At 50.7% G+C, this 42,716-nt stretch carries 54 protein-coding genes and 3 pseudogenes (1 of these 57 only partly in view); 20 read left to right on the top strand and 37 right to left on the bottom strand.

Annotated elements, in window-relative coordinates; genetic code table 11:
• The 14 genes from traC to WFO64_RS21020 all read right to left on the bottom strand — a co-directional run.
• Nucleotides 1–555, bottom strand: the 5' portion of a protein-coding gene (gene traC, locus WFO64_RS20955) for a type IV secretion system protein TraC (RefSeq protein ID WP_337013997.1). Its footprint begins 2,091 nt before the window's first position; the window shows 555 of its 2,646 coding nt (coding positions 1–555); it begins with the start codon at nucleotides 553–555; the stop codon falls past the left edge of the window.
• 96 nt (nucleotides 556–651) lie between these two features.
• Nucleotides 652–1,194 carry a type IV conjugative transfer system lipoprotein TraV gene (gene traV / locus WFO64_RS20960; protein ID WP_313678693.1) on the bottom strand — a complete coding sequence of 181 codons (543 nt, stop codon included), beginning with the start codon at nucleotides 1,192–1,194 and terminating at the stop codon, nucleotides 652–654.
• A 104-nt stretch (nucleotides 1,195–1,298) separates the two neighbouring features.
• Nucleotides 1,299–1,679: a hypothetical protein gene (locus tag WFO64_RS20965; protein ID WP_313678692.1), complete on the bottom strand. Its 381-nt coding sequence runs from the start codon at nucleotides 1,677–1,679 to the stop codon at nucleotides 1,299–1,301.
• Nucleotides 1,680–1,858: 179 nt separating this feature from the next.
• Nucleotides 1,859–2,326, bottom strand: coding sequence for a hypothetical protein (locus WFO64_RS20970; protein WP_262405408.1), 468 nt, complete (start codon nucleotides 2,324–2,326; stop codon nucleotides 1,859–1,861).
• 257 nt (nucleotides 2,327–2,583) lie between these two features.
• Nucleotides 2,584–3,279: a hypothetical protein gene (locus WFO64_RS20975; protein WP_337014002.1), complete on the bottom strand. Its 696-nt coding sequence runs from the start codon at nucleotides 3,277–3,279 to the stop codon at nucleotides 2,584–2,586.
• 98 nt (nucleotides 3,280–3,377) lie between these two features.
• Nucleotides 3,378–3,557: a hypothetical protein gene (locus tag WFO64_RS20980; RefSeq protein WP_187506064.1), complete on the bottom strand. Its 180-nt coding sequence runs from the start codon at nucleotides 3,555–3,557 to the stop codon at nucleotides 3,378–3,380.
• A gap of 24 nt (nucleotides 3,558–3,581) precedes the next feature.
• Nucleotides 3,582–3,986 carry a hypothetical protein gene (locus WFO64_RS20985; RefSeq protein ID WP_337014004.1) on the bottom strand — a complete coding sequence of 135 codons (405 nt, stop codon included), beginning with the start codon at nucleotides 3,984–3,986 and terminating at the stop codon, nucleotides 3,582–3,584.
• Nucleotides 3,983–4,516: a transcription/translation regulatory transformer protein RfaH gene (gene rfaH, locus WFO64_RS20990; protein WP_337014006.1), complete on the bottom strand. Its 534-nt coding sequence runs from the start codon at nucleotides 4,514–4,516 to the stop codon at nucleotides 3,983–3,985. Before rfaH ends, WFO64_RS20985 begins: the two co-directional genes overlap by 4 nt.
• Before the next feature lie 11 nt (nucleotides 4,517–4,527).
• Nucleotides 4,528–5,916, bottom strand: a complete 1,389-nt coding sequence (gene traB / locus WFO64_RS20995; protein ID WP_337014008.1) for an F-type conjugal transfer pilus assembly protein TraB — start codon at nucleotides 5,914–5,916, stop codon at nucleotides 4,528–4,530.
• Nucleotides 5,913–6,650 (bottom strand): F-type conjugal transfer protein TraK, encoded by a 738-nt coding sequence (gene traK / locus WFO64_RS21000; protein WP_337014009.1) that lies wholly within the window; start codon nucleotides 6,648–6,650, stop codon nucleotides 5,913–5,915. Before traK ends, traB begins: the two co-directional genes overlap by 4 nt.
• 4 nt (nucleotides 6,651–6,654) lie before the next feature.
• A complete protein-coding gene (locus tag WFO64_RS21005) occupies nucleotides 6,655–7,254 on the bottom strand; it encodes a TraE/TraK family type IV conjugative transfer system protein (RefSeq protein WP_129063666.1) in 600 nt (199 codons plus the stop codon).
• A 44-nt stretch (nucleotides 7,255–7,298) separates the two neighbouring features.
• Entirely contained in the window at nucleotides 7,299–7,601 is a 303-nt protein-coding gene (traL, locus tag WFO64_RS21010; protein ID WP_187514240.1) for a type IV conjugative transfer system protein TraL, read from the bottom strand.
• Between the two features lie 6 nt (nucleotides 7,602–7,607).
• Nucleotides 7,608–8,024 carry a type IV conjugative transfer system pilin TraA gene (locus WFO64_RS21015; protein WP_337014011.1) on the bottom strand — a complete coding sequence of 139 codons (417 nt, stop codon included), beginning with the start codon at nucleotides 8,022–8,024 and terminating at the stop codon, nucleotides 7,608–7,610.
• 234 nt (nucleotides 8,025–8,258) lie between these two features.
• On the bottom strand, nucleotides 8,259–8,462 hold the full coding sequence (locus WFO64_RS21020) for a TraY domain-containing protein (RefSeq protein ID WP_111535084.1): 204 nt from the start codon (nucleotides 8,460–8,462) through the stop codon (nucleotides 8,259–8,261).
• A gap of 353 nt (nucleotides 8,463–8,815) precedes the next feature.
• On the opposite strand from WFO64_RS21020, the gene WFO64_RS21025 reads away from it, so the two are divergent.
• Genes WFO64_RS21025 through WFO64_RS21040 form a run of 4 tightly spaced genes read left to right on the top strand, consistent with a single transcriptional unit; the run spans nucleotide 8,816 to nucleotide 11,767 of the window.
• Nucleotides 8,816–9,586, top strand: coding sequence for a helix-turn-helix domain-containing protein (locus tag WFO64_RS21025; RefSeq protein WP_337014014.1), 771 nt, complete (start codon nucleotides 8,816–8,818; stop codon nucleotides 9,584–9,586).
• Between the two features lie 11 nt (nucleotides 9,587–9,597).
• Nucleotides 9,598–10,032 carry a GNAT family N-acetyltransferase gene (locus WFO64_RS21030; RefSeq protein WP_337014016.1) on the top strand — a complete coding sequence of 145 codons (435 nt, stop codon included), beginning with the start codon at nucleotides 9,598–9,600 and terminating at the stop codon, nucleotides 10,030–10,032.
• Nucleotides 10,029–10,481: an oxidoreductase gene (locus WFO64_RS21035; RefSeq protein ID WP_337014018.1), complete on the top strand. Its 453-nt coding sequence runs from the start codon at nucleotides 10,029–10,031 to the stop codon at nucleotides 10,479–10,481. Before WFO64_RS21030 ends, WFO64_RS21035 begins: the two co-directional genes overlap by 4 nt.
• The gene (locus tag WFO64_RS21040; RefSeq protein ID WP_337014019.1) at nucleotides 10,478–11,767 is read left to right on the top strand and encodes a sensor histidine kinase; all 1,290 of its coding nucleotides are present in this window, start codon (nucleotides 10,478–10,480) and stop codon (nucleotides 11,765–11,767) included. The genes WFO64_RS21035 and WFO64_RS21040 overlap by 4 nt, the downstream gene beginning before the upstream one ends.
• A 25-nt stretch (nucleotides 11,768–11,792) precedes the next feature.
• On the opposite strand, the gene WFO64_RS21045 is transcribed toward WFO64_RS21040, so the two are convergent.
• On the bottom strand, nucleotides 11,793–12,179 hold the full coding sequence (locus WFO64_RS21045) for a relaxosome protein TraM (RefSeq protein ID WP_201253284.1): 387 nt from the start codon (nucleotides 12,177–12,179) through the stop codon (nucleotides 11,793–11,795).
• Nucleotides 12,180–12,972: 793 nt separating this feature from the next.
• Here WFO64_RS21045 and WFO64_RS21050 point away from each other — a divergent pair.
• On the top strand, nucleotides 12,973–13,506 hold the full coding sequence (locus WFO64_RS21050) for a lytic transglycosylase domain-containing protein (protein WP_337014082.1): 534 nt from the start codon (nucleotides 12,973–12,975) through the stop codon (nucleotides 13,504–13,506).
• A gap of 22 nt (nucleotides 13,507–13,528) precedes the next feature.
• Here WFO64_RS21050 and WFO64_RS21055 read toward each other — a convergent pair whose 3' ends face one another.
• The 11 genes from WFO64_RS21055 to WFO64_RS21105 all read right to left on the bottom strand — a co-directional run bounded on the left by WFO64_RS21055 (nucleotide 13,529) and on the right by WFO64_RS21105 (nucleotide 20,697).
• Nucleotides 13,529–14,350 (bottom strand): DUF932 domain-containing protein, encoded by an 822-nt coding sequence (locus WFO64_RS21055; protein ID WP_337014021.1) that lies wholly within the window; start codon nucleotides 14,348–14,350, stop codon nucleotides 13,529–13,531.
• Nucleotides 14,351–14,400: 50 nt separating this feature from the next.
• A complete protein-coding gene (locus WFO64_RS21060; RefSeq protein WP_337014023.1) occupies nucleotides 14,401–14,700 on the bottom strand; it encodes a hypothetical protein in 300 nt (99 codons plus the stop codon).
• Nucleotides 14,701–15,330: 630 nt separating this feature from the next.
• Nucleotides 15,331–15,909, bottom strand: a complete 579-nt coding sequence (locus WFO64_RS21065) for a hypothetical protein (protein ID WP_337014024.1) — start codon at nucleotides 15,907–15,909, stop codon at nucleotides 15,331–15,333.
• 686 nt (nucleotides 15,910–16,595) lie between these two features.
• The gene (locus WFO64_RS21070) at nucleotides 16,596–17,165 is read right to left on the bottom strand and encodes a hypothetical protein (protein WP_337014026.1); all 570 of its coding nucleotides are present in this window, start codon (nucleotides 17,163–17,165) and stop codon (nucleotides 16,596–16,598) included.
• Nucleotides 17,162–17,299, bottom strand: a complete 138-nt coding sequence (locus tag WFO64_RS21075) for a succinate dehydrogenase flavoprotein subunit (protein WP_337014028.1) — start codon at nucleotides 17,297–17,299, stop codon at nucleotides 17,162–17,164. Before WFO64_RS21075 ends, WFO64_RS21070 begins: the two co-directional genes overlap by 4 nt.
• A 103-nt stretch (nucleotides 17,300–17,402) precedes the next feature.
• Nucleotides 17,403–17,792, bottom strand: a complete 390-nt coding sequence (locus WFO64_RS21080) for a hypothetical protein (RefSeq protein WP_337014030.1) — start codon at nucleotides 17,790–17,792, stop codon at nucleotides 17,403–17,405.
• A gap of 656 nt (nucleotides 17,793–18,448) precedes the next feature.
• Nucleotides 18,449–18,739, bottom strand: coding sequence for a helix-turn-helix domain-containing protein (locus WFO64_RS21085; RefSeq protein ID WP_163658887.1), 291 nt, complete (start codon nucleotides 18,737–18,739; stop codon nucleotides 18,449–18,451).
• Nucleotides 18,736–19,068 (bottom strand): type II toxin-antitoxin system RelE/ParE family toxin, encoded by a 333-nt coding sequence (locus WFO64_RS21090; protein WP_235765248.1) that lies wholly within the window; start codon nucleotides 19,066–19,068, stop codon nucleotides 18,736–18,738. The genes WFO64_RS21085 and WFO64_RS21090 overlap by 4 nt, the downstream gene beginning before the upstream one ends.
• Before the next feature lie 119 nt (nucleotides 19,069–19,187).
• Nucleotides 19,188–20,006, bottom strand: coding sequence for an N-6 DNA methylase (locus WFO64_RS21095; protein WP_337014036.1), 819 nt, complete (start codon nucleotides 20,004–20,006; stop codon nucleotides 19,188–19,190).
• 47 nt (nucleotides 20,007–20,053) lie between these two features.
• The gene (locus WFO64_RS21100) at nucleotides 20,054–20,200 is read right to left on the bottom strand and encodes a hypothetical protein (RefSeq protein ID WP_033774359.1); all 147 of its coding nucleotides are present in this window, start codon (nucleotides 20,198–20,200) and stop codon (nucleotides 20,054–20,056) included.
• A gap of 89 nt (nucleotides 20,201–20,289) precedes the next feature.
• Nucleotides 20,290–20,697: a hypothetical protein gene (locus WFO64_RS21105; RefSeq protein ID WP_337014038.1), complete on the bottom strand. Its 408-nt coding sequence runs from the start codon at nucleotides 20,695–20,697 to the stop codon at nucleotides 20,290–20,292.
• Nucleotides 20,698–21,317: 620 nt separating this feature from the next.
• On the opposite strand from WFO64_RS21105, the gene WFO64_RS21110 reads away from it, so the two are divergent.
• Nucleotides 21,318–21,653 carry a nuclear transport factor 2 family protein gene (locus WFO64_RS21110; protein ID WP_337014040.1) on the top strand — a complete coding sequence of 112 codons (336 nt, stop codon included), beginning with the start codon at nucleotides 21,318–21,320 and terminating at the stop codon, nucleotides 21,651–21,653.
• A 136-nt stretch (nucleotides 21,654–21,789) separates the two neighbouring features.
• Here WFO64_RS21110 and WFO64_RS21115 read toward each other — a convergent pair whose 3' ends face one another.
• The 4 genes from WFO64_RS21115 to WFO64_RS21130 all read right to left on the bottom strand — a co-directional run bounded on the left by WFO64_RS21115 (nucleotide 21,790) and on the right by WFO64_RS21130 (nucleotide 23,892).
• Nucleotides 21,790–21,972: a hypothetical protein gene (locus WFO64_RS21115; protein WP_285723218.1), complete on the bottom strand. Its 183-nt coding sequence runs from the start codon at nucleotides 21,970–21,972 to the stop codon at nucleotides 21,790–21,792.
• Between the two features lie 44 nt (nucleotides 21,973–22,016).
• Nucleotides 22,017–22,517 carry an antirestriction protein ArdA gene (locus WFO64_RS21120; RefSeq protein ID WP_337014086.1) on the bottom strand — a complete coding sequence of 167 codons (501 nt, stop codon included), beginning with the start codon at nucleotides 22,515–22,517 and terminating at the stop codon, nucleotides 22,017–22,019.
• A gap of 464 nt (nucleotides 22,518–22,981) precedes the next feature.
• Nucleotides 22,982–23,212, bottom strand: coding sequence for a hypothetical protein (locus WFO64_RS21125; protein ID WP_337014043.1), 231 nt, complete (start codon nucleotides 23,210–23,212; stop codon nucleotides 22,982–22,984).
• A 35-nt stretch (nucleotides 23,213–23,247) separates the two neighbouring features.
• Entirely contained in the window at nucleotides 23,248–23,892 is a 645-nt protein-coding gene (locus tag WFO64_RS21130) for a DNA methyltransferase (protein WP_337014045.1), read from the bottom strand.
• Between the two features lie 514 nt (nucleotides 23,893–24,406).
• Here WFO64_RS21130 and WFO64_RS21135 point away from each other — a divergent pair.
• Nucleotides 24,407–25,687 carry a hypothetical protein gene (locus tag WFO64_RS21135; protein WP_337014047.1) on the top strand — a complete coding sequence of 427 codons (1,281 nt, stop codon included), beginning with the start codon at nucleotides 24,407–24,409 and terminating at the stop codon, nucleotides 25,685–25,687.
• 128 nt (nucleotides 25,688–25,815) lie between these two features.
• Here the strand turns inward: WFO64_RS21135 and umuC are convergent, their stop codons facing one another.
• Both umuC and WFO64_RS21150 read right to left on the bottom strand, forming a co-directional pair.
• Nucleotides 25,816–26,985, bottom strand: a complete 1,170-nt coding sequence (gene umuC / locus WFO64_RS21140; protein ID WP_337014048.1) for a translesion error-prone DNA polymerase V subunit UmuC — start codon at nucleotides 26,983–26,985, stop codon at nucleotides 25,816–25,818.
• A gap of 450 nt (nucleotides 26,986–27,435) precedes the next feature.
• Nucleotides 27,436–28,362, bottom strand: a complete 927-nt coding sequence (locus tag WFO64_RS21150; RefSeq protein WP_337014049.1) for a LysR family transcriptional regulator — start codon at nucleotides 28,360–28,362, stop codon at nucleotides 27,436–27,438.
• Nucleotides 28,363–28,551: 189 nt separating this feature from the next.
• Here WFO64_RS21150 and WFO64_RS21155 point away from each other — a divergent pair, with 189 nt between their 5' ends.
• The 9 genes and pseudogenes from WFO64_RS21155 to WFO64_RS21195 all read left to right on the top strand — a co-directional run bounded on the left by WFO64_RS21155 (nucleotide 28,552) and on the right by WFO64_RS21195 (nucleotide 35,853).
• Complete coding sequence (locus WFO64_RS21155; protein WP_337014050.1) at nucleotides 28,552–29,163, top strand: hypothetical protein; 612 nt, start codon at nucleotides 28,552–28,554, stop codon at nucleotides 29,161–29,163.
• Nucleotides 29,063–29,950 (top strand): AfsA-related hotdog domain-containing protein, encoded by an 888-nt coding sequence (locus WFO64_RS21160; RefSeq protein ID WP_337014053.1) that lies wholly within the window; start codon nucleotides 29,063–29,065, stop codon nucleotides 29,948–29,950. The genes WFO64_RS21155 and WFO64_RS21160 overlap by 101 nt, the downstream gene beginning before the upstream one ends.
• A complete protein-coding gene (locus WFO64_RS21165) occupies nucleotides 29,943–30,776 on the top strand; it encodes a hypothetical protein (protein WP_337014055.1) in 834 nt (277 codons plus the stop codon). Before WFO64_RS21160 ends, WFO64_RS21165 begins: the two co-directional genes overlap by 8 nt.
• A gap of 9 nt (nucleotides 30,777–30,785) precedes the next feature.
• Entirely contained in the window at nucleotides 30,786–31,010 is a 225-nt protein-coding gene (locus tag WFO64_RS21170) for a tautomerase family protein (RefSeq protein ID WP_337014057.1), read from the top strand.
• 3 nt (nucleotides 31,011–31,013) lie between these two features.
• Nucleotides 31,014–31,664 (top strand): HAD family hydrolase, encoded by a 651-nt coding sequence (locus tag WFO64_RS21175; protein WP_337014059.1) that lies wholly within the window; start codon nucleotides 31,014–31,016, stop codon nucleotides 31,662–31,664.
• A 21-nt stretch (nucleotides 31,665–31,685) separates the two neighbouring features.
• A complete protein-coding gene (locus WFO64_RS21180) occupies nucleotides 31,686–32,906 on the top strand; it encodes an MFS transporter (RefSeq protein WP_337014062.1) in 1,221 nt (406 codons plus the stop codon).
• Entirely contained in the window at nucleotides 32,893–33,309 is a 417-nt protein-coding gene (locus WFO64_RS21185) for a carboxymuconolactone decarboxylase family protein (protein ID WP_337014064.1), read from the top strand. The genes WFO64_RS21180 and WFO64_RS21185 overlap by 14 nt, the downstream gene beginning before the upstream one ends.
• Nucleotides 33,302–34,477, top strand: a complete 1,176-nt coding sequence (locus WFO64_RS21190; RefSeq protein ID WP_337014088.1) for an acetyl-CoA C-acetyltransferase — start codon at nucleotides 33,302–33,304, stop codon at nucleotides 34,475–34,477. The genes WFO64_RS21185 and WFO64_RS21190 overlap by 8 nt, the downstream gene beginning before the upstream one ends.
• A 149-nt stretch (nucleotides 34,478–34,626) precedes the next feature.
• A pseudogene (locus WFO64_RS21195) lies at nucleotides 34,627–35,853 on the top strand (transposase domain-containing protein).
• Between the two features lie 31 nt (nucleotides 35,854–35,884).
• On the opposite strand, the gene WFO64_RS21200 reads toward WFO64_RS21195, so the two are convergent.
• The gene (locus tag WFO64_RS21200; protein ID WP_337014066.1) at nucleotides 35,885–36,883 is read right to left on the bottom strand and encodes an aldo/keto reductase; all 999 of its coding nucleotides are present in this window, start codon (nucleotides 36,881–36,883) and stop codon (nucleotides 35,885–35,887) included.
• 1,123 nt (nucleotides 36,884–38,006) lie between these two features.
• On the opposite strand from WFO64_RS21200, the gene WFO64_RS21205 reads away from it, so the two are divergent.
• Nucleotides 38,007–38,531 carry a hypothetical protein gene (locus WFO64_RS21205; RefSeq protein ID WP_337014067.1) on the top strand — a complete coding sequence of 175 codons (525 nt, stop codon included), beginning with the start codon at nucleotides 38,007–38,009 and terminating at the stop codon, nucleotides 38,529–38,531.
• Nucleotides 38,532–38,647: 116 nt separating this feature from the next.
• On the opposite strand, the pseudogene WFO64_RS21210 reads toward WFO64_RS21205, so the two are convergent.
• Nucleotides 38,648–38,767: pseudogene (locus WFO64_RS21210) on the bottom strand (hypothetical protein); the annotation flags it as partial.
• 310 nt (nucleotides 38,768–39,077) lie between these two features.
• Between WFO64_RS21210 and WFO64_RS21215 the strand changes: the two are divergent.
• On the top strand, nucleotides 39,078–39,482 hold the full coding sequence (locus WFO64_RS21215) for a GNAT family N-acetyltransferase (RefSeq protein WP_442956170.1): 405 nt from the start codon (nucleotides 39,078–39,080) through the stop codon (nucleotides 39,480–39,482).
• A 149-nt stretch (nucleotides 39,483–39,631) separates the two neighbouring features.
• Here WFO64_RS21215 and WFO64_RS21220 read toward each other — a convergent pair whose 3' ends face one another.
• Together WFO64_RS21220 and WFO64_RS21225 are read right to left on the bottom strand one after the other, a co-directional pair.
• Nucleotides 39,632–40,138 (bottom strand): AAA family ATPase, encoded by a 507-nt coding sequence (locus tag WFO64_RS21220; protein WP_337014071.1) that lies wholly within the window; start codon nucleotides 40,136–40,138, stop codon nucleotides 39,632–39,634.
• A gap of 275 nt (nucleotides 40,139–40,413) precedes the next feature.
• The gene (locus WFO64_RS21225) at nucleotides 40,414–40,536 is read right to left on the bottom strand and encodes a hypothetical protein (protein WP_337014093.1); all 123 of its coding nucleotides are present in this window, start codon (nucleotides 40,534–40,536) and stop codon (nucleotides 40,414–40,416) included.
• Between the two features lie 310 nt (nucleotides 40,537–40,846).
• On the opposite strand from WFO64_RS21225, the gene WFO64_RS21235 reads away from it, so the two are divergent.
• Nucleotides 40,847–41,359 (top strand): GrpB family protein, encoded by a 513-nt coding sequence (locus WFO64_RS21235; RefSeq protein WP_337014073.1) that lies wholly within the window; start codon nucleotides 40,847–40,849, stop codon nucleotides 41,357–41,359.
• Between the two features lie 305 nt (nucleotides 41,360–41,664).
• Here the strand turns inward: WFO64_RS21235 and WFO64_RS21240 are convergent, their stop codons facing one another.
• On the bottom strand, nucleotides 41,665–42,117 hold the full coding sequence (locus tag WFO64_RS21240; RefSeq protein ID WP_337014075.1) for a GNAT family N-acetyltransferase: 453 nt from the start codon (nucleotides 42,115–42,117) through the stop codon (nucleotides 41,665–41,667).
• Nucleotides 42,118–42,336: 219 nt separating this feature from the next.
• Between WFO64_RS21240 and WFO64_RS21245 the strand changes: the two are divergent.
• Nucleotides 42,337–42,716: pseudogene (locus WFO64_RS21245) on the top strand (DUF2268 domain-containing putative Zn-dependent protease); the annotation flags it as partial.

The raw sequence follows: 42,716 nt of genomic DNA on the forward strand, positions 1-42,716 counted from the left end.
CATCGATACGCGGAGCGTTTCGCGAACATGCGCCACCGCGTCCATCGATCTGATGCCGCCGGTGCCGGAGTGTGCGTACACCAGGAAGACGCGGTAGTTACGCAGGTACAGCGGGTACTCGCGCTCGTTGGCCAGCCCCTTTAGCGCCGACCGTTCCCAGAAGGCTTTGGTGATGGCGTTGAGGCGCGGCGCCATGTCACCCTTCCACATGTCCCGGCTCAGCCCGTTCTCCAGCATGTCGCCCACGCACTTGCTGGCCACCATCAGCACCGTGACCGGCGTTTTGCGGGGCAGCTTTTTGCGCAGCAGGTCATCGAGCGCCTGTACCACCTGCTGATTTGCGCCGGCAAGCGGCGCCACCTCCATAATGAAGCCGACCGAGCGGCTGTTGATGAACAGTTCAGACTTCTCATCAAATTCGCGCCACGGCAGCAGGCTGGTCAGCGACGGATAGCTGAAGCTCTCCTGCAGCCTCTGGCGCGCCTGCTTTGCGCCGCCCTCATCCCGGCTGCTGCTGAAAATACCGGTGAGGTGATCGATAACGTTATTGAGCATGCTGACCTCCTGCCCGAACCCTGTGATGCGGCTCGGCCGCAGATGATGCGCGCTCCCGCTGCTCACGGGCACTGCTGAATGAAAAGCGCTTTTTCATTACTCCCCCTCGCTGATTACGCGAAAGTCTTCGTCCCAGCGGGACTTCTCTTTCACGAACTCAACCACGGCAGGCTGATGAAAGCTGTCCTGCTCATCCACCCAGGGCGCAATCCACAGGCGCTGCGTCGCATCGGGGATGCGGCGGGCGTCAACCTGGCCCGGTCCGCTGTAGTCACCCGGGACCACAGGACCGGTGGCACCGGTACGGACCGGCACCGTGGATGCCCGCAGGCTGTCTGCGGTCGCGCCCTGGCCTTTCACCGTAAGCGGGGCAAGTGTTGCCACGCTTACCGGGCGGTAAGGGCTGACGGCGGGCTTCACGTTGCCGGGCGTCGCCAGCGCCTCAGCGGCAGGCTTTGGGCCGGCCTCCTTAGCTGCCGTCAGGTCGTCCAGGCTCTGGTGCTTTGATGCCAGCCTGCTGGCATCGGACATCGACAGGCACTGGTCGGTCGCGGTCTTATTACAGTCAAAATCAGAGTTCATGCCGGCGCAGCCGGTCAGCGCAGCGCACAGCAGTGCGCACGCAAAAAGTTTCTGCATGGTGGAATCCTCAGTGGCGGCCGGGCCGCAATAGGTCAGGGAGATAAACGTGCGGGTCAATCGGGTGGTGCAGGTTGCCCTGGTGAAGGCACTAAAAAACGGGTTCAGCCGGTATGTTTACCTTTCATAAAGGCGTTGACCATCTGCAGGTCCTTAAGCGCATCCTCGCTCATAACGCGGGGGCTGCTGGCAGCGTGTATGTTTTTTACCGGCGCTTTTGTTTGCGTCCAGATATCAGCATGTAGCATGCCGGGTGAAACCTGACGAATGACGTCAGCGATATATGTCGCAAGCTGTTCAATCGTGATGTCTGTGAATGCGGGTATGTATCCGAAATTCTCTGCCAGCGGGCGTATTGCCGCATCCGGAACCGGTCGGGTGTTAAACCTTTCAAGCCGGAACAGCATATTGCCGCTGGATTGCCGCCCGTCTTTAATCCGGATCAACAGCGAGTCCGGAGCAGGAGTGGTTTCATCGTGGACCATTCTTAGCCTCGTTAAAAATCAGGTTTTTTGAGAAAGGCGCGCATGGAGCCGCAGGGTGCCCTGGTGAAGGCGGAAGTATTGTTTGTAGTGTTGTGCGATAGCAGTCCCGGCCGGCAGCATAGGCTCAGAACTGTCTTCTTATTAAAGGGGGACTGTCAGCGGGATACGTGGAAGCTGATTTACCGGGTTTCCACATGCGGCTGGCTGACGGCCAGCAGACGCTGATCCACCCATCCATCTGCCCTGCAGGTCGCTACTGCCGAAACCGTGTTTTCCGGAGTCCAGTTGAGTACAGCAGCGTTATTTTCATGCACGCTTTTTACGTCGCCCAGTTCGCAGTCGGGTTGCAGAACCTTGCCGTGACGTACGGCTGCAATCACAATCTTCGCAGGCTGACCATTGGTAACGGCTGCCGGCACTGACCACTGAAAACTGACGTCAGACTGCTCAGTAACAGGTGGTGTGTTTTCACTGTTTTCATCGCGGAGCCTGTTGTTAATCCATTCACGATCGCTGGATGACAGGTCATGCTGGCTCAGTAACCAGATCAGTCCTGCCGTACCCAGCCAGCCTGGCCCGCTGGCTTCCTTTTCCCTGATGATGGTCTGAAGCTGTGGAGAAGGTTGTGGCCCGCTGCGGTTTTGCAAAGACTGAGGTACTGAAGGTGAAAGTTTTGCTCCGGCAGACCTGCTATCAGTTCTGCCCGTTGCCGTACTGCTTCCGGCTGCGGGCCTGAAGCTCTTATAAACAGGTGTACTGCCTGTGACGGAGCTCCGGTAAGCCGGGCTGCGAGCGGCATAACCTGCTGCTGACTTAAACGATGACCGGGAAGAGGAACTGCCCGCCATAACCGGCAATGACTGCAAAAAGCAAAGCGCAATAAGCGCGCCTTTCAGAAGATATTTCATTTCTCCTCCCAGCTGGCCTGCCCGTTCACGGTGATGATGCTTCGGTCCTGCGCGAGAGACTGAATGCGTAATATCTGTCTCGGGCTTAGCGAAGCAGAATCATCATATTCTGCCAGGCTGCTGTCACAATCTCCGGTACAGCGAAGCCGCCACAGCAGTGCGCTGGCCTCATCATGCTGCTCACTGTAAAGCCGGCTCAGACTGGCTGGCGCCTGTGTGTCATATGCAAGCCACGCCCGGGCAAAAAAAGCAGCCGCACGGACACTGTCTTTCTGCACCCATTTACCGAGTTCCAAAACATGAGCCGCTGTTGCAAGTATTTTTGCTGAGGCGCGGTCACCCGATGAATGATCGGCAACAGTAATGAGCTCTGCAGCAAATGCTGGCATTTGTGATTTCAGTTCGGCCGGTGGCTCATCCCGCATAAACAGATCGGTTAAAGCCGCATAAGAGTGCTGGTCTAACGCTTTACGATAGAGCGAAACTGAGAGGTTGCGGTAGTCAGTTTTACGTTTTTCAGAACAGGATGGTAAAAGCTGTTTTTCCGGACAGGCTTTTTCGGCTTCAGCATTCAGTTGCTGCCAGGCCTGCCACGCATCAGGATTCTGCAGGGCTCTGGCCCGAATGGCGTCGAACTCTGCTTTCTGATTGTCACAGGCCGACAGCAGCATGACTGACAGCAGCATAAGCATTTTTAAAACTCTATCTGTTACCACAACTCTTCTCCTGATGATGTGTGGCCTGACTGGAATACTGGATAGCAGGCTGAGTATGGTCAGGCGCAGTCCTCTCATCTGTTCAAAGCTTCAGGCCCGGGACTGTCTGAAGCCAGACGCTGACGGACCGACTCGATTTCGGTCAGCATAGCGGCCAGCCGGCAGCTGCTCGCCTGCCCCAGCCAGGCACGCTGATAACGAAGCCGCAGTGCGCAGAGCCGGATACGCAGTTCACGCTGGTTATGTTCACTCATGATTGCCTCCGCAGCCTGATTTCGTTATCTGAGGTTAAGCAGGAAGTAGAACAGCGTAAAAAAATACGCGATACCGGTGGTAAAGCCCGCCATGAATAAAATATCTGTGGGGTTGGGTACCGGTACCATCCAGAACCACACGCTCTTGACAAAATAATATGCCGCCAGTATCAGCCAGAACAGCGCCATCCCCCCGAAGGTCATGACCGCCATGTCCCTGAACATGTACGCCAGCAGAATAATAATGGGAGACGTGAACAGGGCCAGCCGCCAGACCTGCCAGCCAGGGAAGCCCGGGAAGACGGTCAGCCCCTCACGCATCGTCAGACCGGATACGGTGAAGTTCGCCGCCAGCGTGACTGCAATCAGAATCACAAAAAGGTGATCTCTGCTGTCCGGATGAAGCCAGCGTTTAATCAGCGCCTTCATGCTGCCTCCTGCCCGTGTGTTGACGTCCTGCGGAATTGGATGTTCTGAGACCGGACCTTTTTGAGATCAAGTTCAACCAGTCTTCCCATAAGGTTCAGGAGAAGCATTGCACGCTTTGCGCCCTGCGGCTCATGCCAGATAGCTTGCATGTTTTCAAACGTGCCATTTGTTATCAGAACCGTATCGCCATGCTCAGGTGCCTGCATGTCTGCCTGCGCGGCCGATTCAGCTCCCTGCTTCATGCGCTCCATTTCCGCATCACCCATAATTGCTATGCGATTGCCAAAGCTGACTATGGTTGAGACTCCGCGCGTTGCTTTAATCGTCGTTGTATGAATTTCTTCAGGATTGAATCGTGCAAACAGATAGCCAGGAAAAAGTGGCTGAGGTTTAACCGGTTTAACACTTCCCCCGGCAACAAGCTGACAGGTGAAAAGCGGAAGGTAACATTCCACCCCCTGGTTGAGCAGATGGGCTTCAGCGCGTTTTTCCTGATTAAATAACGACTTGAGTACATACCACTGTTTCATCTGTCATCTCCTTAATTAATAGTGTCGCCGAGGCGCAGCTGGCTGGCCTGACGCAGAACTTCGTCAGGGTTCAGAACAGGCGCACTGCCATTACTGTTGCTGACTGCCGGTGCAGTTGCCGAGGCCTGCTGCACGGCGGCCTGCGGGGCCTCCTGCTTCGCCTTTTCAGCTTCGGCATCCTCAATCGTTTCCAGGCGGAAACCCTGCTGGAAGACCACCGTCACGGCGTTGCCGGCGCCAATATCGATTACCGGGTGATACTGCTCGGCACGCTTAATCCAGTACTGGCTCAGCGTGTCCGCCGCCTTGCTGGCACCACCACCGAGGCCCTGCTTGAAGATGTCGCCGGCACCAACAGAGGCGCTGCCACCGAGCCCGACCGTAGGGGTCGCGGCAGACTGTATGCCCTCACCGAAGCCGGACAGCAGCCCGGCAGCCCCGGCGTTGGCGATGATGGCGCCGTTACGCATGACCGGCTTGCCGCGGATACCCACTTTGCCCTGGAAGGAAACGTGCCCGTCGAACGGCATGTCTATATGCTTGCCGTTATCCAGGATGCAGCTGATGTTTTTGGTCCGCACCTCGCCACGCTCGCTGGAGATGTCACCGTACATTTCTCCGGTCACGCGGCACTGGTCCATGTTCCAGGTCTTCCCGTTCGGCATGGAGACCTCGCCGAGCAGGGTAATGACCACCGGCGAGGTGTTCTGCTGACCGGTCACACTGGCGTTGGCGTCAGCGCCCTCAATCATCGTGGCCTCGGAAAAGGAGCCGGAAGGTATCCAGGGAAGCTTTGTCTTTTTCCCGGTAAGCGCAGCGTAGGTGAAGGTTTCGCGGCTCAGACCGCCCGGACGCACCGTACCGGCGCCGGGATAGAAGGCCTGCCCCTGCGTCGGGTAAAACTGTCCGCCCTGCCCTCTGGCCGGTCCACTACCCGGACTGTTGATGCTCCACTGCGCCGGACCGGACTGCCCGGCGGAGACCGGTGCATTAACAGGAGTGGTTCCAGCCGCCGTCGTGGTAGCTGCAGGACCGTTTGCTGGCCGGCCCGCCTGCTGCGTCTGCAGCTGACTGATTGCGTCTGCCATCGTGTTGAGCTTCTTCTGCAGTTCCTCATTCTGGCTTTTCAGCGTGCCGGTAAGCGTGCCGAGGTCGCGCTCAAGGCCGGCGGTCTTGTTCTGCTGCTGCTGCTGCAGCGCGGAGGTGTCCACCCCTTCTTTAAAGGACGTGTTCACCAGGCTGCCGGTCAGGTTCGGTGCCGCCTTCGGCGCGGGACGGTTCAGTTCCGCCTGATGGTGTGAGTACGCCCAGATGCCCCCGCCCACGGCCAGCATGACCGCGGCGGCCACGCCGGCAATCACCCACTGGCGCCGGCGCGTGGCGGTGTTGATATTGCTCATGATCCGCCCTCCGCGTCAGTGGAGAAAATCACCCACACGAAGCCTTCGCCGTTTGCATACAGGGTGCGGGTCGAGAGCATTACCGCCCGCACGCCCTTCAGCCAGAACTGCTTTTCACTCAACGACCGCGTCACGTAGCCGGTGTTTTTCATGCGGTATCGCATCACCCGCAGGTGGGAGCCGGCAAGCTGACGCTCAGGTGTCAGCAGCACGCCCGCAGGCGGGTTATAGACGGGACCGCGCGAGGCTTTAATCTCCGTGTAGTTCTCCGGCACCTCGCCGCTGACCACGCTGCGCGCAACACTTACCAGCGTTTTCTGGAAGGGCTGACTCTCCTCCCAGACTTTCGCGTCCGGGTTAGGCTTCAGTGGCACATCCGCCGGTATCAGGTGCAGCGTGCGACCGTTACCGGGTTTGGGTGACACGTCGATCGAAACGCCCACGCCGCCGGCCGTTTCCAGGAAGATGGTGAAGTCCTGACCGGTCTGTGGCGTAATCAGCAGCGCGCCGTCGGCGGTGTTGCTTTTGAGGTAGGCATTGTCCGGACCGGTGATGCCGGTAATCAGCTCGCCGTCGATAATGATTTTGTTAGGACTGGTATTACTCATCTGCGCCTTAAGATGCGCATTATTCTCAAACGGGGTCCCGGCCGGGCCGGGTACGGCTGCCTGCCCGGCGGCAGGCAGCAGCGCCAGCGCGCCGGCAACGGCCAAGGCGGAAAGGGTCTTTTTCATCGGTTCAGTCCTGTTGCGGGCGGCGTTCAGGTTGAGTCCAGGGCACCTCGGGGAAGGCCGTCAGGCGGATAAGGCCGTCCACGTAGTGCACGCTGAGCCGGTAGGCTTTACTGGCATCCGGAAGCGAAATGTTCAGGTTACCGTTCGTGGTGCTCGCGCTCAGCGTGCCCTGCACGGTGATGTCACCGGTGGTGGAGTCGGTGATTTCGTCATCGATGCGGAACACGGAAGAGACGCCGTTGTTTTTGATGTACTCAGCTTCGGCGGCGAGCTGCTTTTTCATGTCGTCACGGTATTCAGCGGGAACGAAGCGCAGCAGGGCGGCGTGCTGGCTGTCCACGGTTTCAGGCGTGACGGAAAGGCGGAGGTTGACGAAAGAGCGCACCAGCATGCCGTTTAAGGCCGCGTCTCCGGAAGCGGAATCGGAGATAAACGGGCGGTCAAACATCATCGGGGTGGTCAGGGTCCTCTGCGTTTTTGCAAAATGCCACGCCAGCGCGCCGGTAACGACGTTGCTGACGGCGAGAATAAACACGAGCAGCGAAAGTGCGCACAGGGCCAGAATGATTACCCGGTTGCGCCCCTCCCGGACCTGATACTTCATAGCGTTATCCTTTTAATAAGCGCCATCCGGAGATGGCGCGTGGGTTACTGCATCCAGTGCCGGTTGCCCGAGTCGGGCACGCGGCGGAACTGCAGCCGGAGCAGCGCGGTCGGCAGGTACCAGTAAAGAAGATTCATGAGCCACCAGGTGCCCTGCCCCTTCTTCAGATGGCGGACTAACAGCCAGAGCGCGCCCGCCACAATCAGCATCACAATGAACAGGTCGCAGAACAGGCCGATGCCCGCGCACGCAAGGATGAGCACGGCCTCCTCTGTAGGGAGTCCGCCGAGGCGTTTCTGCTGATTGAGGGTTTCCGGGAACTGGTACTGAAGCGATTCCCCGTTCATGCGGGATTAACCGGCCAGGGAGAAGAAGGTGCGGGTGATAACGATGAGGAAAGCCAGACCGCCGACGAACAGCATCGGGTTGCGCGTTTTAATATATGCGCCAATCGAGATGATGATTTCGCCGATGTAAAACCCCCACTCAACGGTACTGCCATGACCGAACGTGTCTTTGGCATCCTGCTTCTGCGTGGCCAGCAGGTCAGTAGCTCCTGCAAAATGTGGCAACGCAAAGAACAGGATTGCGAGAGCTACAAGGGTTACGTTTGCGCGATTCCGATAAACTTTCTTACAGGCGGTATGAGTGACACCTTTCAGTATTTGTTGAATGGAGGGATATTTACCAGATAAGGGTTTATGGTAGACATCAGACAATGCTACCGCCACGCTGTCCGTTTTACCGGAAGCGAATCTTGAAGTTTGCATTATTTAATCCTTAATCAGAATCAGGTTCTAAAAAAAAAGGACTCACCATTTTTATAATGGCGAGCAGTGTCCTGTATCAGCAATATCTGATGCAGACTGGAAAAATATTTCGAGCGAATATGAATCTTTTTTTCAGAATAGGCTGTACATCCACCTCCTTATAAGCAGTAAATTTATATTTGCGTTATACAAAAAATTCAGATGAGAGGCATGGGCGGCGAACAGACTCAAAAACTACTCACAGTCAGTAGCAGATTCGAATCTCCGACCGGTGGCGGCTAAGTCGGAGAATGATCTGAGTGAGTCTTCAAGTCTGATTTTTGCCTCTCGTGTTTTACTTCTTCCTGAACGCTTCGACGATTCCACTAGGAGCTGGTTAGTCTCCTCTGACAGGTGGACTAATACTGAACCTCCCCTGATGGATTTTTCATTGGCCATAAGGCGTCTCTTATATGACTAAAAATTCTATTAATCATGAACTTAGCTCTTAAAACCTATATCAAGCCGTTTCACACACTGATAACAAACCCTTACAAAACAACTCAAAAACAACTCATTAGTGATGTGGATCTGTAAAGAATTATGCATGTATTGAAAAGTATTTCGAGTAGTTTTTGAGTATTTTCCTATATAGAAAATGAGATTATCGAAAAATCACTTATTAAACAGAGCTTTACGTGATCAAAAAACCCTTCAAAAGATACTCATTCGTGTATCATCTTTTGTTTAACCCAAATTCTTAAGTCATGGCGTTAGCTGAGCAGAACGTAACCGATGGGCGGGAGTAGACTTTGGACACATCTAATAAAAACCTCAAAAAAATATTAGAAATTTTTGAGCGGAAAGGAATCGAAAAGAGGAAGCAGGCTTCGACAATGGCTGACATTCTCAGTATTAAATATCAGAGCGCCAAACAAAAACTTGATGGTAAAAGAGGCGTTTTCTATAACGAGCTAAAATCAGTTTATAATTACTTCCACGAATCCCTCGAAGAAGAAAAGTCTTATAACGGCATTTTTATTGTTAACGATATGCATGTAAGATGTAATATTGTCGTCAGTGACGAAAATGTAGATATTAAAGAGCCTGGTATTAACTACGCTTACTTTCATAAAAATTATTATGTAGTCAATCCAACGGGCGTTAAATTCAATAAAAATATGAAGCGGGTAATTAGAATGGATTTTCTGCCCGCACCTAAACTGGCAATACTCGATAATGATAAAGAACTTCTAGAACTATTAAAATCAGTATCTAACAGATACGGTATCGATGCGTCGGTTTACGAGACTGCACAAGAAATGATGCAGGCAGTCGACAGGGAAGATTATGATGGATATGTTATTGACTGGTTACTGGACTACAGCGAAACTTCTGAGGCAGTGATCAAGAAGATCCGTTCTAAAAGCGAGGCAGTACCGATAATCCTGCTCACAGGGCAACTGAATCAGCATGAACGAGAGATAGGAGAAACCATTATAGAATACGGAGTTGAACTGGTTGAAAAGCCGACCCGTGTTTTTATACTTTCCTCCATATTACTGGCAAACCTCTTTTTTTAAATGGCACTGAAATGGAATTAATTAAATTAACGGCTGAACATATAAAAGAGATGTACGACATACGATTTTCCGTCACCGAAAATCTTGTCCATGCCCATCAGATTGAGTATCTGCAGAGAGAAGTAATTCTGGCTGATGTTGCTCAGAATGGCGGATGGATCTGCAGACTTGATGATTACTATGTAGGTTATGGCCTCGGCATCCACATACCCCATGCATTGATAGGTGGTCTGTTTGTGAGGCCAGAGTTCCAGGGGCGGGGAGTAGGGGGAGCAATACTGGAAAAAATCACTGAGTGGTTTTTTGAACAGGGGGACACTGAGATTGAGCTTACCACTGACGAACACTCATCAGCTGCTCGTTTCTATCAAGCGAGAGGCTGGCATAGCTGCGGTCAAGATGAATATGGACAGTTGATTATGAAGAAAAGGAAAATGGCCAAATGAAGTTATTTACAGCGATTCTGTTCTCTTTGCTCTCTGCCAAAGCAGCGTATGCTAACTCCTTTGTTCTGGCAGATGGCAGTAAAGAAATTAACGTTTCTACAGAGGATTTACTAAAGCTACCAGTCACATCAATCACGACAGCTACAAATTTCACGCCTAAAGCGACCTTTGAGGGTGTGACCTTTACAGAGCTGCTATCAAATTACTCGATTACGGCATCATCCCTGAGAATCTATGCACTTGATGACTACAGCTACACACTGCCTGTTGAAGAACTGCTGAAGTACCATGTCATCCTGGCATTCCGTAAAAATGACAAAGTGATACCGGTATCTGACCTGGGTCCTTTTGCCGTGATTTACCCGAGAGACCAGCATCCGGAACTGAACAAACTTGACGTAAATGCCAAAACTGTATGGCAGATCAACAGGATTGAGGCTATCAAATGAAGGGGAGGATTGTCCCGGTCTTGCTCGGGTTGGTGCTGACCCTTTCTTTTTCAGGTTCTGTTTTTTTCACTGTCCAGAAATTTAACGAGATAAAAAATCAGTATAAGAGTATTGAGCCAAACCTTGATAACTATTCGACAGCTGAAATCCTCTTCCTGGCATTTGAAAGAACCCGGACCTCTGTTTATCAGACAGAAACACCTGACAACTTTGAAACAAAGAAATCCGTTTTTGATTCAAAAGTCAGAATTCTTAAAAACAAATCGTTACGAATAAATTCCTTTTATTATGAGCCAGATTTTCTGAGTGCCCTTGAACTTCTCGAAAAGCAAAGTGCTGAGTTAAGCAGGCTAAATGAAGAGACAACTGCTTCAGAAAGGAAGGATGTGCTATTACAGCAGATGAATAAGATGCAGCCCACACTTATCAATCTGCAGGAAATAATCTATAGAATTCAGATAAGAAACTTCAACACAATAAAATCACTGATTATTGACAACTCCTCTTATACAGAACTTGCTGCTCTCTCCTGTATAGTACTTCTCTTTACCTTAATTATTTTGCTTTGGGTACATATCGCGAGACTAAACTCAGCGATTAGAGGTAAAAACATCTTTATATCTGCTATATATCATGAACTTTCAGGCTCCATTCAGAAAATCCAGTTATCATCAGATATGATTGATGTCAGGGGAGATATTTTAAACTCAGAAAAGTATCTGGCAAAAATCACTTTTCATTCTAATAAGCTTTACCTTCAGACAAAAGAAATACTTGAATTCTCAAAAATTGAAATCGGTAATGTAGGTATCAATAATGTTAGTTTCTATACAGAAGATGCTCTGAATGCAGGCCTGTCGCTCTATAACGAAAGCAATGCTAATAAAATTGAGTGCAGCGTATATCCGCAGAACGTTCTAATCAATGCTGACAAACAAAAAATAATATCCATAATCCACAATATTATAGATAACGCAAACAAAAACACCCATTCCGGGCTAATAAAAGTAAGGCTCAGAGTGACAAGCTCACACCTATTTTTGAGAGTGAGTGACACAGGCTGCGGATTTGATAGTAAGAAACTTAACCTGCTTTTCAGGCCCTTCAATCAGGGTGTAGAAAGTGAAACCCGGCAAGGTTTAGGGCTGGGGCTTTCAATAGTTAAAAGCTACCTAAAAACAATGAAAGGAAGAATCAGTGCACATTCTGAAATTGGTAAAGGCTCTACTTTTAAAATTTTAATCCCAATAACTACTGTTAATTTATACTCATCAAAAAGAGAATAAAGTCCGGAGCTTCCGGACTTATCTATTACTCAACTATAAAATGTTTACTCTCCGCTTTATCCTCTGCGGAGCTCATTCCCGTCAGGTTCTGGTCAATCATCTCCTCAAGCGCCTGCGCCCCGGACTCACCGCGGATATGCAGATACATTTCCGTCAGCATCGCCATCATGATGCTGGTTCCTTCGCGCGTGCCTGCAACACGACGTATTAAGTCGCGATTAAATTCCTCTGTATCAAACTTATTTCCTTCACCCTGATGTTTCTTGACCATCAGGCCGATACCCACCAGTTCATTCACCACAGAGGAGAAGTTAACCTCACCGTGTGTTGCGCCGTTCTGCAGCTCTATCTGCACCAGCTCCTGGACTTCTCTTTCGGTTTTTTCTTTGAAGTAAATGTTTCTGCGCGCCATTCCCGTATTCCCTGTAAGACAGGATATATTTTACCCAGCCTTTTTGATTTATTTAAAAAATATTGTCTGCACGGCACCAGCGTTACTGCCGCATTCGGATAAGATTGCCCTTCCTGTATTATTCACCCCGGTTTCAGTGTGTGTCAATCCGGCACTGTTCATTTAATCCGGTGGGTGTGTTAATCAGGCACTGCACCTCAGTTCTGTGTGTGTCAATCCGGCACTGTGCACGCTTTTTATACGAAAATTGCGACTTCAGTCTGTGAAAGATGTGTGTTAATCCGGCACTGTACTGGCTTTTGATGTGTGTCAATCCGGCACCACACACTGACATACTATACATAACATTATGTTTTTATTAAATAGCCACAATCAGCACACACCACAGTGCCGTTTACAGTGCCGGATTAACACACAATCAGGCACTGTACTAACACACAATCAGGCACCCTATTAACACACAATCAGGCACTGCAAAGTGTGTTAATTAACACACAATTTTCATCATACTTCTAAAAAACAGCTAAAAAGTAAAATTAAACCTATGTTTTTAAACAACTAAACTGCAAGATTTCATCTTGCGTGGGGTGTGATGAAACTTTACCTCTGAAAAGCGGCTTGTTAATTAACCCTGTCTTAATGAATTCTTTATATCCCGGACGAAGTTCATCACATGCCTGTCAGCGCACTGTGCGCGTTTGTAACGAATTATCTTGCAAGTGATGATCTGAGCGGGTATTTTTCACACGACCCCCGCCTGACGCATTTTGCGCAAGCAAGTGAGATTATAAGAATGAAATGGTTTGCTGTATTCGGGCTTGCCGCTGTATTCAGCGTGCAGGCTGCGCCGGAAATGTGCTTCACAAAAGCTGGTCACGATTTCGGTATTGATCCGCGTCTGCTGATGGCACACTCAATTCAGGAATCACGCATGCGTAACAACGCACTGAATACTAAAAGCAGCGGCGGCACGCATGACGTCTGCAATATGCAGATAAACAGCTCTCACTTTAATCAGCTGAAAAAGTTTGATATTACGCGGGAAAGGTTGCTTAAAGATCCGTGCATCTGCATTTATACCGGTGCGTGGATCGAGGCGCGAAACTTCAGGCAGTATGGCAGAAACTGGGACAGCGTAGGGATGTACAATACCGGCCCGAGCCCTAAGTTGATCAAGCAGCGTCGGGAATATGCAGCCATCATCAAAAGCATTTACCGCGTGCTTATTGCACGGGATGAGGTTTACACCGCAATGGTGCAGAAAAATAAAAAAGCGCCCGCACCGGAAAAATTCCTCACTGCGGACGTCATGCCAGACAAAAAATAACCCCGGCATGCCGGGGTTATTTTTACGATTTAAGTTTCGCGAACTCTTCCGCCATTTTCCATAGCGCCTGATTCAGTTTTATATCGCCGTCGATGCGCGTTACCGGTCGGGTAGTGGTTCTTTTTCCCTTCGCCGTTCTGCCAGGCACGCCGCCCTTGATCAGGTTCTCCTGCACAATATTAAACGCGGTCCACAGGTCGGTGCCTTTGTCATACCATGCGCGAGGCTGAATAATACGCTCAGCGGTTACCGGCGGCACTTTACCGTCATATTTATATTCCAGCGCCAGTTGCCCCAGCAGGCGGCGTTCTTCGCTGTTAACCTCAATGGATTTCATTGTGCCAATATTATTTTCCACCTTATCGAACACACCCAGCACCTCATAAGCACCTTCGATAACCTGTGATACAATATCCCCCTTATGCGGCACGCTGATTTCACCGAACGACTTCCAGCACACTAACCCGTTAGTGCAGACCTGCCGGAAAATGCCCGGGATCATCTTATAACTGCTTGAACCATCATGACTGTTCAGTAATACGATTTCCGGCACTTCTTCGCCGCCATTTTTATTTCCCCGGCGCAGGCGGATCATATGCTTAGTAAATTCCCGGCGCGCCGGATCACGTACGCGTGACTGGCTGGCATAAAAAGGTTCGAACCCTTCTTCACGCAGTTTATCCAGCAGCGTAATGGTCGGAATATAAGTGTAGCGCTCAGAACGTGAGTCATGCTTTTCTGCTGAAAATGCGCTTGGAACAATTCGCATCAGCTCGTCATTGCTCAGCGGGCTGTTTTTACGGAGAGCTGTCTGGGCGGCATAGCGGGAAGCCAAACGGACCATAATTAATTACCTCTTAAGGGTTCTGTGTCAGTAGTGAAATAAAAGCCGGTTTATAAAGCAGCCAGCGCTTCGCGGAATATCAGATAACCGATGTCGTACTCATACAGCGCCAGCGGCCAGCCTTTATGCAGGTATATAATTGCTGCTTCAGGTTCTTCTGTTGGCTCCTCAAGTGCATCGAGGTCAGCCAGCTGTGCGCCATTAACTCCGCTGATTCCGGTGAACACCGCATGCCTGTGCATATGCTCATACAGATCGCGAAACTGCGCCGGACTGAGCGTCTCGCCCTGCTTTTCTGCGCATGTTTTGGGAGATTCTGGCGTGGCGGTGTTGACGTTCTGTGTGTTCATGGCGTTTCTCCTGCTCAGGTGGGTTGTCATGTTTCGGTCGATCCAGTCGCGGCAAAGGGCAAAGGAGCAACGGCAGGCGGCAGGTGCAAGGGCGCCGCAGGCGTGCATTTCACCCTTGCACCTGACGAACGACGGTGCTACGACAAGCCCTCCGCGCCTGGGCTGACCGCAACTGGCCCGCCGCGCCCGATAACGGGCACGAACACATCCCGGACGGCTCAGCCGGTCGGGTCGTCAACGGCCACGGCCTTTCGTGGCCAGTGAACGCACCGGCGACAGCCGGTTGCAGGGGTTGCGTCAGGATGGAAACCCGCTGGCCCGGAACGGGCCCGGGCAGAGACGGCTTGCCGGCTCTGTGCGAAGCATGACAGCCGCCCGGACGCCCGGTGTGCCAGCTTTTTACCAGGCGATACAGGGCATTCCGGTACTTCAGAAGAGATGATTATGGTGTTAATAACGTTGATAGCAGCTACGTGCAACAGCTGCAGGAAGTAAGGCTGCTTACAGCAGCTCTGTGTCCGAAGGGAAGACAGCGGGACAGTCGGCCCCGTTGAGAAAGCGCAGATGAAGGGCTATACAGGGTGTAACAGCACCCGATTTCCCCTGCAGGTAATGCAGGGGAGTCAGCATCTATCCTTTCAGACGCGAAAACTGCCAGTGGCAGAATGGGCTGTATTCGTCAGCCAGAGGCAGGTTCTGCTGCGCATATCTGCTCAGCCCTCCATGCTCAGCCCAGAACAGGTCACGAGCTGTGTCATTCATCTCACCTTCTGCTTTATAGACATTAGTTGTCTGGTATTCAGTGTTTTCCACGTACTCTTCTTCACCGATTGGATTTGCTGAATGAACGATTCGGGTTTCATAGGTTTCCGCTGCAGAGCCTGCCACTGGACCGTATACATAAACCGTGATCAGCAGTTTCTCGTGCGCGTTAATCAGCAGCATCTCGATTCCTGAGCGATATTTTCCCGTATTAAATTCTGCTTCTTCGCGCGTAAAGGTTGCCGCTGTCAGGTACTCCAGATTCATGCCGAAATCGCTACGCAATGCAGCAGTGTTCACATTGAACTGCGGATGATCCCTGTAAAAAAGGCTGCGACGCAAGGCACGGCGGATAGCTTCATAGCTGATTTCTTCTGAAGGTTTTGCCGTTAAAGACGATGATTCTTTAGATTCTGAAGCCGTTGTGTTGACGTTGAGCTGTGACATGTTGTGTCTCCCGTGTGGTTTATTCGATGTTTCTCTGAGTTCCTCGCCGTGAGGGCAGAATGGGCGCGCGGGGATCAGGCTGAGCGCAGAGGGAAACGGCTAAGCCGCAGCCCGCAGGGACCGGGTGCAGCCGTTTAGCTTGCGGCCCTTGCGCGAAGACGCCCGTGAGCCAGATTTCTGCACGGCGAAGGGATTCAGGAAACGAAGCAGAACGCGGAAGATGAACAGGGCACAGCCCCGGACGGCTCTGCCGGTCCGGTCCTTAGCGGCCCCGTTATTGGGGCCAGTGAACGCACCGGCGACAGCCGGTTGCAGCCGTTGACCTCAGCCATCAGGCCCTATGTCCGAAACCCGAAGGGGTTCGGCGGAGCTTAGCGGCTTGCCGCTTAGCGGAGTGGGACTGACGACCCGGCAACGCCGGGGAGCCGAAGGTGGCCATGTCCCGGACCGTGAAGTTGATGTTCAGTCAGTAAATGCAGCAATTGCACCTGAGCCTGCATAACCGGCAACACCATCCGGACAGCAGTGAGACATCGGGCATCACTGGCAGACTGCAGAGAACGCGGAGGGGGAGAGCCGGTGCGTCAGCACCGGGTTTTACCTGGCCTGAAAGGCCTGCAGGTTTTTTCGCGGTTCATCACCGCGCTCATGGCCAAAATGGCCGGTGTAAACCGGCCTTAGTTTCTCTAGATTATGACCTTCCTGTTATAGGTCGCTTTCCAGTCCATATACTCTGGTCCGTCACGAAGCGGTGTAAGACTGGTGAGATTCTCGGCTAAGCCGTTCATAACCAGAATCCGCTCCACAGCCTCAAACCAATCTTCCTTGTTGCCAATCGGAAACCAGAGATTCGAGTTGTCACCGCTTAGCAGCGGATGATTGCAGAAGTGAAACCCCCTGCCCTGCGCTGTTACGCAGCCCGTCACGATGCAGGTGGCCCGTACCTTTTCAGTCAGGGCACTCCGGGCGAGGTTTTCCGCTATATCACCCCAGCACCACTCGCCATCAGGCACCGGCAGCTCGATGCACCGTAACGAATGACCACCCGCCCGTGCGGTCAGCCTGGCAATGTCTGACACACCCGTTTCACCATATGCGCCGTTCGCCTCGCAGACATAATGGCCATTGTGCCAGAAGGACTCTGCACCATTATCCAGGCGGATCAGACAGTACTTACCCATCACTCTGGTAATATCGTCCTGCTGAACCGGGCTGGTGAATGCTGTGAAATGTGGTTGCTCGACAATTTTGCTCATGACTGCTTCTCCGCCTGACGCGCTGCCTGCATCCACTGTGAAAAAAGCATTGCCGTTAAATGTGCCAGCTGGCCGCTGCGCATGGCGTTTACAATCGCGATGGCATGTGCGACGATTTGCATGTCAAAAATCATATATCTCTCCAGATTCTGGTTTTGATGTTGCCGGTATCTCGTAAATACCGGCGGTGAAGAAAGCAGAGGTAACTCTGCTTTTTTTACAACTGCTGTTTGCTCATCAGGCAATATCCGCTTTATGCATGGCGTATCCGGCTTTGAGAATCAAAGCCAGTTCACTGCTTGCATATCCCCATGCTGCATCGCCCATCCCGTCTGGATAGCCGTGCGCAATGTGTGCCGCCTCAATCCACGCTTTAAATGACGCCAGCGGGATCATCGGGCGCGGGCGCGACCAGTCAGTAACAGTGTCACAAACTTCTTTAGCCATATTCATCAGTGTGCCTGTGAGAAGTTCAAAACGTTCACTCTCGGTCATGCTCTCTGACTTCAATGATCTGAGGTAATCCAGGCTCTGAGCCAGTGCCGGATCAAGGCCGTCAGTGTCTTGCCCTTCAGCCCAGGTTTCGGTGGTTTTGGTTGCGGCGGTTTTGACGTTCTGTGTGTTCATGCTGGTTCTCCTCTGATGGTTACTAAAACCCTGTTTCGGTTGGTATGGAGCGGCGAAGGGCAGAAGTAGCACCGGCAGACGGGCGAACACGGGGCGTCACCGCAGGCCGCAGCGCAAGCGAGCCGTCTTTATGGCGAGTGCGAACGGGCGAGGAACGGCGAAGCGTACCCCTAGTGGGCGAACGGATGACTGTGCTACGAAAAGCCCTCCGCTCCGTACCAGCCGGAAAAGGGTGACAGCACAGGGATGAGCATGAACACAGTCGTCACGGCGGAACGGCGTGACGCCATTAAAGGGCGCTGCGCGCCCGGTTGAAGCACCGGCGACAGCCGGTTGCAGCCGTTGACCTCAGCCATCAGGCCCTATGTCCGAAACCCGAAGGGGTTCGGCGGAGCTTAGCGGCTTGCCGCTTAGCGAAGTGGGACTGACGACCCGGCAACGCCGGGGAGCCGAAGGTGGCCATGTCCAGGCAGTGGCAGTGGCAGTGGCAGTGGCAGAATCAGCCCACAGAGCAGAAACGGCAGGCTGTCAGTGGCAGATGGGAACAGGTGATGACGGCGGTCAGGTGAAAGGGTATAGCCGGTGCGTCAGCACCGGATTTATCCTGCCCCGCAGGGGCTACCGCCCTGGCAGTTTGCGCGGGGCAAAAAGGCAGCTTACGCCGCCTCTGGTTCGCTTATCTCAATACTGGTGATGTGCAGTCCGGCATGCGCCATCATGCTGACCAGCTTATCAATCGAAAAGCAGTTGATCCGGCCTCCTGCCAGCTCGGACACTCTTGGCTGTGAAACACCCAGCGCAGCGGCGGCAGTGGCCTGATTCAGGCCATTACGCTTAATCCAGCTATTCAGGCGGCCTACCAACTCGGCGCGGAGTTTCATATTTTCCGCCTGCTCTGGCGTTTCGCTGATCGCGTCCCACACATTATCAAAAGTCTGAATATTCATTTTTTACGCTCCTCTACCAGTCTGCGATAACGATTCCGGGCAAGCTCCACGTCACTCTGGCTGGTCTTATGTGTCTTTTTCTGGAAGCAGTGCAGCACATACACGGCCTCTTCAAATTTGGCGACATACATGACCCGGAAAATGCCGTCATTACCCCGGATGCGGATTTCACGTGCTCCCTGGCCTACCGTAGCAAAAGGCTTCCAGTCGTCCGGCTCAAGTCCCTGCTGAACCAGGTCAAGCTGATACCCTGACGCTGTGCGGGCCTCCTCCGGGAAAGCCCGTAAATCCTCAAGACTGCTGTCAATGAAACTGATTTTCTTACGCATCATCCCCTCATTATACGAAATTCCGTATATTGTGCAATTTCTGCCTTACGCATGCACCCTATATAACCCCGTAACTCCGGCTTCCCTGCCTTTCTGTTCCCTGCTGTTTTGTCCGTGGCTTACATTGCCCTGATAAATTCCATCATCGCTTTGATCCGGCGCTGGCTTTTAAGGCGTTCTTCAAAATCGTTGAGATAGTAAGCCGGTGTATAGCGTACCCGGTTAAACTCCAGCGTCAGCGTGTTACCGGTGACAACCTCGGCAGCAATGCCCAGAAGAGAAAGCTGTATAAACGCCATGTCTGCTGCGACAGGATCGATATCAATACAACTGACGAACATCTGAACGGAAGGATTAAGCCCGGCTTCAATCAGGCACTCTGCGTAAGCGATCACCATTCCCCCGGCTCCGCAGGTCGGCTCTGACAGCGTAAACATCCCTTCCCGCCGGATGGTATCAATCACGCCTGGCATCAGCAGGCGGGCCATCATTGACTGCACATTGTAAGGCGTAAAATACTGCCCCTGGCGATCGTCGCCCAGCTCCAGCTCCATAAAAACTGCGCCCAGAAAATCATGAAACTGAGCCTGAAGCGCACATACCATCAGCGCGAACAGTTCATGCATATTTTGCATGTCGGCGGCACTGTAGCGTTCGCTGATTTTGCGGCAGCGTTCAATATTCTCCGGCGTTCTGATCCGGGCGATATCCAGTTCACTGGCCGCCAGGATAATGAAATCGCTGAACACCTCCCAGCGGCGCAGGTTGTACGCTGTCTCATGGAAGACGCTGATAAACTGTCGTCGCGCCGCTGCCAGGCTTAACGCGGGTGCGGAAACCGCAGGCAGATTTACCGGCAGCGCGGGTAAAGGATGCTGAACAACCGGTGCCGCGTCCTGTGCCTGGTCAAAAAATTCCGCAAAACTTATCTGTGACATGAATCTATTCCTTTTACAGCCGCCCCGATCAGGGGCGGCTTTTCACATCACGCCATGCTGAGGCCAGCATGAACCAGTTTCATAAACTTCGGCCAGTTCTTCAGCTTCATCGCAGGAACGCGGGCGCTTTTTCCTTCGCGAAGCGCATTTACAAATACTCTCGCCTGTGACACGATTTGCGGGTCGAATTGCATGGGTTTATCTCCGTTAAGTTTGACAGCGCCGGAATGTTCGTTGGTAGCGTGATTCCGGCGGTGAATGAGCAGGCTTATGCCTGCTTTTTTCATTTCTGATTCAGTTCAATTACCTCCTTAACGCTCGTTATGATCTGCGCGTGGGTCATGTGGTTGTAATTACGCAGGCGGAAGTACCGCACCCCGATCCGGGCGTAAATGTCCGTTACCTCGCCGCAGTACATTTCTGCAAACATGAACGTTTCACAATTTCCGCTCTCACTGCATGCCCAGTTCAGCGGATAGAGTGTCCCCAGCGCATCATGAAAGCGGTGTACGTCGATCTCCGCAGGCGCTTTTACCGCCGCCGCCTCACGATTCAGCCAGTAATTCCGCGCTTCTTCGGCGTACCCCTCTGCGCTGGCAAAACGATCTCCCAGGTAGTAATTACTGTTTTGACCTTCAGCCCAGGTTTCGGTGGTTTTGGTTGCGGCGGTTTTGACGTTCTGTGTGTTCATGCTGGTTCTCCTCTGATGGTTACTAAAACCCTGTTTCGGTTGGTATGGAGCGGCGAAGGGCAGAAGTAGCACCGGCAGACGGGCGAACACGGGGCGTCACCGCAGGCCGCAGCGCAAGCGAGCCGTCTTTATGGCGAGTGCGAACGGGCGAGGAACGGCGAAGCGTACCCCTAGTGGGCGAACGGATGACTGTGCTACGAAAAGCCCTCCGCTCCGTACCAGCCGGAAAAGGGTGACAGCACAGGGATGAGCATGAACACAGTCGTCACGGCGGAACGGCGTGACGCGCGGGCGCGAAACGACGTTGCCCCTTACATCCCGCCGTGTGTGGTGGCGGGATGCATGGAGCGCCGTTTATGGCGTGACTGAGCGGCGCAGCCGGAACGGCTGCTGTGAGCGGAAGGTGTTGCGTCAGGATGGAAACCCGCTGCCCCGGAACGGGGCCGGGCAGAGACGGCCTGCCGGCTCTGTGCGAAGCATGACAGCCGACAGGACGCCCAGCGCAACGGCCGTTTTAAATTCAATCAGCGATGCCCGGAAGAAAGGGTTTCAGAAACCTTTTAATTATCGAATATTAATGCTAATAAAAAGCATAAATAATCACCAAAGGAAAGCTGAACATGTCAGTTACACGTCCCGTCGCCGCTCAGTTTGAGGCTTACAATAAACGCGATATTAATGCCTTCATTGATTGTTTTTCTGAGGATTTCAGAGGCTATCGCATGCCCGCCGAAACGCCCTCCACGATCGGAAAATCAGCGCTGCGGGAGTTTTACATAAGTAATCGCTTCAATAATCCGGAACTCAGGGCAGAACTTATTTCAAGAACGGTGCTGGGTAACAAAGTGTTTGATCACGAATTGATTCATGGCATTTCACCCACTCCCCTTGAAAGCATTGCCGTTTTCGAAATTACTGATGATTTTATCTCTACTGCGTGGTTTTACTTTCCATGATATTTACCACGATGTCGTTACAGGCAGAAAGACGGGAGTCGCGCCGTCAGGCGCGCCTCATTCTTTTCTGCTGCCGCAGGCGCGGTTTTCGCGGGCTAAAAGGCGGCCGCAACCGCCTGAAGCTGCCGGCTTACCCTTACCCCCTCTGCAAGATAAAGTGGCTTCCGAGATAAACAGCACTCTGACAGGTCATGAAATAGCAGATTTCGTCTACGATCTCTTCGGTTCTCAGCTCTCTCTGGCCACTGCTGCGGCGGCGCTCGTTGATCACGGCTTTGTACTGGCGAAGGATGTCGCGGGTTTGTGGTGTAAGTTTCAATTTGTTCTCCTTTTCGACAGGGCTTACCCTGCCGGTATTATCTATCAGTTGCTGAATACAAAGCCGTCGTGCAGTACATAGCCGCTGCTGAACAGGTCGCGGGCATAGGCCTCATAGTCGAAATAAGAGCGCAGCGGCTCCGGCACGGAGCTCAGCAGACCGCAGTCTTCGATATGATCAAAGGCAAAATCTTCTTCAGATTCGGCCGTCCCTCTGTACGCATCATCAAATGCGTCAAAATCACACTCGCCGGAGTAATCCGCCCAGGCAACAAATGCGTCTTCCCTGCCCTCTTCTTTCGCCTGCTTCCAGGCCGCAATGAAATCCCAGTCGATAAAGGATTCAGAAACGAATTTAGACGGAATGCCTTCCCAGTCCTGAAACATGAATTCTGGATCATCTTCAGATGCATGGAGTTCGCGACACGCGTCGTGAAACTCATTCCTTTCCTCAAAATCAGTGAGATCAAACCACTTCCCGAAAATGCTGCCGCAGTTGTATTTATGGTAAGTCCCGACGTATACCGCTGGTCCGCTAAATGTCATAAGAAATCCTCCACAGTCAAAGTCATCACAGTTCCGGCCTGTGCCGTGACTGAATGACAGCCCGGCGGAAAGCGGAGTGTTCAGGAGCGACACCGCAGGCCGCAGCGCAAGCGAGCGGGAGACGGGATTACGCACGGCGCTGGCGCGAATTTCTGAGCGGCGGCGCGACGGGAGTAAGCACGGCGGAGCAAGTGCGAACGGGCGAGGATGGCGAGCGAAGCGGTCTCTTGAACACGCAGCAGCCGGGCTAAAGTGAAGTCACGGCACCGGCCGCAGACCGCACGGACCGGGTTTTCTTCCCTGCCCCGCCGCATGGCGGAATATAGCGGCGCGCAGCAACATCCTTATTTCATTCTGTCCACAGCCCTAGTGCATATCCGGTCAGTAACTCTGTGGACAAAAGCGCAGCGGCAGCATTATCCGCGCACAGACAGCAGGCGGTCATAAAATGACCGCCCCGTCCGTTATTTCAGGTGGCCGCGCATTTCGGCAGCGCGCCGGTACAACGCCACCAGTTCGGTATCGATCTGCTCGATCAGCATCCCGGCCATTTTCTGTGCCGGCGCCGCACCGCGGTAAAGATGGCGCTTAGTCATATCCCGTAACCGCAGGTGAAATTCGTAAAGTGATTCCTCCAGGTCGTTAATGTCGTCGGTAAGCCGGGTGTTGTCAGTTGTCATTATCTGGTCTGTCATGGTGCTGTCCTCTTGGTCTGGTTACGGAAAATACGTTATGCGGCACGGGCGGCGCGCAGTTCTCCAAGGCGGCGCAGGCCGGCGATGTGGTACTGCTCCATTAGTTCAATACCAATCCAGCGGCGGCCACACTGGTCCGCGGCGACGCAGGTCGAGCCGGAGCCTGCAAACGGGTCCAGAATTAAATCCCCAGGCTTAGTGAAGGTTTCAATAAGCGGCTGCAACACGCTCACCGGCTTTTCGGTCGGGTGGTACCGGTTGCCCGTGTACTGCCAGGGCATCACGTCAGGTAAGGGCTTAGCCGGCAGCGGCGGGCGTCCTTTGGCCAGCAGGTAGGCGCTTTCATGCTGATACCCGACAAATGCCGATTTCGATGCGTAGGTTTTGGTAAACACAAGGTGCCCGACGACGCGGAAGCCCGCCGCTTTCCACGCCTGCATAAAAATGTCTACGCGGTTCCAGCCGTAGAAGCTCACCGCCAGGCTGTTGTTTTTGAGCACGCGGAACATTTCACGGTTGGCCGGCAGCACCCATTCGTCGCTCACGTCGCCCGCGATCGAACGGCCGGACCGGTCCTTAAAGCCGACGAGGTACGGGGGATCTGTCAGAATGAAGTCGATGCTGTTATCCGGAAAGTTGGCCATGATCTCTACGCTGTCGCCACGCATGAATCGGGACATAGTTATGCTCCTCAGTGTCAGGGGGCACCCCTGTGGTGCCGTGACCACCACAAAGACGGGCGTAAAGCGGAGCAGGCAGGGGCGGACGCGCAAGCCGCACGCGCCGCCGGAGCGGACTGAATGTCCCGCGCACGGCGGGGAACGGGTGAGCAGGACGGCGAAGCTTCCCTTGAATGCGAAGCGGCCCGGCTACCGTGAGGGCACGGCACATTATCCCTGCAGGTTTCCGGCCGGAGGACGGGGAGCGGCAAAAGAAGCGGAGCGAAGCTATTTCCTTATGGTGCATTAATCATCGGGGGCAGGTCATCACGGATGCTACCAGTCTCAGCCAGAGGCTTTGGCCGGGATGGTGGGACCTTGAAGATACACTGGTCATCTATGATGACTATGTGTTCTTTCTCGATATCTATTTGAGAATAAAAAATAATGTTAAAACATTAACTGATGTGAAAAAATAAATATACGAGGTTTCTTTTTTAGTCATAATGCTAGGATAGCTGATATAAGGTTTCATATGCCCATTATAATATTTTTAATCATAGGTCTGTTTAGTTTTATGTATTGGGACTCAATCATTTCCAACATTGAAGTTCTTGGTGCATTGGCAACAGCACTTGCATTTTTTGCAACTGCCTGGGCGGCTTTTGAAGCGCGCTCAAGCGCTAAGGCAGCATTTCGAGCAGTAGAGTTGACTCGTGAATCCTTAATAGAATCAAAGAAGGCTTCTTTTAAACAATGGTATTATCTGTTGCTTGAAAAAAACCTTGAAATGCAAAAAGGCGTTGAAGCGCACCTAAATAGCAACAAAGAACTTAATGATAAACTCAAGCCTAATCTTATTTTGGCTAAGATTCATAGCCCCATCACTTCAGATAGTATTTTATCCTCATTCATAAGACACGCTTGTCATATTTTGAACTATATTGACAATGAGTATTATGGTGGCGAACACGATTTAATAGGTAAGAAGATTTTTACAGATCAACTATCAAATGTTCTTACTGATAGACTGAAATTGATAATTGCGATCTATGGGTTAAATTATGGAAGCTTCGACCACGTTGATAACGCAAATCTGAGAGGCTTATTACAAAAATTTGAGTTCTTCAAGAATGACATTTTTTTCGATGATGCAATATCCGAGCGTCAATATCTTGATATCCATGTAAGCAAACGTTTTTGCAAAGATTACCGGGAGAGCGTTAGTTCCGCAATTGATTATCAACTAAAGCGTTCAATCTATGATTCTATGCCTGAGTCTTTTGTAAACAGCAGAGTCCAACCCAGCCTATTTTACTCAGTGCTTTATGCTTATGATACTCCAGCTAAAAAATATATTGAGAAAGCTTTTAGTGAGTTTTCTAAACATACTAGAGCTGAGATTCTTATCAAGATTGAAAATGCCCCAAAAGATCACAGAATCAGCTTGAATGAGTTAAGGCGACTCAAGGGATACTATTTATCTTTTAAACGAAGGTCCAGGTATGAGTTGAGTCGAAGGCTAAGTACGCTGGCGATGATTATCAATGCATTACGGCATTTAATATTAAAAGCCCATAAGAGCAATCATAAAGGCATTAGTTTGAGTGATTTTTATTTTCACAATATACAAGTAAGCAATGATATTAAAGAAGGAATAAACTTCTTAAGGATTGTCGAGAATTATGCTCTTTCTTTGAGTTTATTGAAATTGCGAGTAGATGCTGATAGACATGAGAAAATCAGCTCACTTGTGGCTTCAGCGGAAAAAGAAATATTTAAAGTGCGCGATTGCATTAAGGCGTTTTCTTTATAGTTATTGTGTTGAGTGTAACCTGCACTCCATTGATCAATACATAAATTTGTTAGCTACTTCCGCTCTTGGCACAGAGCGGAATTTTTTTTGAAAATACAACTCTATGAGCTTCGGATGTTCCTTTAACGTTACTTTATTCCTGGGATATCTTTTAATCTCGTTGTATAGCGAGGTGACAGCATTTCACGTTTCATCTGCCATGAACTGTCGCGATCACCCTGACCCGCGAAAAAGACTTTTCCTTTCCCGGATCGATTAATACCGTCCAGTGCTGCCATTAGCGCGTCTGCGTTCGCACGCGGCTGCTGCTCACTGAACATGTCAAACTGTGCCACGCCTGACTGATAAAAATCTCCCAGCATGACGCCAGCTTTCGCATACCGGTAACCCTCCTGCCAGATGGTGCTGAGGCCACTTAGCGCTGACTCAATTATGTCGCGGGTGTCGTTCGTCGGATAATCACAGACGCGAGAGGCGGTATTCGAATATTGCGGTTCATCACCGTGACGAGCGGTGGCGATGGAAACACTGATATGTCGGCAGCGCGAATTCTGCTCCCTGAGTTTTTCTGCCGCACGTGTGGCATACAGCACGATTGCCTGCTGCATGTCTTCCAGTTTAGTGACTCTTTCGCCAAAAGATCGCGAGTTTAAAATGTGCTGCTTTGGTGGCGGGGCATCTTCCAGTGCAATGCAGGACTCACCATTAAGTTCGCGAGTAGTGCGCTCAATAATAACGTCAAAGTTTTTCCGTATCATGCTGATGTTGCTGTCAGCCAGCTGCAGAGCCGTTGTGATCCCCAGCTGGTGCATGCGTTTGGTAATGCGCGGGCCAATCCCCCAGATATCACCGACGTCGGTCAGGTGCAGTAGTTTTCGCTGCCGGATTCTGCTGGACAAATCCACGACGCCCCCGGTCTGCGTCCACTTCTTTGCCGCATGGTTGGCCAGTTTGGCCAGTGTCTTCGTTGGTCCGAACCCTACGCCAATAATCAGCCCGGTTTCACGCCGGATGCGCTCCCGCATCTGCTGACCAAATGTCTCAAGGGAGATAAGGTCACTAATCCCGGTCACATCCAGGAAAGACTCATCGATGGAATAGACTTCCTGTCCCGCGGCCATCTCACCCAGTATGGCCATCATGCGCGCTGACATGTCGCCGTTTATGTGGAACAGAAAATCTACAGAAATTATTGATGCTTTAAGGGCGGCTATGGGCGAGGAACAGAAGATCACAATAGCTCTCAGCACTAATGAGGGCTTGACGAACATCATTCTGCATACTTCGAATAGGTGCATGTCATCATAAAAGTTTGACTAAGTTTATGCGAAAAGCAGCTAGCTGAGCTCGTCAAGTAATTGTCGCCTTTTCCGACGCGCGTGAGGCATACAATATCACCGCCAGCTGCATGTGCTCCAGCTGGATAATACGCTCTCCAATGGAGCGGGAGTTCATTATTTGCTGCATCGCTGGCGTCCCGTCTTCGAGCGCCAGGCACGACTCCCCGTTGAGCTCGCGTGCGATTCGCTCAACGATAACATTGAAGTTCTTACGTATTATGCTGATGTTGCTATCTGCCAGCTGCAGCGCTGTGGTGATACCCAGCTGGTTAAGGCGGGCGCTGATGCGCCTGCCAGATAACGAAGTAATGCGGTCACTACAGGAGGGCAGGTCAAAAACTTTTTATAAAGCCCCGCCGATAAAACTAAAGCTGTTTCTGACAGAAGTTACGCCACAGCTCCTGGTCTTCAATCGGCGAAGCCAGTATCACATAACATGTCCTGAGCCTTCAGAATGGCCTCCCGTTTTTCATTAAGGCGGGTAGCAGCGTAGATGTCTATATTCAGCTTTTGCGATTCACGATCTGTCAGCTCGCGGTAGCAAAGCCCTTCCTGATTAAAGATGCATTTCGACTGGGGCATAAGGGCAAATCCCTTTCCCTTCGCTATATGGGTAAGCATAACGAGGGAATCATCCGGTTCTTTAAGCCTTTTAAGGGGAAAATGAAGTAGTTCAAAATAGCTTTCACACTTGTCATAAAATGATGGATTGGCGCTTCTGGCGAACCAGAAAAGCGGTAAATCACTAACGTCCTCCAGCGAAACTTTCTCTTTGAGGCTTGCAGAATGCATGGCTGGCATAGCCATCAGAAGCGGCTCACGGCAGATCCAACGATACTGAACGACGTCTTCATGGCCTGTACCCTTTTCCCCTGTTAGCACAAGATCGAGCATATTTTTCGACAGGCATTGAAGCAGTTGAGCAGACGTCAGGTTAGGCGTTTCAACGTCGTCACCGGCGTCTAATCTGTTCAGCTGCCGCTTAACAGGCTCAATCAGCTCGAAATTCAGTGTGCGGGTCAGGCCGATGCGCAGAGTCTTTTCCGATGATAGTGTGCCTGTTTTCAGCTCGCTGAGTTCCTGAAGAATTTCCTCCGCTTTTATAACCAGCGCACGGCCAGCTTCAGTCAGGCTGACATCATGCGTACTGCGGCTGAACAGCTGCAGATCAAGAACGACTTCCAGGCATTTGATCTGACGGGTTAACGGAGGCTGGGTCATTCTGAGCCGTTCGGCGGCTCTGCGAAAGTTCAGCTCATGCGCCACTGCCAGAAAACACTGAAGTTGTTTAACGCTGGGAAGGTTGTTGCTGATTAGGTGTCCTGCAGTAGCCATAGATCCCATCCTGCCAGTTAAAGAAGTCATTCTACCTTTTTATACGCTCAGATATAACTTGGAAAGTCATATCATAACCCCCCCTCCACAGTGATACAAAAATTATATTACACATTTAACAATTCCATCTGCATCAAAGACTGATAAGTTTCCCCCGAAACTTAATCAAATATCCTTACGGAGATAATAATGTCATCTAACTATGTGCTGGTATCGCGTTTCCCGTTAAAAGACAACGTTTCTACTGACGATTTCTCGTCCTTAAACAATACCGAAAGCACGCGCTATTACTATTGTGAAGAGCAAGGTGTAAACGAATTACTTGAACTTCGTTCATTTAATGATATTAAAGAGATTTCATGGGTTGAAGAAGAACTGGAATCAATGTTCCATCGCTTCGCTGACGTTCTTTCTGCAGATATTCGAAGGGAGTTACTCAAGTTTGTTGAATCTCCTGTCGACAATAAAAAAGACCTTCCGGAAACAAATTATATCCAGCTACGTCATGTTGAAGTGCCAGCGCATAACTACAAGCAATATCGCCAGTGGCGTGATGAAACTATTTTTAACGTAGTCAGGGATAATAAGGATAAAATTGAAAGTTTCGAAGCATTCCACTCGCTCATCAGCGGCGTGCCGGGGGTAATGTTTATCTCCGCATTCAATGGCAACAAAGAAGCCTACAAAGAAGCTTTTACCAATGCGCGATATCAGGGAATTATCCAGCAGGCTGGTGATAACTATATTACCGGAGGTAATGAAGGCCTGTATACCCGCATCTACCGCTCATGTTGCTGTTGAGGAAGAACAAATGAATTGTAAAAAACTGGTGGTCGTCGGCGATAAGTTTAATGAATTCGCAAACGGAAAAGATGTCCTGACAATTTCTCAGCTTGAATTACTGACGCAAATACCCGCAAATATTATCGACAAAGAGCACGAGATTATCATCGGGCAGGGTGTGCGTAAAGATTTTGCGGGAAAGGTAATTTCCAATCAGGCAAGAAATGCCGATCACGGTAATAAACTTAAAATGTGCTCTCTGAAAAAGCTGGTTAACGATAAAAAGAATGCACACTGCCACAAGCGGCATGAGCAGAATGTTCTGATTGGGTCAGCGGAGCAGACTGAACATAACCGTGACCTTTTTGCCATGCCGCTACTGATCGATGAGCGCTGTGAGATCATGGCCGATCATCAGACCGGGCAGCACATTCAGGGAATGCTTCTGGTCGAGGCAAGCCGTCAGGCTTTTATCGCCGTGACCGAAGAGTTTATCTACAAGCAGGAAACGGGACGTTACTATGTCATCAACAACATGGCGATTAACTTTTCAAGCTTTCTGTTTCCTTTACCTGCACTGGTCCACTTTGAATATCTTGAAAAGGATGTTAACGACCGCAGGGGACGCTTTAAGGCGCAGGTACGCGTGACCCAGCATCAGACGCTTTGTGCAACCATGGATGTGTCGTTCACAGTATATCCTTCAGGGCTGATTTCTGAAAAGGAAAAGTTACTGGCTGAGACGGCCATGCAGGCAGCAATCGCGGCGCAGCAGAGCGTAACGCCCGGGGTGATGCATGCCTGAGTTACGTAGCCAGAAATACCGTCTGGCTGCTACCACGCAGGGGCCGCTTTACCCCCCTGCGGAGGTAATGGACCAGCAGGGTAACTTTGTGGTGGTTGGCATGGTTCCGGGAGAAAACGGACCTGAATGGCGCAGCGTCATCGTTGCGGCTGACAGCCCGCTTCCTGTATTCGGAGAAATGGCACCTTATAAAATACTGCGCGATATTGAAGACATGTCACAGGAAGAGTGCCGGGATATTATCATGCACACACTTCCCTTACCCATTCCGCTAAACAACTACGGGATGGTATTCGCGCCCCAGCAGCGTCCACAGGCAAACACCGAAAGCCGGCCAAGCCTGCCACTACATGAAGGCTATATAGCGGATTACCGCAGCAGCGATGGCAAACGTCCTGTTTCTCCAATCACTCTGGCAGACTGGATGCAGGCTGAGGGTACGCTTGAGGTACATCTTTCGGGAGACAACAGGCACGCTCTGTTTAAGTTTTCTTTCCGCCATCTGGTTCCTGATAGCCTTTATACTGTTATGAGCCTGCGGGAAAAGGATTTGGCGACTGAAAACCCGAGCCGCCCCGGACCGCTGGGTATACCAAACGTATTTATTACCGATCACAACGGGAATGCAGATTACTGGGCAGAATTACCCGATCCGTTTCCGGCGCATGATCGCGATGAAAACCGAATAATTAACGTTGTCGTGCTTTATATGAGCTCCCGCCAGAGCTATGGCGGCGCAATAGGACTTTATGGCCTAGGTGGAGACATTCATGCCCATCTGAAAATGAAAAGCCGCTCTTTCGACGAATTTACTACAGTAAGGTGAGAAATAAATATGCCATATGTTCATATCACCACATGGCCTGCAAAAGATGAAAGTGAAATTATCGGACTGCAGGAAGATATCACTTATGCCGTACATAAAAACACGGGCGCACCGCTCGATAAAATCTCTGTTGTAATTACTGAGATATCACCCTCTCGCTGGGCTGATGCGGGCGTCCCCGGCAGTCATAAAGATTTTCCGGTAAAAAGCCGGAGAAAAAATTACGAGGAATAAACTTTGCAGAAGTCAGCCGCATTTTTTGACGTTGATGAGACGCTTATAACGATTAAAAGTATGTTTGATTTTTACGACTTCTGGTGTCGTGAGAATAATGACCATGAAAAACTTGATCGTTATATGACACACTTCCGGGCTGAAGTTAACAAAGGAACATCCCGCGAGCAGCTTAACGAAGAATATTACCGTCAGTTCGCAGGCATCCGTTACAAGAAACTGGAAGAAGCGGGTGAAAAGTGGTTCAGCACTAAGCTTTACTCATCTTTTTTTATAGATAGCGCTGTCGCGTTCTTGAAAAAACATCAGGCAGATAATACACCTGCCGTTTTTGTTTCCGGCTCTATGCGTCCTGTTCTGGCACCAATTGCAAAATATCTTGGCGTAAAAGATATCCTCTGTGCACCGCTGGAAATAACTGATGAGGGGATCCTTACAGGTGAAATAGGCATTCCACAGACTATAGGCAGCGGAAAAATGGAGGCGCTTATTCAGTTTTGCAGCCAGATGAGAATAAGCCCTAATGATTGCTATGCCTATGGAGATGATCTTTCAGACATACCTATGCTCGAATCAGTCGGCTACCCCGTGTGTGTAGGAAAATCTACGGCGCTTGCCAGACACGCGAAAGAAAAATGCTGGCCAGTTATTTAATTCACTCCCGAGGTAAAAAATATGAATACAGATAACGCTCCGCAGGCTATGTCCTTAAGATCATGGCTTGCCCTGTTTATTCTGGCACTATCAACATTCACAATCGTTACTACAGAGCTGGCGCCTGTTGGTCTGCTGACGCCAATAGCGGAAGGGCTTCACTCTTCTGAATCAGCTGTGGGTATGACGGTCTCGCTTTATGCCTGGGTCGGTGCACTGAGCGCACTCATTGCGTCAGTCTTCTTGGGCAATGTTGCGAAGAAACGCCTTCTGCTTACGCTGACGGTCATCCTTTTTCTGTCTAACGTACTTTCAGCTTCGGTAAACACTTACGCTGTGTTGCTTGCCGCGCGCGTGCTGGGTGCGCTGGCTCACGGGGCATTCTGGGCGATGATCGGGGCAACGGCGGTATCCATTGTCCCAGCCAGATACATTGGCGCCGCCACGTCGATTGTTTTTGGGGGCGTGTCTGCAGCAAGCGTGTTTGGCGTGCCGGTATCAAACTATATCGGCATTCACTTCGGCTGGAGGCAGGCGTTCTGGTTGATGGCGATGCTCAGCGTAATCGCATTTGCCGGCATAAGCGTACTTGTTCCGCAGATAGCCAGTAAAAGTGCAATCGGCCTGGACGCGCTAAAAAGTGTGCTGAAATCTTCTGCGCTGTGGAAAATCTATTCGGCTACGCTACTGGCAGTGACCGCGCACTTCGCCGCGTTCACCTACATTGAACCTTGGCTGCACACGCAGCAAACCCTTGCTACTTCATTAATACCGATGGTTCTGTTCGCATACGGTATCGCTGGCCTCGCCGGTAATTTCCTGACCGGGATGGTTATCGATAAACACCTAAAGGCTACGGTTTCCGTCTCAGTGCTGCTTATCTGCGCAGTGCTGGTATTTCTGGGACTATCCGGTGCGGCACTTTCAGATAATGCAGTTTTCGCGGCGATGGTTATCTGGGGCGTGGCAGTATCCGGAATCTTCGTGGGCTTTCAGACGTGGGTCTTACGCCTGGCGGAAGATAAAACCTTCCCGGCTTCTGCGGTCTACGTTTCATTTTTCAATGCCGCTATCGGTATCGGCGCATCTGCCGGCGCCTGGATGGTATCCGCTTTATCCGTTCCGGTGCTCTACATCATAGCCGGCGCCGCGATCGGCCTCTCTGTGTTGCTCGTGCTCGCTATCCCAACGCGCGTGGCGTCAGCTCAAACCGTACTGGAGAAATCTTATGAGTCAAACTAACGATCTTACTCGCTATGGCAGAGACATTATGGACCGCCTTGAACCAGGACTGGCCGATAAGGTCACCGGACGTCTGAGTGAACTTGACGCCACTCTGCCGGCGCTGATCACCGATTACGCATTTGGCGCTGTGGTGGGCCGTCCCGGACTGGATCTCAGAACGCGGGAAATGCTCACGGTGGCATCGCTTGTGACGCTGGGTAACGCCATGCCCCAGCTTGAATTGCACATGAGAGCGGCGCTTAACACCGGCGTCACCCCTGAAGAGCTGCTTGAAATCGTGATACAGATGGCCGTTTACGCCGGCGTACCGGCTTGCATGAACGGTCTGACGGCTTATCGTGCTGCGATGGCGGCAACTGGTCATACTTTACTCGGCCTGAAGGGAAAAAATGATGAATGAAGTTGTGATCGTTTCTGCAAAGCGCACGGCTACCGGCGCATTTATGGGTTCCCTGTCTGATCATTCCGCAGCAGCGCTGGGAAGTTACGTCATTCGCGCGCTTCTTGAAGAGTCGGGCGTGAAAGCGGCTGAAATTTCTCAGGTTATTATGGGGCAGGTTCTGACGGCTGGCTGTGGCCAGAATCCTGCACGACAGTCCGCGCTGAATGCCGGACTGCCGGTTGAAACGCAGTGCCTGACCATTAATAAGGTCTGCGGATCGGGCCTCAAGTCTGTTCACCTAGGCATGCAGGCACTGCTGACGGATGAGGCGGAGTTTGTTATCGCTGGCGGTCAGGAAAGCATGTCCAGCGCACCGCATATTCTGAAGTCATCGCGTACAGGGATGCGGCTGGGTGACAGTAATTTGAAAGACAGCCTGGTATCTGACGGCCTCTGGGATGCATTCGACGATAATCACATGGGAATGACCGCCGAAAATGTTGCGGAGGAGTTTGGTATAAGCCGTGAAATGCAGGATGAATTCGCGCTTTTATCCCACCTAAAGGCGCTGAATGCGCAGGAAAAGGGCTTTTTTGAACGTGAAATTGTTCCTGTGGAATGGCAGAACAGGAAAGGCGAGACCCTACGGGTCTACACGGATGAAGGTCCCCGCAAAACCAGTATTGAAAAACTTGGGCAGCTGAAACCCGTGTTCAGAAAGGGCGGTACGGTAACCGCAGGAAATGCGTCTTCGCTTAACGATGGCGCTGCCGCAGTGCTTCTCTGCACCCGGGACACGGCAGCGGCTAGAGGGCTGCCGGTTCTCGCCTCGCTGGGTGTATTTGCCAACTCGGGTATCAGACCGGCATTAATGGGCGCCGCGCCGGTGCAGGCGATTGCAGACTGCCTTTCCCGGTCAGGATGGAAACCTGAGGATGTTGAACATCTTGAGTCGAACGAAGCATTTGCAGCCCAGGCGCTGGCAGTTGCCAGCAGGACGGGAATATCACCGGAACGCATTAATCCTTACGGCGGCGCAATTGCGCTAGGTCATGCTATCGGATCGTCCGGATGCCGCATCCTTGTGACACTCGTCCATAGCCTGATGCACAATAATACCACGCGTGGCGTAGCAGCATTATGCGTAGGCGGCGGCGAAGGTGTGGCGCTGAGCGTGTATCGTTAAGGATAACAAACATACAGCCGCTGCGCTGATAATAAAACTGGGTATTGCCTAATGTCGATCGTTTAAGGATCGGTTGACCGATCCGGTGGCTGGTGTAAAAGGGTTCCATGTTCATCATGGAACCCTTTTAAATGGAACTTTAACAGGCCCTGAGCATTATAAATCTTACCGAACTCGACCAAGCGCAGAGCTTTGCTGACCTTATTCAACAGGCCTTTTCCATCACCGACACCGTGACGCTGCGTAAACTCCCCCTTGAGTCCATGGTCTGGCTGGTCATCGGTAGGGCTGTCTTTAACAACAGGCCGCTGTCACATATCGTCAACCTGATGGATATTGCTGACCGGACCGGCAGACCCTCTACCGCCCCCAGCTCCGTGACTGCCCGCCGTAAAACGCTGGGAGAAGACGCCATCCGCGTGCTGTTCGGCCTGACCCGGCGGCACTGGCTCGAAGAAGCAAAGCACCTGCTCTGGCATGGGCTGACGCTGAACTCCGTTGATGGCGTGGTCTGGCGAACCTCCGATACCCCTGAAAATGCAGAAGCCTTCGCCAGAGCGACAAACCAGCATGGCGGGAAAGGGTATCCGCAGGTCCGCATGGCGTGTCTGACGGAGCTGAGCAGTCATCTGCTGCGCGCCAGCGTGATAGACCGCTATGACGTCAGTGAAATGCGCCTGGCCGCAGCGCCTGCAGAGCAGGCACCGGGCGGGAGAGAACAGGCACCGGCTGCTGCAACTGAAAAAGAGAACGCAGTATGAAGTGGTGTGCAGACTGGGAAAGCAGGATGAACTGATAACGCTCAGGATTTCGCCGCAGGCGAGAAAACAGCGGGAAGACCTGCCGGATGAATTTACCGTACGGTTAATCCGCAGGAAAGTTAACGGTGTTGAGCGTCAGGTTGTCACGTCTATGACGTATGCCCTGCATTATCCCGCAGTCGGTGTGGCGAAACTCTGTAAGCACCGTTGGGAAACAGAGCTGGGGTATCGTGAGGCAAAGCAGACCCTGTGCGGTAATCGCTGGACGCTGAGGAGCAGATTACCTGAAAGGGTCAGGCAGGCGCTGTGGGGAATATTGCTGACATATAATCTGGTGCGTTATCAGAGGGTGAAAATGGCGTTCAGCCTGTAAGGCGAGTATCTGTCGTATCAGCTGAGCTTCAGCGGGTCGCTGGCAGAGATATTAAGGCTGTTGATCGGGCTGCCATAGTCGTCGCCGGGGGCGGTGCCGGGACATCTGAAGCACTTTTACAGCAATGCAGGGATGCTGAAACTGCCACCGGGCGGGAACGGAAATACGACAGGGAAATTAGGCCAAGAAGCTCGAAAATCCCTTTAAAAACAATGCCGGTTACCTTAAGTGACCGGCATTAAGGCATTACCCGTTTTTTTATGCCTGCTGTTTTCAGGCGTTAACGCCTTTCATACCTTCCTCAGAGTAGCGGCCGCCTTTGATCTCAACGCGCTGGTGAATATCGTTCAGCAAGACAATGTCAGAACCTTCCAGAATGATATCTGCCGCTTGGGCATTCTCAGTCAAATAATTGATATGTTTAGTACCGGGAATAGGAACCAGTTGGTCGTACTGTGCCAGCAGCCAAGCCAGCGCGATCTGCCCCGTAGTACAGCCATACTTTTCAGCCAATGGCTCAATAACGTCAAGAAGCTTGGCGTTATGGTCGAGGCTTGCCTGCATGAACCGCTCATTATTTTTACGGAAATCGCCTTCAGAAAAATCGCTGTTTTTCCGGTATTTCCCGGTCAGAAATCCCCGGCCTAGCGGGGAGTAAGGCACCAGGCCAATGCCCAGCTCTTTCAAAGCCGGCAGGATCTCTTCCTCAATATCACGCGTCCACAGCGAATATTCCGTCTGCAGCGCAGTAAGCGGGTGGACCGAATGGGCCCTGCGCAGGGTGGAAGCCGAGACCTCACAGAGGCCAATATGATTGATCTTCCCTTCCCTCACAAGACGGCTCAGGCATTCCATGCTCTCTTCAATGGGAGTGGCCTGACTGACCCGATGAAGATAGAACAAATCGATTCGCTCAACGCCCAGTCTTTTGAGGGATTCATTACAGCAGCGTGTAATATAATCGGGCTCATTGTTAATGGTACGGGCGTACGACTCATCGGGTGAGCGATCGATTCCGCACTTTGTGGCAATTTTGAATTGCTCACGCGTCGTTTTATCCAGCCCGGCAAGGAAGTGGCCAATTAGCCGCTCGTTATGGCCCCGGCCATACAGATTCGCGGTATCAATGAACGTAATATTCAGGTCGATAAGTTTATGTAACAGCTGCAGGGAGGCCTGATCATCTGTCTGACCATAAAATTCGCTTAGTCCCATGGCTCCATAGCCGATAGAACTGACAGTAAGGTTTTGAGATAAAATTCGGGTTTGCATAGTTTCTCCTTTTTAAGCTTTATGATTGTTTCATCTTGATAAAAATTAATGAATTTTCATTTTCGTTATGCAAAAAAAGTATCAACGATCGCATATCTCGGTTTTTAAAGTAGAAGTGATGGAGCAGAACTAGGCTTAGGCATTTTCGACAAGGTACGATCCGACCCCCATAAAAATCCGGCATAGCCGGGCATTTAGCTTCAGTTCAGTAAGATGTAACGGTACAGCTGCTTTTCGAAGTCTTGTTTCATGCTGATAAACATGAGTATCTGAATTTTAGATCCGTCAAAATCGTAGAGAACTCTATACTCGCCCTCAGTTCTAGCCGTTCTCGCAGCATGAAGCCATAGTCAGATAAAATAGCATTCTGATGATAATGCGCCTCTTATGTCCTTAATAAAACGACCGTTAATAACAGCGTTGCAATAAACGCGTGCAAAAGGGCCGTCCTCCGATCCTGGTAAAAGCGGTGCTAAAGCAACGGTTTTACCTTCGCCTACGTTTTCTCTCTCCGGGACTCTGTCTCACGGTTTTCTATCTGCTTATTGTTGCCTGTGAACTTTTTGACGTAGCGCTGCTGCTTCGCAAGTCCTCGAGGCGTTCCGGGGGTGCCTGCTTGGGTCTGATGGTAACGGCTCGGTTAGCCGCAGTAGCTTGCTTACAGTCTGCTATAAGCGAAAAAGAAATCTCAACTTTATGACAAAAATAACATTTTTGGTTAACCCCCCAAGTTGGACTGCCTATAAAAGCACGAAGACAAACTCCGCTGGCCTAAAATCTGATTCGGGGAGCAAGCCTCTAACAAAGTTTTAACGAAGGCGCCGAACAGCGCGGGTGCAGAACAATGCTTCTGAAGGAAAATGTAACGCCCAGCAGGCACAATATGTAGTGCGTCAGCCCAGCTGAGGATGCCACGACATATAGTATGTACGTCGGGTGATTGACTGCATGATTATTACTGATTTCTGCTCCTCGCTCATAGCGGACCTTGCCACTCGTGCATGTCTGCTTTGTGCCAGAAGAAGAAGTAGCATAAAAGGGCTTATGTTAAATGCTCACTTTTTCAAATCTAAATCTAGAATGCTAAAGTTGACAGTGGATACATTTACACATTGGATGATTTATGAAAAAGAGAACGTTAGGTGCCATTTTCTTATCTACGGCTTTTCTGGCGGGATGTCACTTGGAAGATAAAAATACGCAGGCCCAATCTTGTGGCGGAGGGATTGTTACCCCTGTCTCCATGGGTAACGAGCAACAGGCTAAGGCAAGCGTATTGAATTATGTATTCGATAAAAATGCCTCAGCTTTTCAAAAAAATGAGTCGGCTTTCTGTGTGAGAGATAGCTCTGTTAGTGGTCATGAAGCTGATGCCTCCAATACACTCTCTAGGCTGATGAAGAAAACTAATTCCAGGGTAGAGTCTTATACCGCTTGTCAGCGTAACAAAGACAGTAGTATTTCTTTCTCAGATCAGCGAGCTATTGAATTTACAATCACAGAAGTCAGTAAGATTTCTGATGATGAATATTTAGTACGAGCTGCTTATTACGAAGGTAATTTAAGCTCTCAAACTAACCAATACATCGCTAAGAAAAACGGCAAAGGTTGGACGGTTACCTTGAAAGATATGGGGCCAGTTTCTTAAGTTCTTACTCCTTTGCTCCTTAGAGTAAAGGCGTTTTCCTTGAAATTTTATGTTAAATATGAGTGCTCAGTAGACTCAGAAGAGGAAAAGGCCGCCGCATAGCTGCGGCCAGCAAATTACGACAAAGGAGATACAATTTGGACATTGTGCTGGAAGACGTAAGGATCAGATAGCAGCTCAAATTACCCGTCGTCCGGATAGGTGACTGCAACCTGGTACTGTTCGCCTGCGAATGCTTACACGGCATCTTGCTTAATTGAAATGCTAACATTTAAAAGCGCAGGATTGGCCTGGTCGTACGCTACAAGACATGATTGAAACGACGCTTCTGTTGTGTCGGTGGGCTAACCCAGCAACCGGACCGAATTGTTAATGGCTGTAATGTTGGTAAAACCGACCTCAGCTGTGGCGTTTTGTTAGCTAAAAGGAGTAAACATGGAAGTAAGGGTAGAAATGTGTCCGCCAGATGGGTGGGAATCCATGGTGAAAATTTTTACCGGGATGGAAGAGCACTATTATGGCAAGGGCATCATTCAGGAAGCCCTGTTGAAGAATTATCTCCGCAATCGACTGTTCAGTCAGCTCTCCAGTACTCTGGTCATCAGGGCACGCCGTAACGCTCATATCATTGGGCCGGCGTGTTGCAGTATTCTCTATCCTTCTCCCCGGTACAGTGGTCAGTTGCACATCAAAGAGCTTTATGTCTCCCGGAGTGAGAGAGGTAAAGGCACAGGGAAATCCATGATGCGCTTTATGGCGAAACTCGCTCTTGAACAGGAGTGTCTTAGCCTTACCTGGAATGCCGAGAAATCAAACGCCGGAGCAAACCGTTTTTATCAGTCTTTAGGGGGCAGGATAAATAGCGACATTGTGAATTATTCTCTTCATGGTGAACTCCTGAGCAAACTGGCTTCCGGCAGTTCGTCAGAGCCTGGCTACTGTACTGGTTAGGCTCTCGCACTGATTTGGCTTGCAAGAAAAGCAGAGGGAACCTGCAGGATGCCGTGTCCGCTATGTGCCAAGAACTGACGTTTAGTTGGCTTATGAGATGGAAAATTATCAAAGCCGTCAACTGGCGGCTTATGTGCAGTAAAGCAGATTCAGCTGTATTCAGTAATATCAAATCCTTCATCAGCCGTTGGCTCTGCGAAATAGCGCGTTATGATGTCAAATTGTTGATCTGAAGCAGAAAATTCATGTGTTCGTTCTGCATTACGGGCGCGTAATCGGGATTTACATACTTCATCAGATACTTTCAGATAATGCAGCCTGTTACTGGCACCTGACTCTTTAATGATGCTCATCATCCATTGACGATTTGTTTGCGTGTTTGCCGGAAAATCTAGAACAACGGATAAACCAGCTTTGAGTAGTGATACCAGATGAGGTTTCATAGTGTTTCTGAGTCTTGAGGAATACTGCACATAATCAGATATGGATTGCATCTCATTGGCGAAGAGGGCTGCCAGCCAATGATCTTCACTGACAATTATGGTGCCGGGTGATGATCCTAACTTTGCTGACAATGTGGATTTGCCTGATGCGATTTTTCCACATAACAAGTGCAGAGTGGGTTTTTCTGACGTTGTTACTGTAATGGTGTCCATTATTTACCTCACTGGATTGTTACCGGTAAGGCCCGCCTTACCGGCGGGAAAATGGCGAACGTTATCCCACCTGAGTCAGACAGGTGATAATAATCATTGAATGGGACAGGACAGAGTGTGTTTTCATCGTCATTCAAGTTAACAGGGCCTGAATGCAAAATCAGCCATTTTTTCAGTTATACACTGAATGTCTGCTCCTCGCTCTTTGCGGACTATGTGTCCGTCAGAAATTGCCTGTATCGAGAGTTAAGATCCAGGCGCGCTGTTATAGTAATTTAAACGTCCGGCATGACCATTTGAGGATAAGCTGCATGCTTCTGGAAAAGCTCAGATTGCTTGAGTGCAGCCTTCACGGTAACAGGCGAAACGATCGGGAGTGGCTTGAGCTGATTCTTCATCCTGAGTTCCGTGAAATCACCCGGTCAGGTGTGACGGTCGGCCGATCAGAGACCATTGCGTCGCTGCTAAGTGAGAAGGCTGCACCGTATATTCTCAGCAGCGATTTCCGGCTCACGGAGATGGGCTGCGGTTGCGCTCTACTTCACTATCGGACGTTTTACGCTGATGGCAGCCATCATGCATTACGTTCCTCTTGCTGGATTTGTTCGAATGAGGGCCAATGGACTCTGTTTTTTCACCAGGGAACGCCGGCGGCAGGCAATGCCGGGGGGCATTGAGTTGCATACTCAGGGCAGAGAGGATGTGTTTATGCGGAAGATTATAGTTGTGCCATACGATAATAAATGGCCTGAGATGTTTGAAGCTGAAAGTTTACTAATAAAAATATTGCTCGGTGGAGTGGCTAAAGATATCCATCACATTGGCAGCACATCAGTGCCTGGTCTCTCAGCAAAGCCCGTAATCGATATACTGCTGGAAGTCTCCGACATCAATGAACTGGATGGATATAATCGTGCAATGATCAACGCCGGTTATGTTGCCCGCGGCGAAAACGGCATCCCAGGGCGCAGATATTTCATTAAGGGTGGCGATAAGCGTAGTCATCAGGTGCATGCGTTTGCTGTTGGAGACATGCAGGTATTAAGACATCTTGTTTTCCGTGATTATCTACGAGAAAACACAAACATTGCAGAGAAATATGCTGAACTGAAACACTCAGCAGCAATACTTAGCAGGAACGATGCTTATCGCTATAACGTGCTCAAAGCGAACTTTATAGTACATCATTTAAGACTGGCTCTGGCTGACTCAGAACATTAGGGAATGAATTCATTGCGGATTGTTATGTTTAGTGTGGCAGAACTACCCTTTCATCTTGATTTTGGCGTCCGCTTTTCGCTCAAGGCTGCCAGTCAGTTCCTTTGATTTCCTGAAGATGTTTCAGCCGCCGTTCTGTATGCCTGGTCAGAAACGCAGCGTGTCCAGGGAGGCGCGGATTTAACTGTAATGGCTCTGATTTGCCTGAAAGTGGTTCGGTTTGGTTACGTCAGGGCTGTATCTCGTCAGGCATTCCTGAAAAGTGGTTCACTGGACAGAATATGCGGTCTATCCAGGACGTGACTGTATCAACGCGCTGGGTCTCTGAGGCATATATGGTGCGTAACTTTTTCTATGCCGGTTAAAGCAACAAAGCCTGCTCGTTCATAGAAAGTGAATGCCGATGGAGGAGCGTTTGTGTTGATAAAATCAAACCAGTGGCCAGAATCCTTAAGTATCTCACTGAGCAGGGCGCTGCCAACCTGCCTTTTTCTCCATCCTGAGTCTACATAGAGATGTCGCAGACGTCCGATGCCAGTTTTTAGCGTAAACGGGTCGATATTGAGTCCACAAACGCCAACGATTAATCCATCTACAGAAGCCCCAATTAGTTTTTCTCCGGGTCTATCAAAGCGGTTGTGTCCGCTAAGCCAGTTATCTTCCAGTCGGCGTAACATGTTAAATCCTTCGGCCATGCTCTGCGATCTTAACTCAGCAAATCCTGGGCTGTCCGGGGTGACGCTTGTGAGTTGGATATCCATGATTCTTCCTGTGATTTCAATCTGCATAGTCTGGACAGAATTATGATTGTGTCCAGTATGACAATGGCACTCTCATACTTCCTACTGCCATCAATGTCCGCTCTGTGCCAGAAGCGGACATTAGTGATCATTGGTCGGCCACTTGCTGAGCAGCAACATAACATGCTCTATATGTCTGTTAGTATCCGCACATTACTAATGTTTCTGGGTAAGACTGACATGTCTCAAATAACCATCCATATTCTGAATGCTCAGGAAAACCTCACTGTTCACAGTGAATGGCTGCGAACTAAACTGACCGATACCTACGTACAAGTCACAAGGTTGATGCCGACTCCTTCAGTAGATGTCGTAGTTAAGGCTGGGAAGTTTGTTATCCCTGAAAAAGGGCATGCTGGTTTTTTGTCCTGAAGCTGGTGTTATCTATATAACCGTCGATCCTGAAAACCCTGCATTCTGCAAAAACGTTGCGCACTCTATTGAGCGTATGTTTGCTCATGAACTTCACCATGCTGCAAGGTGGGCAGGACCGGGATACGGCTCAACGCTGGGAGAAGCACTAGTCTCTGAAGGACTAGCCGGGCATTTTTCTCTTGAGC

The organism is Pantoea sp. AS142, assembly GCF_037152305.1.
Lineage (GTDB): Bacteria > Pseudomonadota > Gammaproteobacteria > Enterobacterales > Enterobacteriaceae > Pantoea.

What these genes read in the sequence shown, in the direction of transcription:
- traV (WP_313678693.1), bottom strand. Translation starts at nt 1,194, where the DNA reads ATGCAGAAACTTTTTGCGTGCGCACTGCTGTGCGCTGCGCTGACCGGC.
- WFO64_RS20965 (WP_313678692.1), bottom strand. Translation starts at nt 1,679, where the DNA reads ATGGTCCACGATGAAACCACTCCTGCTCCGGACTCGCTGTTGATCCGG.
- WFO64_RS20975 (WP_337014002.1), bottom strand. Translation starts at nt 3,279, where the DNA reads ATGCTTATGCTGCTGTCAGTCATGCTGCTGTCGGCCTGTGACAATCAG.
- WFO64_RS20980 (WP_187506064.1), bottom strand. Translation starts at nt 3,557, where the DNA reads ATGAGTGAACATAACCAGCGTGAACTGCGTATCCGGCTCTGCGCACTG.
- WFO64_RS20985 (WP_337014004.1), bottom strand. Translation starts at nt 3,986, where the DNA reads ATGAAGGCGCTGATTAAACGCTGGCTTCATCCGGACAGCAGAGATCAC.
- rfaH (WP_337014006.1), bottom strand. Translation starts at nt 4,516, where the DNA reads ATGAAACAGTGGTATGTACTCAAGTCGTTATTTAATCAGGAAAAACGC.
- traB (WP_337014008.1), bottom strand. Translation starts at nt 5,916, where the DNA reads ATGAGCAATATCAACACCGCCACGCGCCGGCGCCAGTGGGTGATTGCC.
- traK (WP_337014009.1), bottom strand. Translation starts at nt 6,650, where the DNA reads ATGAAAAAGACCCTTTCCGCCTTGGCCGTTGCCGGCGCGCTGGCGCTG.
- WFO64_RS21005 (WP_129063666.1), bottom strand. Translation starts at nt 7,254, where the DNA reads ATGAAGTATCAGGTCCGGGAGGGGCGCAACCGGGTAATCATTCTGGCC.
- traL (WP_187514240.1), bottom strand. Translation starts at nt 7,601, where the DNA reads ATGAACGGGGAATCGCTTCAGTACCAGTTCCCGGAAACCCTCAATCAG.
- WFO64_RS21015 (WP_337014011.1), bottom strand. Translation starts at nt 8,024, where the DNA reads ATGCAAACTTCAAGATTCGCTTCCGGTAAAACGGACAGCGTGGCGGTA.
- WFO64_RS21020 (WP_111535084.1), bottom strand. Translation starts at nt 8,462, where the DNA reads ATGGCCAATGAAAAATCCATCAGGGGAGGTTCAGTATTAGTCCACCTG.
- WFO64_RS21030 (WP_337014016.1), top strand. Translation starts at nt 9,598, where the DNA reads ATGGAATTAATTAAATTAACGGCTGAACATATAAAAGAGATGTACGAC.
- WFO64_RS21035 (WP_337014018.1), top strand. Translation starts at nt 10,029, where the DNA reads ATGAAGTTATTTACAGCGATTCTGTTCTCTTTGCTCTCTGCCAAAGCA.
- WFO64_RS21040 (WP_337014019.1), top strand. Translation starts at nt 10,478, where the DNA reads ATGAAGGGGAGGATTGTCCCGGTCTTGCTCGGGTTGGTGCTGACCCTT.
- WFO64_RS21045 (WP_201253284.1), bottom strand. Translation starts at nt 12,179, where the DNA reads ATGGCGCGCAGAAACATTTACTTCAAAGAAAAAACCGAAAGAGAAGTC.
- WFO64_RS21050 (WP_337014082.1), top strand. Translation starts at nt 12,973, where the DNA reads ATGAAATGGTTTGCTGTATTCGGGCTTGCCGCTGTATTCAGCGTGCAG.
- WFO64_RS21055 (WP_337014021.1), bottom strand. Translation starts at nt 14,350, where the DNA reads ATGGTCCGTTTGGCTTCCCGCTATGCCGCCCAGACAGCTCTCCGTAAA.
- WFO64_RS21060 (WP_337014023.1), bottom strand. Translation starts at nt 14,700, where the DNA reads ATGAACACACAGAACGTCAACACCGCCACGCCAGAATCTCCCAAAACA.
- WFO64_RS21065 (WP_337014024.1), bottom strand. Translation starts at nt 15,909, where the DNA reads ATGTCACAGCTCAACGTCAACACAACGGCTTCAGAATCTAAAGAATCA.
- WFO64_RS21070 (WP_337014026.1), bottom strand. Translation starts at nt 17,165, where the DNA reads ATGAGCAAAATTGTCGAGCAACCACATTTCACAGCATTCACCAGCCCG.
- WFO64_RS21075 (WP_337014028.1), bottom strand. Translation starts at nt 17,299, where the DNA reads ATGATTTTTGACATGCAAATCGTCGCACATGCCATCGCGATTGTAAAC.
- WFO64_RS21080 (WP_337014030.1), bottom strand. Translation starts at nt 17,792, where the DNA reads ATGAACACACAGAACGTCAAAACCGCCGCAACCAAAACCACCGAAACC.
- WFO64_RS21085 (WP_163658887.1), bottom strand. Translation starts at nt 18,739, where the DNA reads ATGAATATTCAGACTTTTGATAATGTGTGGGACGCGATCAGCGAAACG.
- WFO64_RS21090 (WP_235765248.1), bottom strand. Translation starts at nt 19,068, where the DNA reads ATGCGTAAGAAAATCAGTTTCATTGACAGCAGTCTTGAGGATTTACGG.
- WFO64_RS21095 (WP_337014036.1), bottom strand. Translation starts at nt 20,006, where the DNA reads ATGTCACAGATAAGTTTTGCGGAATTTTTTGACCAGGCACAGGACGCG.
- WFO64_RS21100 (WP_033774359.1), bottom strand. Translation starts at nt 20,200, where the DNA reads ATGCAATTCGACCCGCAAATCGTGTCACAGGCGAGAGTATTTGTAAAT.
- WFO64_RS21105 (WP_337014038.1), bottom strand. Translation starts at nt 20,697, where the DNA reads ATGAACACACAGAACGTCAAAACCGCCGCAACCAAAACCACCGAAACC.
- WFO64_RS21110 (WP_337014040.1), top strand. Translation starts at nt 21,318, where the DNA reads ATGTCAGTTACACGTCCCGTCGCCGCTCAGTTTGAGGCTTACAATAAA.
- WFO64_RS21120 (WP_337014086.1), bottom strand. Translation starts at nt 22,517, where the DNA reads ATGACATTTAGCGGACCAGCGGTATACGTCGGGACTTACCATAAATAC.
- WFO64_RS21125 (WP_337014043.1), bottom strand. Translation starts at nt 23,212, where the DNA reads ATGACAGACCAGATAATGACAACTGACAACACCCGGCTTACCGACGAC.
- WFO64_RS21130 (WP_337014045.1), bottom strand. Translation starts at nt 23,892, where the DNA reads ATGTCCCGATTCATGCGTGGCGACAGCGTAGAGATCATGGCCAACTTT.
- WFO64_RS21135 (WP_337014047.1), top strand. Translation starts at nt 24,407, where the DNA reads ATGCCCATTATAATATTTTTAATCATAGGTCTGTTTAGTTTTATGTAT.
- umuC (WP_337014048.1), bottom strand. Translation starts at nt 26,985, where the DNA reads ATGCACCTATTCGAAGTATGCAGAATGATGTTCGTCAAGCCCTCATTA.
- WFO64_RS21150 (WP_337014049.1), bottom strand. Translation starts at nt 28,362, where the DNA reads ATGGCTACTGCAGGACACCTAATCAGCAACAACCTTCCCAGCGTTAAA.
- WFO64_RS21155 (WP_337014050.1), top strand. Translation starts at nt 28,552, where the DNA reads ATGTCATCTAACTATGTGCTGGTATCGCGTTTCCCGTTAAAAGACAAC.
- WFO64_RS21160 (WP_337014053.1), top strand. Translation starts at nt 29,063, where the DNA reads ATGCGCGATATCAGGGAATTATCCAGCAGGCTGGTGATAACTATATTA.
- WFO64_RS21165 (WP_337014055.1), top strand. Translation starts at nt 29,943, where the DNA reads ATGCCTGAGTTACGTAGCCAGAAATACCGTCTGGCTGCTACCACGCAG.
- WFO64_RS21170 (WP_337014057.1), top strand. Translation starts at nt 30,786, where the DNA reads ATGCCATATGTTCATATCACCACATGGCCTGCAAAAGATGAAAGTGAA.
- WFO64_RS21180 (WP_337014062.1), top strand. Translation starts at nt 31,686, where the DNA reads ATGAATACAGATAACGCTCCGCAGGCTATGTCCTTAAGATCATGGCTT.
- WFO64_RS21185 (WP_337014064.1), top strand. Translation starts at nt 32,893, where the DNA reads ATGAGTCAAACTAACGATCTTACTCGCTATGGCAGAGACATTATGGAC.
- WFO64_RS21190 (WP_337014088.1), top strand. Translation starts at nt 33,302, where the DNA reads ATGAATGAAGTTGTGATCGTTTCTGCAAAGCGCACGGCTACCGGCGCA.
- WFO64_RS21200 (WP_337014066.1), bottom strand. Translation starts at nt 36,883, where the DNA reads ATGCAAACCCGAATTTTATCTCAAAACCTTACTGTCAGTTCTATCGGC.
- WFO64_RS21205 (WP_337014067.1), top strand. Translation starts at nt 38,007, where the DNA reads ATGAAAAAGAGAACGTTAGGTGCCATTTTCTTATCTACGGCTTTTCTG.
- WFO64_RS21220 (WP_337014071.1), bottom strand. Translation starts at nt 40,138, where the DNA reads ATGGACACCATTACAGTAACAACGTCAGAAAAACCCACTCTGCACTTG.
- WFO64_RS21225 (WP_337014093.1), bottom strand. Translation starts at nt 40,536, where the DNA reads ATGAAGAATCAGCTCAAGCCACTCCCGATCGTTTCGCCTGTTACCGTG.
- WFO64_RS21235 (WP_337014073.1), top strand. Translation starts at nt 40,847, where the DNA reads ATGCGGAAGATTATAGTTGTGCCATACGATAATAAATGGCCTGAGATG.
- WFO64_RS21240 (WP_337014075.1), bottom strand. Translation starts at nt 42,117, where the DNA reads ATGGATATCCAACTCACAAGCGTCACCCCGGACAGCCCAGGATTTGCT.